Genomic DNA, 57,671 nt, shown 5'->3' with positions numbered 1-57,671 from the left:
CCCTATGAACACACCAGCCACAAAGTCATTTTCGGTAAACATTTGTTTCCGCATATTTGCGACGCTCGCGTCTCGATCATTTAGATTTTCTGTGAAAATGATATTCTCGAACTTATTATTGTCGGCTGGAAAAAATTTTTCAAAAAACAAACTTTGATATATGGTGACATGAGCCTGGATGTTTAAATCAAACTTCTCCATTACGTAATTGATCAAAGGTGTAATTGAGGGGTGACCGCCCCAAATTAAACGATACTGAGGTAAGACCGTTTGGGTTAAAGCAATCACCGCATCGCGGATCGCGATGATATCGGCGGTGTCGAAATATTTTAGATCCCTTTCTTCCAAAGGGACACTCGCAGATAAGAATATATTTTTCAATTGTTCTGCAGCCATGAGTCAAATTCCTGTTTTTTTATAGTTTTCACGTCCAAATATTCGTTCAGGTATCTCAAGTGTTTCAGCCACTTTTCCCTAATACGAACATCATCATAAATGAGATAAACTTCATCGACTGAATATTCCCTGATTTCCTTCTTTAATTCAGAGGATTGATTACAATCAATGGATTGCGGTATACCAACTGAAGGTATAAAGATGCGTCTTTTTTGATCAGCAATATCCTCCGTTATAAACCTCTCCGGCTGAAGATTGACTTGCTTACCAAATTTACGAGCAATATTTAAAAATTCGGTGATTAAATTGTCCTGACGTGCCGCCAAATTCCTTGCCCGAATAGACTCTACTTGCTGGACTATATTTTTTACGGTTAATGACGTTAATTTGGATAAATCTTTATTATCAAAAAGATTATTTTCGAAATTTTCAGGCTTCAATAAAGTGGGGTAACAAAGTTGCGCCATTTTTTCTAAAGTATGACTTGGCCAAACCAATTGAAGAACACCAATTTGTTTAACATTGGCCTCGGCAATTTCCTTTTCACACCATTGACTGGTCAAAAAATTTAATGTGTTGAGTATCACAATTACATCGCAATCAGTCATGCGGTGCCACAGCTCATCCTGGAAAGGCTCACCCTGTTTGATGGAATGCGTATCTAAAAATACGTCGAAATTGCTTTTCTCTAATGCCTCATATAGCTGAATGGCAACGGAAGTCGATTCGTCCCTTTTGTAACTGATAAATATTTTTCTCGAATTTCTTAATTTGCCAAAACTTTCTAAAATTAAGTTAACGATTTTTTCATCTAATGACTCGTCGTATAAAAGACCATTTTGGTTTTCCAGAATCTTAGGTATCTCTTTCGAAAACGATTTCTTAAAAATTGGTAAAATTATATTTCCATCTTTTAAAAGGTGGTCAAGAATATCCACGTCTTTATGATCTTCTTCATTCCCGAAATACAACACAAATGCAGGCTGGTTTCCCTTATATTCCTGACCTATCTCCGAACTCGTTATTACTTTGTAAAACTCTGGCTGAAGTTCCAAATCAGCAATCTTTTCGAAAAATAATTTTATTATTTTTTCAGTACTCGGGTTGGTAGTTCCTAACACGATTATTTGGTATACGTACGTCATCAATTAAGATTATATAAATAGATAAACCTATGAAAAATGGATGCTTGTCCAATTTATTGGATCACCATGAATGCCTAATGTATAATTTTGAGATAGCCACGCAATAAATTGGTCAGCGACAAGCGCTGGGATAGCATTACTTTTTACATTTCTACCTCGGTTACATATTTCCAAGAATTGATCGGGAATCTTAAATGCCTTATCTCCAAAATAATAGAAAGTTTTGGAGATAAGCACAAACTCACCACCAGTGTCAGCCTTTAAATGATCCTCGTTAACGACACCTCCATCTAAAGAATGAGCTGAATCTTCTTGTATCCAGTCGTTTGTTTTCGCATCGCGATGATAGAAATTATCCCCATAGAGTTCCACTAGGCTGCCGTTTAGAATTGGTTTCTTATACTGAAACCTTGGGTCATCCCAATATTGTTCGAGCGTAATTTTCTCCTCTACCTGCATACCGTAGATAAAGTAATTAAGATTTTTTAACTTGGCACTACCTGTTCCAAATATCCAGTCCCCCAACTGAAGTTTTTTATTTCTACGAATATCCGGCTTACAGACTGCTAACGTGCAGTAACTACCGAAAGGATTAGGTGCAAGACCGAAGTCATGTTCAATTTTGTATGAATAATATCCCATTTTTAACTATAACATTTTACCCTAGTAATATTGACAATAGGTGTACGCGGTGTTCCATCAGCATTTTCTGCGGGCATCTTTTTGCCTTCGATAGCATCGCATAATTTGTCTAAAGAGTTCCAACCTAAAGGTGTTCCCCCATATTTTTTAAAGTTTTCAGGTAGGTCTACAGCATTTGCTGAACCATGCGCATAAATGCCTACAATTCTCTTTCCTTGATCATGCGCATATTTAATTTCGTCGTTAACATACTTGCTGGTGTGCGTATCCGAACCTATCAGGCAAATCAATGTACTGGACCAGCTAACCCGCATTCTTAATAAACGTGCAATAACAGTGTCTGTGGGGCGCCGACCATCTCTATGATTAGTGCTATCGACGGAAAAATTTCTGACATCATAGCCCGCGTTCTTCAATCTGTTTTTTAAACCTTGAACCTGAGCGTCATTTTCACCTTTATGACTTATAAAAATGTTATACGAACCTGCCATTTAATGAGAATTAGGTAAATCAATTTCTTTTAACTGCCATTTTTCGGGAAAACAGTAATTTATTCGTTTTAACCCGGTCGGTTTGAATTTTTGTTTAATGCGTGTTCTATCAGAAATTCCACGGACTTCAGGATGTGCCAGACGCGCATATTTATCTACTTCACAGAAAAGATTTTGACAATCAATTAACTGCAAAGGCCGACCCCAAAGATCTTTGAAATCGATTTCTAAACGTTGAAATTCTTGTTCTTGGCGATCAGCCATCCATTTGATAATATCTTCATCAGATAGATCATCCTGAACCGAAAAACACTTTCTGATGCCATCTTTTGCTCCTGGACCAGCTTTTACAAATTCCATTTCGGAAAAGTCAGTCAAATTACTATAGTTGATATCAATCGCATATTGATAGGCCAGAAATGAACCGATCGATGGTAATTTTAAAAGTTCTTGATAAAGCGCTTCCAGAGATCGGGAGTTTAGCAATCGTTGAAAAGTATTTTGCTCCATAATCAGCTCAAGTAGCTTAAGATGATTTTGGTGTTTATACTTGAATCCAAATGCGCTTTTTGCCGAAGCCATAATATACGCACCAGAATAGATTGCGAGCCCTTGCTCGCGGGCAGTAGTTAGAATTTGGTCGTAAATAGCATAGTCATAAGTATCAAATCGAACTTCTCCAAAGTTCTTTTCTACTAACTCCCAGGTTTCAATTTTATTAAAGAGTTTAAATAACAATATGCGAAATAAGAGTTCTTCTGGCTTTTGATCTCCTTGATGAATAATATTCTTTACTAAGTACTGGCTAACCCTATCTGTAATACGATAAGCATTTGTAAACTTATAATGTTGAATTATCGGATCTTTTGACCAAGGGGGGTATGAATCAGAAAACCTATTAAAAAATACTTTTTGTCGTTCAGCCGCAAAATACCAATAAGTGTCAAAAACGATTGACGGCTTAGGTTTATTTATTTTATTTATGATAATTGACATTTAAATCTCTTAATGGATACCTAAAAAAATTAATGCTCTGTTCTTTCGGCTGACTAAAACACGACCACCGTTATTTTTTCGTAGCTTATTAAATATTTCATAGGAATTCAAAATAGCTTTTTCCCATTGTTTGCCACTGCACTCTTTCACTTCAGTGTTTTTTACAAGAGTTTGAACTTGCTTGATTAAGCCAGAATCTACACTTGTCCCATACTGAAGTAGGTTATGATCTAAAGCATGATGATAAATATAAAGGGAAATCAATTCTTCTGTGATTTGGGATCTTGCTCCGTCCTCGTTTTCATCAATTTCAGGATCACTTTTTCTTTTTATCTTCAATAATTTACGTAATACAGGAGACCATCCGAGTACTGCCAGGTAACCATAGTGAAATATGTCATGAAAACGATAACCATCTTCTTCGTATGTATTATCAGTAAGTGGATCGCCGATCATTTGATCGTCACGCTTATCAATGATTTTTAATTTGTTTTTACCCTCTTCCTCATATGCGACAAACTCGATTTCAAATTCCTCCGGAAATTTTTCATTTGCCGGGAATGAATGATCAAAATCAACATATTTATCCGATTCATCAGTTAAAAACCGGTCGCAAATTTTGTCCAAATTCTTAGATGCAATGTCATCCAAAGTCAAATCATTCTGTGTCGCTATAGTTGACAGATACCACAATACATCACCAAGCTCCTCACCGAGCTTTTTCTTATAAGCAACATAAGAATCCCCCACTCTTAACTTTATCTTCAGTTGGCTTACAACAGAACCAATCTCGCCAATAATTCCTAGAAAAGGCACGATCTCCGTGTCATTGTTCCTAGATGCATTTTTCTGTATAGTCTTTTTTGCTTCTTCTTGATAAAAATTGAAATCCATTATTAGCAGGTTTAAATCATTGGGGCAACCTCCTAGAAATTACTTGGGATCTTAAACAGCAAGTATTGCTGAATGGAGTTAAAGTATTTGGATAGGCTTGGTTATATCAAATATAACCAATTTTGTTTTAAATAAACAATACTAATATTATCCCCATAAAATATATCATTCTGATAATGAAGGTCTTTGGTCAGGCCCAAAGACCTTTCAAGTTGAACTACCTTATTGCTTTAAACATCTGTTCGATGCATTTTTTTTTCTGTTCCATATTAGGATGGACATATAAGTTTAATGTTGTACTGATATTGGAATGACCTAAGAGCACACTGACGGTCTTATAATCACATTTACTTTCTATACAGCGTGTTGCGAAACTATGGCGTAAACCATGGAATTTGAGTATTGGCATATTCAACGTCCGCATGAATTTTTGGTAATAACTGCGATATGTACGCGGTTCGGTGGGCTTGGCATCATTGGTCAAAATATAAAATTGATGATTGATAATCTTTTTGATTGGTTTAAGCATTTTCAGCAGATCCCGGTTCATCGGGATCTCTCGTATGGAATTCTTCGTTTTTGGCGTATCAATCATCACTTCGGTTTTACGAATCCCCTCATCAATGGTATAAATTCGCTGGATGGTTCTCCTGACACTTATAACGCCATTATCAGTGTCGACGTCGTCCCAAGTCAATGCACAGATTTCACCGATGCGGACGCCTGCGCTCAAACAGATATAAATGCCGAGGTTGCGAAAGGTAAAATGTTCCTGTACATAATTCATTACTTTCCTTTGATCAGTGCGGCTGAGCACCTCTACATTATTCTTTTCTCTTTCCGTCGGAAACTGAATGTCAAATGGGCGATATTCTAGCCACTTATGTTTAGCGCCGAATTTCAAAGCCATTTTTAACACAATCAAAATATCCTTAACGGACTTATGACTCAATCCGTCATCCAGTTTTTGAAAAACGAATGCCTGCACATCAGCCTCTTCTACATGGTCCTTCCGGCCAAATGCCGGATTAAGATGGTTCTCTACCAACAGCATATAGGCTGAGTAAGTTGATCTTTTAACATACTGCTTTTTATCTGCTTTCCACAGATCAATGATTTCTGAAATTTTCTTTTGTTCGGTCATGATTTTTAAAGGTTTTATTAAATGAGATTATCGGGCAAAGAAAAGAAGCTCAAAAGATTAAATACTATATGTAATTAATGTTCCAAATTTGAGATTCCAAGAGTTTGAAGAACATTGGGAGGAATTGATTCTTAACGACGCTGTTTTAATGAGTAGTGGCGGAACACCATCCATGCAACGACCAGAGTACTGGGGAGGTAATATCCCGTTTATCTCGGCGAGTTCTATGCATGATACAGTCATATCAAACAGTCACCAATACATAACAATAGAGGGGCTGAAAAGTGGATCTAAACTTATTAAAAAAGGCAATTTATTATTGTTAGTCCGAGGTAGTATGCTGTGGAAGCAGATTCCAATTTGTTACAACAAAGTTGATGTAGCATTTAACCAGGATGTAAAAGGCATAGTTGCTAATGACAAAACAACATCACTGTTTTTGTTATATTGGTTTAAATCAAAAGAAGCCATATTAAAAGATATGGTAACATCTACTGGTATTGGTGCCGGAAAATTTGATTCCAACAGCCTTTTAAGTCTGTCTTTACTGCTACCAAATAAATCTGAGCAATCAAAAATCTCAAAAACCCTTTGGTTAATTGACGAAAGGATTCAAACCCAAAACAAAATAATTGAGGAGTTAAACGTGTTAAAAGCGGCGGTAACTAAAAGGATATTTTCAGGGAAATTGAAATTTACAGATAACAGAGGAAACGATTTTCCCAAATGGGAATGGAAGAAGCTAGAAGATATTGGAGAGTTTTCAGGTGGAGGCACTCCTGCCTCTTCTAATTCAAGTTTTTGGAGTGGCAATATTCCTTGGATATCATCTTCAGATCTATCTGAAAATGATATTCATTCAATAAATATTACGAGATTTATCACCGAAAGTGCTATCATCAACTCAGCAACTAAACTTTTTGCGGCTCCTGTAATTTTAATCGTTTCAAGAGTAGGTGTTGGGAAAGTTGCTTACTCAGAAAAAAACCTTTGTACCAGTCAAGATTTTTTGAATATGCATAAATTCAGTTGTAACGGCTTATTCCTTACATATCTACTTTCTATAGAGATGAAAAAAGCAGCGTCGAGTACACAAGGCACTTCAATTAAAGGAATTTCTTCGATGGAAATTAAATTGAAACATATTTTCCTCCCTTGCATTGCTGAGCAAAACAAGATTGCTGATTTTCTAGATACTTTAGATAAGAAAGTTGATGCAGAATCACGTGTATTGCAGAAATTGATTCTACAGAAGCAGTATCTTTTACAACACCTTTTTATATAAAGATATTAAGTAAAAGGTATTGCTTCTGTTTTTCGTAACCTTTCAATACTGTCTTTTCAACTTCAATTTTTTGATATAATCTCGAAAAGAAGTTGGCAATCTCACGTTGTTCATGGAGACAAGGACAGGAAAATTTTGTTGACTTTAATATATTATTATACAATCGTTGAATCGTTCCTCCTTCAGTATTATATTTTACAATCTTGAGGACGTAAAATAGAAAATCATTGATGACTATTGACTCATCATTGTCAATCCAAACTATATTAGAATCTTGAAAATAGGCATCTTCACCTGTATAAACAGTTATTCTACCTATTGTGCCTGCTGCGGAGATTAAGACGTCCCCCTTTTTTGGAAATGAAAACCTTTTCTTATAATCTTCAAATAATTCACGGGTGATATAAGCGTCAGCTGTTTTACCGAAAGAACCAATTTTGAAAAAGGGTATTTCACCAATAACTGCTGTCTCCTGATTAAATATTCTTCTACACATTTTTACATCGCCAATATCGCCCAACGTCATTGCTCTCCATTCCTCGTAACTTCTGCCTTCCGCATTCGTGAATCGCAGCTGTTTTGAAAATATTCGTTCAAGTAAACAACTATTTAAAGATTCAAGTTCCTCAATTATTTTGTTTTGGGTTTCAATTCGTTGGTCTATTAATGAAAGAAAAGATGCAATTTTCTGTTGCTCGACCAGTGATGGAAACCAAAATTGAATGTTGGATAGCTTTTCTTGATTTAAATTAGCCTGAGCAATTCCCTGAGAAAGCTTTTGTACATCAACTTTAAATTTATCAAACTGATGTTTTATAAAAAACACGGACGCTTTATTTTTATATGGGATCAATCCTATTATACTATCGGGAAAGCAGGCTTTGATTTTCAGAATAGTTGTTTCTGCAATATTTGCAGCAATTGTGATGCACAAGGTATTTTCATTCCATAATTTACTTTGCTTTAACCCGGCATCGGAATAGGTCTGCGTGTACTTATATAAATATAACCCTGCACTTTTTACGTCTCCCGTTTGTATGAATGGATATTTCCCGCCATAGAGGAATGCAGCATCCCTTGGTCTATGTTTTGATTTCCCTCTACTAATGTCAGCCACGTCTCCCAAATTTTTTTTCTCCCAATCGCCCTCAAACTCTTGGAATCTCAAATTTGGAACATTGGCCATTTTATTTGTTTTACTCGCCATCTTGATGGTTTGGTTTCTTAGCTGTGAACATTAAGGATGGTTAAAAAACAAGTCCAAGTTCTTTTAGATAAACCTCGATTTCTTGGTCAAGGCCAGCGCGTTGGGCTTCAAGTTCTTTAATTTCACGCATGACGGCCTGGATATCAATCTCTTCTTCTTCTTCGAAAGTATCGACATAGCGGGGAATATTGAGATTGTAATCGTTTTCTGCAATCTCCTGTAGGGAGGCACAGTGGCTGTATTTTTCGATTTCGGTGCGATTTCGGTAGGTTTCAACAATTTTCTCCATGTGGTCCTTCCGGAGTTTGTTCTGTGTTTTGACCTTTTCAAACTCCTTGCTGGCGTCGATGAACAGGATATTATCATCTTGTTTGCGGCATTTTTTAGCGATGATAATACAGGTCGGGATGCTGGTACCGTAAAAAATATTAGCAGGCAGCCCTATGATGGCATCAATATAATTTTTCTTTTCGATCAGGAAGCGGCGAATTTTTCCTTCTGAACTCCCCCGGAATAAAACACCGTGCGGAGCTACACAAGCCATAGTACCCTGTTCATTTAAATGATGAATCATGTGCAGAATAAATGCATAGTCAGCTTTAGACTGGGGTGCCAATACGCCTGCGGAGCTAAAGCGGTCGTCACCGTTGAATTTTGAAGCGGCAGTCCAGGTCGCGGAAAAAGGAGGGTTGGCTACTACCGCATCAAATTGACGGTCGCCAAACTCATTCGCTTCTAAAGTATCCCCGTTACGTATGTCAAAATTATTGTATTTGACACCATGCAACAACATATTCATGCGGCAAAGATTAAAGGTGGTTGGATTCTTTTCCTGCCCATAGAGCACGTCAGCATGCCCATTTTGCGCGGTACGAAGCAATAACGAACCGCTGCCACAGGTAGGATCATAAACATCTTTTAATCGAGGTTTTCCGGTGGTCACAATGTCGGCCAATATCTGACTAACTTCCTGTGGGGTATAGAATTCTCCTGCTTTTTTACCTGCCCCTGCCGCAAACTGAGAGATCATGTATTCATAGGCGTCACCTAGAATATCGATTTCGTGAGCATCCTGTAAACCAAAGTCAATGCCATTCAATGCCAGAAGCACATCGCTTACAAGGCGATTCTTGTCATCAGCCGTTCTCCCCAGTTTAGGAGAGGCAAGGTCGATATCGGAAAACAAACCTCCAAAATCTTCTTCACTATCTTGTCCGACGGTGCTGTCTTCGATCCTTTTCATTGAGCGCTCCAAAGCTGGCAGGATATTCTCCTTCTTCCCGATTAGCTCAATCATGCTAGAGTATAGATGTTCAGGTGGGACAAAGTATCCTAGGTCCTGCATACTGGTTTCTTTGATGGCTGCCTTTAACGTTTCGTCATTGCCTTCCCAAGCTTGTTTGAATGAGAGACCATCAGCTTTTAACTCCTTATTAACATAGAGTTCTATTTTTTCTGACAAGTATTTGTAAAATATAAATCCCAAAGAAAAATACATAAAGTCGCTTGCCGACATATTTCCTCTTAACGTATTAGCCACCATCCAAAGCTGGGTGCGTAGTCGTTGTTGTAGTTCTTCACTCATATTAATCCCAATTATAGATATCAATAATATTACGCAGTTTTTTGACCACCCGATCCAGGATCGTGCGGCGTTCGATCAAGCCCGCCTTTCTTTGGCGTACTGCTTCTTGAACGATCTCCATCTTTTCACGTTTGAGGTAGTCATATTCCGCCAAAAAGTTATTCAGCGCACCAACTTCGATTGCTTCTTCTTGCGCCAGATCTTGTACTGCTTTACCCCGTTCTTGTGTTACGTAAGCAGCAAGTCGGGTCTCCAGATCCATGGTGCCATCTGCCTTGGCTTTGTTGAAACCGTCCTTGTCGTTATCGATATTTTGCCGCATGAAACCATCGATTAGTTTGGCCTTGTTACGCATGCCCGCATCTTTGATCATGGTATCCAGTATCTGCCGTTTTTGCTGCTCATAATCGTGACTTGATGGATTCAGGTTGGCGATGAGTTCCAGGATATAGGCTACATTGATCACATCGCTGCGCAACAACTCCAGACAAAAGTCGATATCGTCCAGCGTCACTTCTTCACCGTATGGTTCTTGCGGTTCAGCTACTACAGACAGTGGATCGACAGGTGATTTAATCGGCCCGATAGCGATGTCGAGATATTTGCTACGGAAATCCATGAACTCTTGCTCTGACATTGCAAACGATTTATCATCAGCTTCAAAATCTTCATAAACTTGGATCTCTGCTCTTTTTTTAATGATCTCCCGGAAAGCAAGCACGAAGTCTTTTTTATCATATTCGCTTTGTAAGGCATCTACAGATTGCACTTCCGGGTACTTCTTTTTGAAATCAGTCATGAGTTCATTCAACTCCTGCTTGACCTTTTCGAATGGTTCACGAATAATGAATTCGTTGGGCTGGTTGTTACTGAAAAGCCGAATAGCAGCATCCACATTGTCTTTAAGGTTACGGAAGCAGATCACTTTACCGAAACGCTTCTTTTCATTCAATATCCGGTTTGTACGGCTGAATGCTTGAACTAGCCCATGGTATTCCAGATTCTTATCTACATACAATGTATTGAGTTTTTTGGCGTCAAATCCGGTAAGAAACATATTGACCACCAGCAATAGGTCCAGCGGCTCCATGTCTGGCTTTTTCTTTTTCATTCGGAGATTGACATCATCGTAATAAGCGCCAAAATTCTCCGTGCTAAAAGAAGTGGCGAACATTCCATTGTAGTCATCAATAATCAATTGTAACTCATCAGCAGCCACGGATTCGGTAGCAAAGCCCTGATTGATCCCTGTAAATTCATCATCCTGACTAACGTTCGCTTCGTAGGTAAACACTGCCCCGATCTTAATCTTAGGCTGCAACTCTTTAAATAACTTGTAATATTTCAATAACGCAGCGACCGATTGAGTGGCGAAGACTGCATTATATTCTCCATCGAAAGTGGACTTGTGGAAATTGGCCAGTATAAATTTAGCGATTTCCTGCATCCGTACCTGGTTCATGTAATCCTCCCCAGCCTCATTCCTGCCTTTGTAATACTCGACGAGAAAGCCTAAAACATTCTCATCAGCAATGGCATCCTTTATCAGATAACGATGTAGACATTCCCCGAATACTTCAGCGGTGGTGTGTTCATTCGCGTTTTCACTAAAAATAGGCGTACCCGTAAAACCGAAAAATTGAAGGTTGTTAAAAAAGCGCCGGATGTTTTTATGCGAATCCCCGAACTGGCTGCGGTGGCATTCATCAAAGATCATGACAACCTTTTGGTCGCGAACTTTTTGTAAATGCTTGTTATATCGATCGCGTGTTACTGCATTGTTCAGTTTTTGGATAGTCGTGATAATGATTTTCGAATTCCCGCTCAAGCGTTTGATCAGCTCATAGGTGTTGTCGGTGCTATCAACCGCTTTAGGCTCAAAAGATTCATATTCACTTTGGGTCTGCGTATCTAAGTCCCGTCGGTCCACGACAAAGATCACCTTATCGATACCGTCGATTTCCGAGGCCAATTGTGCAGCTTTAAAGGATGTTAAGGTCTTACCTGCACCCGTGGTATGCCAGATATAACCATTCTTAGTGGAGTTTTCGATCCGGTCAAGAATCCTTTCTACTGCATAGTATTGATAAGGACGAAGTGCCATCAAGCTTTTGTCGCCCTCATGCAGCACAATGTACTTGCTGATCATCTTACCTAGACTGCATTTCTCCAGGAAATGGCTGGCGAACTTTTCCAGATCATTAAATGGAGTATTTTCTGCATCCGTCCAGTTAAAGGTAAACTTGTAGCCTCCATTCGGATTATTAGCAAAATAGCGAGTATTAACCCCATTGGATATCACGAACAACTGGATATAATCAAACAAACCTTCAAAAGATGTTTTATGATAACGTTGTACTTGATTATATGCCTCCTTTAACTCTAGGCCTCTTTTTTTGAGTTCTATCTGAACCAATGGTAAACCGTTGATCAAAATGGTCACATCATATCGGCATTTCTTCCGTCCTTCGACCGTTATCTGATTAGAAACCTGAAACTCATTCTGGCACCATTTAATTTTATTCAAAAATTCAATCCAAACCCGTTCTCCATCTTCCGTTTCCAGAGGGTAAAGATCTCGTAGCTTTTTAGCCTTCTCAAAGCGTGTACCGCCTTCTAAATGAATTCGTATCTTTTCAAATTCTTTGTCCGAAAACTTTGTTCGGCCAATTAGCGCAAGTTGTTTTTTATTATGTTTTTCAAGTTGTGATTTAAAGTTCGCGTACAGGTTCTCCTCTTCCTTCAACACAACTTGCTCATAGCCAATCTCCAGTAAAGTTTTGATGAGACCATTTTCTAATATCTGTTCACTCTGGGCTGTCATAAGGTTAAATCATTACGTAAACATACCAATTTAAATTAACCAATTGACTTCAGAAAACAGCTGACAATTACTTTGTAACATCTTCATCCTTGTGCCAACAACTCGGTGACGAGAATTGTTCAACTATGATTTCCTGTATATAGCTGCGCTGTTGCCAATTTTTTATGGCTCAGCATTTGGCCTATCGTTTCGATCGGGACATCATTCATGATCGTGACCGTCATTGCAAAAGTATTCCGCGAACAACAGTAAGTCAAATTTTTAGTGCGGTTGGGTTCCCTGGCGGCTGACTTTATTGCGTAGAATAATTATATTGGAAAAAGAACCCGGTGGCGGCAGAAATACCACGTACGCTTTAATAACGATCTAACATATTCAGTCAGATTATTCCTTAAGTTTTAGGCCTTTAAACAAGTGGCTTAAAATTTCGGCCGGATCTGAATCAATTGCCAAGGCGATCAAATATAGCTCGTCTGCTCTTAATCTTGCTGAGGGATTCATGGCCAATTCGCTTAATCTTGATTTGCCGATTCCTGTCTTACGGGAAACCTCCGCTTTATTAACGGATTTTTTTGCAAGATAAAGACCGAACTCTGTCATGAATAACGTTTTTCTGGAATATTTTATGAGTTTAATGTACAGATGTTTGGGAAATCTAAATAATTTTATTTTTTATGTCCGGCTTTTCTTTACATTTGTCCTGTTTTTCTAAATATTTGAATGTGACTCCAGACGATTTATTGACCAAAAAGGACCTTGAGAATTTTAAAAACGAGCTATTCGAAATCTTAAAACCGCTCAAGGAAGCGCAAACTCTGCAACAGCAAAAGTGGCTTAGGAGTAAAGACGTGCGAAAGCTTTTAAATATATCTGCCGGTACTTTGCAGAATATGCGGGTCGCCGGAACCATAAGCCATAATAAGGTCGGTAAGATATTCTTTTATAAAGCCGAGGATATTGACAAAATGCTTTCCGGGGCTGAAAAAAAAAGCCCGAAAAGGAAGCCATAACGCCTGCGCAGTCGCAGACGTTCAGTGTGCTTTTTCTTCTGAAGGCACCTAAAAATAAGCTGAACACTTTATTGCACATCTACATCCGACTGAACATTAATGGACAGCGCGAGGAATGGTCAACCGGAAAGAGATGCTTGCGTGAAGAATGGAACGGTCAGACTAAACGGATCAGAGGAAATAAAGAGGAGGCCCGTATTACCAATGCCTGGCTGGATGTGCTCTACACAAGAGCTTATTCCTGCAGGCTTGAACTCTACACTTCGGGAAAGCCATTTCAGGCAGTACATATCCGCAAGCTGATGCAGGGCGAGGAAATTGATCCGCCAAAAATGCTGTCAGAAGCGTGGAGCTATCATACAAATCAAATAGCTGGGCTACTGGGGAAGGATTATACCCCGGGAACACTTGCCAAATACAAGACGGTTTACAGAGTTATTAAAAAGTACGTCGCCATGAAAAATAAAGCCGACGATATTCGTTTGGACGAGATAGATTATCGGTTTGTACGTGATTTCGAGTACTACCTTAAAACGGACTACGGCGTTAAGATTAATACCGCTATACAGATGGTCAAAAAGTTAAGGACGGTGATAAAGATAGCTTATGAGATTGGATGGGTAAAACGTGATCCATTCATCGCCTATAGGGTAAGGCATGAGGAAGTACATCGGGAATATCTGACCAGCAATGAACTTAATGAGCTAGCAAAAAAGCGGCTCAGGAAGAGGCGGCTTAATATTGTAAGGGATTTATTTCTTTTTAGTTGCTACACCGGTCTTTCCTATGCCGATACGGTTAAGCTTAAACGGGCTGATATATTGAAAGGTGAGGATGGTGGACTTTGGATTCAGACCTACAGGACGAAAAATAACAATCGCGTAAGAGTTCCCCTATTGAGCCCGGCGTTGCGTCTTGTTGAACACTATAAAGATTATCCGAGAATTCTGGATGAAGATTTTATCCTACCTAAAATAAGCAATCAAAAGGCTAATGCCTACCTCAAAGATATAACCAGCATGATGGGCTGGACAAAACGGCTGACTTTTCATTGCGCCCGGCACACTTTTGCAACTACTGTAACACTGACCAACGGGGTTCCGATTGAAACTGTAGGACAGATGCTTGGACATAAAAGTATTAATACTACTCAGTTATATGCCCGCATAACCGACACCAAGGTCAGCAGAGACATGAAGCCGCTAAAGAAAAAATATGTTGGCCAGGAGCTCTTTCTAACGGAAGAGGAAATCGATTGAAATTTATCATACCGATTGTTTCTCCTCTTCCGCAAAGCTATTGATAATTAAAGTAGCATTTACAATAACGCATTATTTATTGCTTCGGTAACAACGCTACCATCTATATCGTCGAGGTAAGTTTGAGTCTGTAATTGGGTTTCATGCCCTAAAGCCTCTTGGATAATCCTAATGCCAACGTTTGCTTCATTTAGATGACTTGCAAAACCGTGCCTGAGAGAATTCGAAGTGAACTGGATCTCCCATCCGACAACATTGGCGATAGCTTTGGCATCTTCATTAAAATCTTTTAAGGCTGATTTAATACGGGTATGGATCTTTCTTGCGGTATCATGTGCTTGGAAGATAAATGGAAAGACATACCCCGCATCAGATTGAACAGGATAGGTCAGAAATGTATTTACAATCTTCATCGCTTTAGGGTGCAGTTCAAAGTTATAATCCCTTTTATTCTTTGAACGTTTATAGACCAGACCATTATTTTGAAGGCTGTCAAATTTCAGTTTCAACATATCATTGAAATTGATACCCCTGGCATAATACATAAACTGTAATAATAGGTGTGATCTGTATTCCCGGCTATCTTCTGGGTAGTTTAGTTTTAATATGCGTTGGAAATAAACGGATTTGATAGATCGCTTCTTGGTGCGGATCCTTTTATAGACCTTGAATTTTATGTGTCTTTTTGGATGGTATTCCTTAGTTACGATCTCATCTGCAATAGCAAGATTCCAAACCCTGTAAAGCGTTCTTAGATAAATACTCTTAGTAGACTCTGAATTCTTTGAGATCTGTCGCTCATAAGCTTCATGATGTGCTTTGGTGAATTCCATGAATGTGCAATCTTTATTATTGAGCAATTTCTGAACACTAAGCTTACAACTCCAAAATACATTTGCATATCCCGGATTATCTGATTCTTCGTATTGGTCAATAATGGTCTAAATATACTCAAGGATTTTATTGGGCTTAGTGACTTTATTAAAGCTTTGACTGCTATTCGTAATTGCGGCTTTTATTTGTTTAGGATTTATATATCTCCCGGCCCTTTCTGCTAATTTTATTTCAAACTGAATATCATCTATAATTTTATCAATCCTGACAGCAAGTTCCTTATATTTTGGATGTGTTAATCGCGGATAGTTATTTTTATTATCCCATTGTTTGAGTGAACTGCTAAAACCAATTGAAATGTAGGTATTAACACGGGCTTGTGTCATTCTTATCCTGACGCCATATTCTCCCTCAACAAGGTTTTTCTTTCCTTTTGTAATGCTTCTATAAGTCCAGAGGACTGGTTTGATGAAAATTTCCATAAATCTATTATTTGCCCCTAAGTAACCCCAGGAGCAAATAATAGACAAGATTTGTATGTAATCGACAGTTTACAACCCTGTAAACCAATCTTAAAATTATTTTAAGGCTTCCTTTATTGCGTTGGCAATAATACTATCGTCAATGTCGTCCAGGTAGACTTTTGTCTGGGATTGTGTCTCATGACCTAGTGCATCCTGAATGATTTTGATATCAACGTTTTTTTCATTCAAATGACTTGCAAAACCATGTCTTAAAGCATTGGAGGTAAATTTCTTTTTCCAACCAACAGCTTCTGCCATAGCTTGTGAATCCTCATTGAAATCCTTTAAAGCCGAATCAATCCTTGTGTCAATCTTCCTTGCAGTGTCGTGTTCCGCCATAAGGAAAGGGAAAATAAAACCGGCATTTGATTGCTCAAAATGTATTTCAAATATTTTAATGACATCAACTGCTTTAGGATGCAATTCAAAATCGTATTTCCTTTTATTTTTTGAGCGTTTATATTGAATACCATCATTAACAAATTGCTCTTTCTTCAGCTTAAGCATATCATTAAAATTCATACCTCTCGAATAGTACATGAATTGCATTAATAAATGAGAACGGTGCATCCTGGTGCCTTTCGCCAGTTTAAGTTTCATGATCCGTTCCCAAAAATCAGATTTGATAGAGCGTTTCTTCGTCCGGATGCGCTTATAAGCCTTAAAGTTAATGATGTTTTTAGGGTGATGGTCCTGCGTTGCCAATCCATCTTTTATGGCAAGATTCCATATTCTATAATATGTCCGGAGATAATGACTTTGCGTTGATTCCGAAGTTCCTGCTATTTGTTTTGCATAAGCTTCGTGATCTGCCTTAGTAAAGGCGACGAACATCTTATCCTTATCTTTTAAAAGCTTTTTTACAGTCAGCCTGTTATTATAGAACACATTTGCATAGCCTGGGTTATCAACGGAATCATAATAGTCGATCAAATACTTGATATAAGCCAAAATTTTACTGGGCTTACCAATAACGACCGGTTGTTTAAGTTGATTATTTAACCGGGCTTTAATTTCGACGTGAGTAATTAACCGGCCAGCCTTTTCTGCCGATTTTATTTCGTAATTGATATCATCGATAAATTTCTTTATTCGAGTTATCAAGGCTACATAATGAGGATGGCTCATCTTGGGAACCCCTTGTACAGAATCCCAATTATCAACCGAGCTGCTATAGCCGGTTGATAGGTACTTGGAGTCCCGGTTTTGAGTTAACCGGATCCGTACTTCATGTTCGCCAATTACGTAATTTTTTTCAGTCTCTAATATTTCTCTATAGGTCCAAAGAATGGGCTTAATTGCTATTTCCATAGCGATTAAAAATTTATATTATCCTGGCATGCAAACCGTCATGCTATAGTTTACCTAATGTCTTGTGATAAACCATTGATAAAACAAAGATCGTTAAAATGGACAAAAAAACAATAGTCAATAAGTCATATAAATATCATAAAATTTTGATTATCAGTGATATTTATAACTATTTTAAACCATTTTAAGTTTGTCACTTTTCGGATGGCATGCAAGAGGTCATCGGTTCGACTCCGATATTCTCCACTGATTTAAAAAAACCTCTAAAATCAACGTTTTAGAGGTTTTTTTTATTGAAAAAGCTATCATCTTTGAGGTAAAAACAGCACGACCTTAAGACCTCTTTCAGAAAGATTATCATTGATTTTACCTCACTAAATTAAGTTCGATAGACCATGCCTTTTTAAAATTTTAATGAAGACATCAATCTTGTAAAATTTTCGCCCGGTGCGCTCCTCCCCAGGCGGCAATTTCATTAATAATGGGAATAATAGTGTTACCATAATCCGTAAGTTCATATTGTACAGTAACGGGTTTCGTGTCATAAACAATGCGTTTAACCAATCCATTCGCTTCCAATTCCTGTAGCTCTTTGGAGAGCATTTTGGAACCAATTCCGTCAATCTGGCGCTGCAAATTCATAAAATAATTGGATCCGAACGCAAGCGTCGCTATTATTTGGATCTTCCATTTCCCACTTAAGATATCCATTGTATCCCGGACAGAACGCATTTTCACTTTACACACAACTGGAAGTTCAGTTTTTTCTTTTTTTTGAGGCATAAAATTCAATATAGTTTCACAAAGGAAAGCGCTTTACATTTGGAAAGCTCTTTCAAATATAAAGCGCATTATTCAGTTTTGCAACACGAAAAAATGATTAATACAACATGAAAAAGGCAGTCTATATTATTTCCATGTCAATGATAAGTTGCTTGACAACTATTTCATTCGCGCAAACTTCAAAACAAAAAAACATGACATTAGAAAACAACAAACAAGTATTTATTAAATTTAACAGAGAGTTCTTTGGCAATGGCGACACTGCTATCGCAAAAGTACTTCTGACGGAAACCTTCGTAAACCATACGCCTCCGCCTAATGCCCCCGACGATGCCTCGCCGATGATAAAATTTACTTCTGAATTCCACAAAGGGTTTTCAAATATTCATTTCGAGGTACACGAGGTAGTGGCCGAAGGCAATAAAGTTGCCTTGAGAAAAACAATGACAGCCACGAATACCGGGCCCTTCTTTGGGAATGCCCCTTCTGGAAAAACAGTCACTTTAAATTCTATTGAGATAGCAATCATAAAAGACGGAAAAATCACCGACTATTGGGCCAAGAATGACTATATGCAAGCTCTGCTAGGGAATTGGGCAGCAATAGAACCTGAAAAAAAGACCAAAAATGATAAATATCCGAGCAATAAAAACAATACCGAAAGCAACGCTGCAATAGAAAAGAATAAACAAACGGTGATTAAATTCAATACTGAACTCTTTGAATTGGCTAATACAGACAATTTAAAGGAGTTTTTAGCAAATGGATTCGCAAATCATACAGCACCAGCCAATGGCCTTCTTGACGACAGGGCAAATGGGGTAATTCAATTTGCCTCATCCTTTCATAAAGGTTTCTCCAATATCAAAGTGCAAATAGACGAGGTAATAGCAGAAGGCGACAAAGTGGTGCTGTTTAAAACCGTCACCGCCACACATACAGGAGAGTTCATGGATAAAACTCCCACAGGCAAAGCTATAACGTTGCATGTAATTGAAATGGATATTCTAAAAGATGGTAAGATCACCGACCAATGGAGCAGGAATGATTTAATGCTTATAGTACAGGGTTTATAACTTAATAATAAAATCTATATATAGATAGATTTCGGGTACATATTGAAATAAAAGATACCGGATAATAAAAAGGGCTTCACAAATTGTGAAGCCCTTTTTCATGAAATAAATCCGGATTCCCTTCCCTCCTTTTTAGCCTCCAATAATAACCGTTGAGTTTTTGGCATAAATAGCCTAACTTTGTGGCCAGATGAAATATATTGCCATCATCATAAGCCTATACGTTTCCCTCCTGTCGGTTATGCCGTGTCAGGACAGGGATGATGCTGTATGGGCTCAAACACACCTGACCATCAGGCAGGCACATGATGGTAATAAAGGTTGCAGCCGCGAATCTTGTACACCGCTTTGCTCCTGCTCCTGCTGTTCAAGTGTTAGGGATATTGACCAGCAGGTATATATTCCATCATTTCAGCAAAATACTTTTGTTCCCTATCCCGATCTGATCATTCCGGCTTTATCTGAGCAGGATATCGCCATCTGGCAGCCGCCGCAATTAAGTTAATACGAATCTCCTTTTAATTTTTTTGCCCGTCATCACCAATGACGAGGCATGGATTGTCGCATTAATTTAATAAAATTTCATGTTTGATCATATTATCGCGTTCTCTATCCGGAACAAGGTAACTATTGGAATCATGACGCTGCTGCTGGTAATTGCCGGAATTTATTCCGCAGCCAATCTACCGGTCGACGCGCAACCCGATATTACCAACAACCAGGTACAGATCATTACGCAGGCACCCAATCTGGGTGCACAGGAAGTGGAGCAATTTATTACCGCTCCCATTGAATTATCTATGGCTAATATTGCCGGGATAGTCGAAAAACGGTCTATATCCCGTTCGGGTATATCCGTTATAACCCTAGTTTTTAAAGACAATATTGATATATATTGGGCGCGTCAGCAGGTAACGGCCCAATTGAAAGAAGCCGAAAGCAGTATCCCCGCAGACCTTGGCGAGCCAACACTAGCCCCCATAACTACCGGACTTGGGGAAATTTACCAGTATGTAATTCACCCTCAAAAAGGCTACGAGCAAAAGTATACCGCTACAGACCTGCGGACCATTCAAGACTGGCTCGTTCGTACACAATTAGCAGGCACCGTTGGGGTGGCCGAAGTAAGCGGCTGGGGCGGTTTTGTTAAACAATACGAAGTAGCACTGGACAACGATAAGCTTAACTCGCTGGGACTTACCATTCCAGATGTATATACTGCCTTACAGAAAAACAACGAAAACACAGGCGGCTCCTATATCGAACAGCTCAACAACGCTTACTTTATCCGTGGCCTGGGGCAGGTAAAATCCCTGGATGATATCAAAAAGATCGTTGTTAAAAACGTGAAGGGATCGCCTGTTTTGATACGAGATATTGCCACCGTACAATTTGGCAGTGCCACCCGTTATGGCGCAGTAACCCGAAATGGCGGCGGCGAAGTAGTGGCCGGTGTCACCCTGATGCTCAAAGGCGAAAACTTTAGCCAGGTGATCAAAAACGTAAAGGAACGCATGGTGCAGATCAAAAAGTCGCTGCCCGAAGGCGTAACTATTGAGCCTTTTATTGATCGCACCGAACTGGTTAACCGGGCCATCGGCACCGTAAAACGCAACCTGCTGGAAGGCGCACTGATCGTAATTTTTGTATTGGTGCTTCTGTTAGGCAATTTCAGGGCTGGTTTGGTAGTTGCTTCGGTTATTCCGCTGGCTATGCTGTTCGCCTTTTTGATGATGCGTTTATTCGGTGTTTCGGGAAACCTCATGAGTTTGGGCGCTATCGACTTCGGACTTATTGTGGACGGAGCAGTAATTATTGTAGAGAGCGTGGTGCATCACATTACCAGTGGCCAATATCAAAAGAAATCGATAGAAAAGCTCAGTACCGAACAAATGGATAACGAGGTACAAAATAGCGCCGGCAAGCTCATGAAATCGGCAGCTTTCGGGCAGATCATTATCCTCATTGTTTATCTTCCGCTGCTATCGCTCATTGGTATTGAAGGTAAAATGTTCCGGCCGATGGCCCAAACCGTGGCATTTGCCATTTTGGGCGCGTTTATCCTCTCGCTTACTTATGTGCCCATGGCCAGCGCCTTGTTTCTGAGTAAAAACACGGTACACAAAATCAATATTTCCGACCGCATCATCACTTTTTTACAGCGCATTTATCAGCATGCGCTGGTGGCTGTGTTAAAGGTAAAAATGCTGACCGTAGCGGTGGTTTTTATATTATTCGGCATCTCGATATGGGCATTCAGCCGCATGGGTGGTGAGTTTATACCGACACTGGAAGAAGGCGATCTCACCGTAGAAATCTCGATGATGCAGGGTACATCCCTTTCTGAAGTGGTTAAAACCTTTGGCAAAGCGGAGAAATTATTGAAAGATCGTTTCCCGGAGATTAAACAAGCGGTTACCCGTATCGGTAGTTCCGAAATCCCCACCGACCCCATGCCTATTGAACGGGGTGATATGATGCTGGCCATGAAGCCCAAAGCCGAATGGAAAACAGCAACCACCCGCCAGGAGATGACTGCTAAAATGGAAGCCGCACTGGAGGAAATCCCTGGCATTCACGCCTCTATTTCACAGCCTATGCAAATGCGTTTTAATGAACTGATGACCGGTATCAGGCAGGATGTAGCCATTAAGATATATGGTGAGGATCTGGATGTACTGGCCGATGAGGCTGCCAAAATAGCGAAGGAAATTTCGACAGTAAAAGGTGTAACTCAGCCTTTTGTCGAAAAGGTAATTGGTTTGCCCCAGATACAGGTATCCTACAACCGTGATAAGATGGCCCAATATGGTTTGAATATCAGCGATGTAAATGTGATACTAAAAACTGCCTTTGCCGGTAATGTGGCCGGTGTTGTATTTGAAGGCGAAAAACGTTTTGATATGGTGGTACGCATGGACCGCAACCTGCGCGAAAACATTACCAACGTGGAGAATCTGTTGATCCCCCTCCCATCTGGCAATAAAGTACCGCTGAACCAGGTAGCTGACATTGGCATCAAAGATGCGCCTGCACAAATTTCACGTGAGGATGGCAAGCGTCGCATTTATGTAGGTTTTAATGTAGAGGGCCGCGATGTAGAATCAACCGTAACCGAAATTCAGAACAAGCTGGCTGGCCGGATAAAACTACCTGGAGGTTATTACATGACCTATGGCGGACAGTTTCAAAACCTGCAGGCTGCAAAAAGCCGGCTGGCTATCGCCGTGCCCGCCGCTTTACTGTTTATACTCGTATTACTGTATGTCACCTTCCGTTCGGTTAAGGAAAGCTTGCTCATTTTTACGGCTGTCCCATTGGCTTCCATGGGTGGCGTAGCGGCCTTACTGCTTCGGGGCATGCCTTTCAGTATCTCGGCCGGGGTTGGTTTTATTGCCCTGTTCGGAGTAGCGGTTCTTAATGGCATTGTGCTCATTGGCTATTTCAATCAGCTGAAAGAAGAAGGCATGAGCAATATTTATGACCGTGTTTTGGAAGGCACCAAAACCAGGTTACGTCCCGTACTGATGACTGCTTCTGTAGCCTCACTGGGTTTCCTGCCTATGGCTTTATCGTCAAGCGCGGGTGCCGAAGTGCAAAAACCGTTGGCAACTGTAGTTATAGGCGGCCTGGTTACTGCCACGTTTTTAACGCTGTTTGTTTTGCCTTGCCTGTACCTGTTATTTAACCGTAAAGAGATAAGTAAAATAAAAATACCCAAGGCTGTATTAACCATTTTAGTTGCAGGTATACTGGCCTTAGTGGGTATACCCAAGGCAAACGCACAAAACAATCAACCCTTAACGCTGGATAGCGCTATAGCCAAAGCTTTAATTCAAAATCTGAAGATACGCTCTGCAGGGTTATCGGTTGATCAGGCCAGGGCTTTACAAAAATCATCGGCCGACCTACCCAAGACAGAATTTTTGCTTACACAGGACCCTACCAGTGGAGGCAATATTGATAACAGTATCGGTGTAAAACAAAGCATTGCCTGGCCAGGCTATTATAAAAATCAGCGAAAACTGTTGAATCAGCAAACCCAGCTGGCCGAAAGTTCTGACGCTGTAACAAGGGCCGATATTGTTAGGCTGGTACGTAGCGCCTGGTATGCCTATCTCCTGAACCGGGAAATGCTGCGGGTTTTGGACCACCAGGATAGCATTTACTCCGGCTTTGTAAAAAAGGCCGAGATAAGGCGAAAAACGGGCGAAACATCTGCGCTGGAAGTGATCAGCGCGCGTAATAAGTACCAGGAAATTCAAGCCCTTAGGATAGGTACTCAGGCAGACTTACGCAGTAATGAACTGGCTCTACAACAATTATTAAATATAGATGAGCCTGTATTGGTGAGCGAAAGCGCTTTACCCCTACTGATTGATCTCCAGTCAAACACAGCCAATGTAACTAGCAACCCCCAATTGGGCATGAACCTGCAGCAAATTGAAGTGGCCAGGGCAAAAGTAGCTCTTGAAAAATCGCGGTTGATGCCCGACTTTACTTTGGGATATAACCAGCAGCTGCTCATTCCCGGGTTTGATCCGGCCAACATTAACCGGAGTTATTCGCCCGGTACACGCATTGGTGGTTTCCAGGTAGGTATTTCTGTGCCTGTTTTTAGTAAGGCCTATACAGCACGTATCCGTTCAGAAAAAATAGCCACACAGGTGGCCGAGATTAATTATCAGCAAACCCATCAACAGCTCCGCACCCAATATGAGCAGGAGCTACAACAATATCAAAAATTTAAACAGGCGGTAGAATATTATACCTCGGGTGGGTTAAAGCAAGCCGATGAACAGTTAAGAATAGCACAGGTGTCCTTCAACTTAGGCGAAATAGGCTATATCGAATATATTCAAAATACATCGGCCGCTATACAAACCAAGCTTACTTACCTCGAAACAGTAAGCCGCTTAAATCAATCGGCCATACAAATTCAATACATCAAAGGAAAATAAAATGCAGATTAAAAAATATAAATATTATATACCGGTACTCATCATCATGAGCACCGGCATGTTAGCTGCCTGTTCGGGCAGTTCGGCAAAAAAAGAAAATGATAGTCCACAGACAGCTAATGTAAAAACAGCGAAATCAGATAACATTACGCTTACAGAAGCACAAATGAAAAACGTGGGGATTGAAATAGGACCCATCACCCAAAAGAACCTCGATGCGGTGATTAAGGCCAACGGGCAACTGGCCGTTCCGCCACAAAACCGGGCAGATGTAAGCATCCTTTCGGGTGGCGTGATCAGTCGTATCAGTGTACTCGAAGGGCAACAGGTTAACCGGGGACAGGTCTTAGCAACCATCAGCAACCAGGATTTGATCAAAATACAACAGGATTACCTGGCTGCAAAAAGCAATTTTACCTATATACAGGCGGAGTTTAACCGTCAGCGCCAGCTGCAGGATGCCGGTGCCGGAACAGGCAAATCATTTCAATCGGCACAGGCTACTTATAATGCAGAGCTTTCACGCATCAAAGCCTTTGAAAGTCAGCTCAGGCAATTAAGCATCAACCCTGGCCATATCAATAGCGGCAATATTGTTTCCGGTTTCCCCGTAGTTTCACCCATTACAGGAACTGTAGGAAAAATATCAGCCAATACAGGAGCCTTTGTACAACCGGGTACATCCATCATGGAGGTTGTGGACAACTCCAAGATCCATTGCGATCTTACCGTATTTGAAAAAGATTTGATGCAGGTAAAGCTAGGTCAAAAAGTAAATTTTCAACTCACTAACCAGGGCGACATGATGATCACCGGTAAAATCAATGGCATCAATAAATCTTTTGAAAACGAAAGCAAGGGTGTTATCGTCCATGCCGAGATTGATAACCGGCAGCATAAAAACCTGATCCCGGGGATGTATGTCACCGCTCTCATTAGTATAGGCAGCCACCCGGTACCGGCTGTTCCGGTTGAGGCGGTAGTTCGTTCCGGCGGCAGACAATATATCTATATCGTGACCGGTGAAGAAGCCCAATCAGGAAAAACAAGCTATAGCTTTAAAAAGGCAGAGGTTACAACCGGTGTAATGGAATTAGGCTATATAGAAATTAAACCCATGAATAGTTTACCGGCCAATGCCAAAGCCGCGTTAAAAGGAGCATTTTACCTGGAATCAAAAGCCGAGGGTGGTTCGGATGATGATTAATTATCTGGTTTAAACTACTCAACAAAAAAGTATGTCATTTCGAACGAGGTACGAGGAAAAATCTTTTATACTTAGTTAATCATGATGCGAGGTGCAGAAGATTTCTCCTCGTACCTCGTTCGAAATGATATTGGTTTAGAGTTAAACCGGTCTGATTTTTAATTAACGCTTATAAATAATGATTGTTAAAATCACTTTTATTTTTTGACCTCAAAAACCACAAACTAATTAAAAAACTTTAAGAAGTATACATATTAGTTAAACAGTGTCCGGATTAGGGATAAAGTTCATAAAGGCCTGGAATTTGGCGTAGTAATTCTGCATGTTGAGCTGGTAATAATAGGCCCCTCTTTTTGAACCTGCTTTATCTTTATCGGCCAGCTTAATGAGCAAGCCGGTTGCCAGCACTCTTTTGCTGAAATTACGTTTATCAATAGTGGTATTAAAAACACATTCGTACAGCGTTTGCAGCTGTGGGATGGTAAATTTGGTAGGCAAAAGTTCAAACAATATCGGGTGCATGGCCGCTTTATAACGGATGCGTTTTTTGGCCTGCTCCAACATTTCCTGCTGATCAAATATGAGTTTGGGCGTCCGTTTTAGCTGGAACCACTCGGCATGATAATCAGAACTGATCTGGGTTTGATACTTTTGAATGTCGATAAGTGCGAAATAAGCCACGGAAACGGTACGTTCCATCGGATCCCGGTTTGGTTCGCCAAAGGTATATAACTGTTCCAGGTACACCCCTTCCAGCCCTGTTAATTGTTTAAGGATACGGTTTGCTGCCTGGTCGATGCTTTCATTACCCTGCACAAAACCACCCATCAGGCTCCAGTTTCCCTTCTCGGGCTGAAATCCTCTTTTGATCAGTAATAGTTTTAAAACCTCTCCGTCAAATCCAAAAATAATGCAGTCAACAGCCAGCAATAACCTGGTCTGTTTAGAGTATTTTAGCATCTTATATATTCCGAATTACAATAAAAAACAAATATAGAATTACATTCGATATAAGCATAAATAAAAGAAATTCCAAAAAAAATCTAAAAAGGTAGATGCCGATCGATGAAGTAAAGTAGAAAAAAAAATTTAGCAATACTATATAATTGTTAAAAAAACAGTTATGAAAGAATATTTTAACCTTTTTTCTTCTTTTTGGATGGCTTCGCGATCTTGTTAAACTGCAGGCAAAGACTTATCCAATGGTCAAAATCTTTTGATGAGCGCAGGTTTTCTGCCTCTACAAAACAAAATCTTTCATCACCCGGCTCCCATGAACCATCTGACGGCAGTTATCGTTTTCCAGTGCAAGGGCAACCTGTTCGGTGCCTATACGGCATAGCATATCCTGGTTGCGTATGCAAATGCACATTTTATCATTAACCATAAAGCACAAACCCTGAAACATCTTTACTTCATCTACCAGCTCTTGTTCGCTAAGGGCCTCCCGTACCCGGTTAGCTAATAATTCGTCATATGCCATAATGGAGAGTCAAGATAGTAAGAGTCAGGAATCAAGATTAAAACCAAGGGTCAATTATCACATCACCGCTGGTATTTCAATCAGCTCTTGATTCTTGACTCTAATATCTTGATTCTTTTTAAAAACTACTCTAATTTTTCCAGGTCTTTTCGTATGCGGTTCTTTTCGGTTGTTGTTTTTGCCTGTTTCAGTGCAGTCTGCAAATGTTTTGCAGCCGTCTGCTGGTCAACTCCTGTGTACAAATGTCCCAGTAAAACATGGTATAAATGATTATCATCCAGCTGCAGCTTTTCGGCCTCGGTTATAGCCTCCTGTTTTCCCCTCGCCTTATAAAGCGCATAAGTGCGGTTAAGCGCAACAATGGGCGAGTAGGCAACCTGCAGCAAACCATTATATAGCTGTAAAATATTTTCCCATTTCTGATTAGTATCAGCATTAATGGTATGCCAGTAAGCGATGCCTGCTTCCAGATGATATTTGCCCAATTGAAGGCCCTGCGATGCCCTGTTCAGGTAATCGTTCCCTTTGGCTATCAATTCGGCATTCCATAAATTGGTATCCTGTTCATCATAGCGTATCATTTCACCATGTTCATCGGTTCGGGCTTCAAAACGCGAAGCGTGAAAACACATGAGCGCAATAAGCGCATTAGTATCGGATAAGTTGGTGTTTTTGTCCTCTGTTAATAAAACTGCCAAACGCAGAGCTTCCAGGCAAAGATCTTTACGTAGTGTGGTATCTTTACTGCTGGAGTAATAGCCTTCATTAAAGAGCAGGTACAATGTAGTTAAAACTGCCTGTATCCTGGTACCGATCTGGGACGGCGGCGGAAACTCGATCTTTACATTTTGCTCGCGTAGCTTTTCTTTGGCCCTGAACAGCCTTTTATTAATACTTTCTTTGTTGGATAAAAAAGCATCTGCTATTTCATTGATACCAAAGCCACAAAGGATCCGGAGGGCTAGGCCAATCTGGGCCTCGGGAGGTAATATAGGCTGGCAAATAGCAAACATCAGCTGCAACTGGCTATCCCTGATGTGCTCATCGGATAGGTCTATCACTATTTCTTCGGCTCCTTCATAAGCTGCCTGCAGGTTGCCGGTTATTTTTTCTGCAAATAACTTGTTGCGTCGTAAATAATCTTTTGCCTTGTTGCGGGCCACAGTATATAACCAGGCTACCGGGTTATCGGGTAAACCTTTTAACCCCCAAACTTCGGTTGCCGTTAAAAAAGTGTCGCTGGCAATATCTTCGGCAATTTCCGGGTGTTCAAAGCCAAAATGCTTATAAAGCACGGCCGTTATTTTGCGATACTCTGTACGGAACAAATGGGGTAATAACTCCTGTTTATTGATCTCAGCAGCCATATTGGTTTATCATAACCCGAATATAAACGTATTTCCTGTACCCCCGTTTAAACTTTTCAAAGCATGGCACAAACTTTACAATCTATCCTTAATACTTTTATAAAAGTGTAGCATTTTCATAAACCAGGTATCTAACAGTACATAAAGTTTCACCGGAGAGTTTGGGATTTCATAAAATATGTCATTCGAAGAAATATACGATACCTATTATAGTAAAATATTCCGTCTGTGCATGGGGTATATGAATGATCATGACTGGGCGCAGGATGTTACACAGGAAACTTTTATTACGGTATGGCAAAAGCTATCTCAGTTTCGCAACGAGTCGGCCATCGGCACCTGGATATACCGCATAGCCTCCAACCATTGTTTAAGACAACTGGAAAAACAAAGTAAAATGCCCAAAGCCGAAATGCCGGTTCAGATAGAAGACAAACAGCCGCCGGATACCGATACTCAGGTGCAGCTGCTCTACAAATGTATTGCCGAGCTACCCGAAATTGACCGTATTATTATTTCGTTGGAACTGGAGGACGTTAAACAAGCCGAAATAGCCAACATTGTGGGGCTGTCCGAAACCAACATTAGGGTAAAAGTCTACCGCATAAAAGAAAGGCTCTCACAAAAATTTAAAAAGTATGAGCACCAATATTGATTTTAAAGCGCTTTGGCAGCAACAGGATGTTTTGGCCAAACCCGATATCAAGGAGGTTATTAAAAAATCCCGTCAGCTGAAAAAAAAGACAAGGAATAAATTGTTACTAACAAATGGCTTACTGGTTGCCGTAACCATTTATTATATAGTTTTCCTTTTCGGGGGTTATTATTCAACAAAGATTACTACACGCATAGGTGGCTTGCTCACGATTATGGGCTTTGTGGCTTATCTATTGGTTTCTAATGGTTTATTAGTAGATTTATTTAAAGGTCATTCTGAGGTTGATAGTTTTTCCTATTTAAAAGAGCTGTTGACCATCAAAAAGAAACAGGAGCTTGTTGAAACCAAAGTTGTAAAGTTGTACCTGATAACCCTGTCTGTTGGTGTGGCTTTATTTATGATTGAATACACCATAAAAATGGGTGTAATTTGGGGAAGTGTTGCGTATATTTGTTTATTCGCATATATGGCTTTCGTGTATTTTTATCTAGTTCCACAGAGAGTCAGAAAACAACGCGCCGAGTGGACGGCTATTATCGAAAAACTACAAACTATTAACGATCAGCTAACTCAAACCAAACATCTGGAATGACTTGCTGCTTTTATTGATAAATTATTAATTAATTAGGCTTAAATTTGAAACAAATTCAGTATTTTAACATCTAAAGGGGTATGGAAGGCAATAAAATAATACAAGCAATTACACATTTATTTAAAAGCGTTGATAACCGCGACTGGGAGTCAGTGCACAGCGTAATGGCCGAAACTGTTTTGTACGACTATACTTCGATGGTGGGCGGTGAACCTTTTGTACAAACACCTCAGGAAATTACAGATCTCTGGTCGCATTTTATGCCTGGCTTTGACTCTACCCATCACCAGATCTCTGAGTTCAGAGTAAAACTGCACGGCAATCAGGCCGATGCGGATTATGTGGGCAAAGCTGATCATTTTTTGGACGATGATGTATGGACAGTTTCCGGAACCTACCACACCAAGCTGGAAAAGCAAAACGGCGTTTGGCTGGTAACTCATCTTCAGTTGAACTACGATAAGCAAAGCGGTAATACAGGCCTGCCTCAACGGGCCAAAGAGCGGTTAGCCAAGCTGCAATCTTAATGTAAAACATTTATGGTGATGATCGCATATTCATTGCGGTCATCTTCCCGGTTATTTGAATTTCATAACTTTGATTATGCATCCAACCGAAACAATCGAAGAATTTTACCAAGGTCACCCCGCTATGAAGATGACGCCCCTGGGCGATAATCAACGTGGCGCAGGGCACTTTAATGTATATCCACGCGGTGAGATCTGTCATAACCTTACCAGTTACCACCGTCGCGATTTTTACAAAATATCGTTGTGCATCGGTGGTGGTACTTTGTATTATGCCGATAAAGGAATCTCGTTTGATAAATGTGCCCTGGTATTTTCAAACCCAACCATACCTTACTCCTGGGAAGCTGCACCGGTAGAGCAAACCGGCTATTTTTGTCTTTTTACCGAGGATTTTATCAGCAGTAACAACCGCAGCGAAAGCTTTATCGATTCGCCATTATTTAAGGTAGGTGGCAGCCCGGTTTATTTTGTTAATGACGAACAGGTTAAAGTAATCAGTGATATATTTTGCAAGATGCTGAATGAAATTGACACCGATTACATATACAAGTACGATCTGCTGCGCAATTATGTAAACCTTATTGTTCACGAGGCTCTTAAACTAAAACCGGCCGATAACTTTTTTAAACACAGCAACGCGTCATCGCGCATAGCTAGTTTATTTATGGAGTTGCTGGAGCGCCAGTTCCCAATTGATTCGCCCAATTACGCATTGAAACTGCGTACCGCTGCCGATTATGCCAATCGTTTATCAGTACATGTAAATCACCTGAACCGGGCGGTGAAAGAGATCACCGGCAAAACCACCAGTATGCACATTGCCGAACGTGTGGCTAAAGAAGCCAAAGCCCTGCTCCGGTATACCGATTGGAACGTAGCCGATATTGCGTATAGCCTAGGCTTTGAGTACCCGGCTTACTTTAATAATTTCTTTAAAAAACAAACCGCCCTTAATCCAAAAGCCTACAGGATTTAGTTAACTGAAAGGCCTCACCATTCTTTCTCCAAAGAAGAGGTTCAGGAAAAAAGATGTCACCCTTTTACCGGAGGCCAATTGTTTGAATTCTATAGCTTTTGGTTTGATAAGTGTAAACGGTGCGGTTCTTGAGCCCTATATATTTGTACTATCAAAACAAAATACTATGGAATACAGGAATTTAGGAAATACCAACGAAAAACTATCGGCCATTGGCCTGGGTTGCATGGGCATGAGCTTTGCCTATGGCCCTGTTGATAATGAAGAATCAATAGCTACACTTAACCTGGCGCTCGACCTGGGCATCAATTTTTGGGATACCGCCGATATGTATGCCGCCGGTAAAAACGAAGAGCTGATATCAAAAGTGCTTAAAAGCAATCGCGATAAAGTATTCATCGCTACCAAATTTGGTTTCAGGTACCATAATCCCGATGCTCCTTATACCGGTAGCGGAAACTCCAATATTTATTTCGATGGATCGCCAGCCTATATCAAAACTGCGGTGGAAGCCAGTTTAAAACGCCTAGGCATCGACACCATCGACTTATATTACGCACACCGCATCGACCCAAATGTGCCTGTTGAGGAAATGGTTGGCGCTATGGCCGAATTGGTTAAAGAAGGCAAAGTACGTTACCTCGGTTTATCAGAAGCATCTGCAGCCAGCATCCGCAAGGCACATGCTGTTCACCCGATAGCAGCGCTGCAAAGTGAATACTCTTTACTGAGCCGCGATGTAGAAGGAGACATATTAGCTACCCTGCGCGAACTGAAGATTTCACTGGTGCCTTACAGTCCGCTGGCCCGGGGTTTGGTAACCAACACAGTAAGTAAAGACGAGTTGGCAGCTGATGACTTCCGCCGGATACTGCCCCGTTTTAGTGATGACAACTGGGATAATAACCAAAAGCTGGCTCATGCTTTTGCCGGTATCGCTCAACAAAAAAATGCCACTCCGGCACAGTTGGCTTTAGCCTGGGTGTTGGCCCAGGGCGATGATATTATCCCTATCCCCGGCACCAAAAAACGCAAATACCTGCAGGATAATGCTGGCGCAGCCGATGTAAAACTATCTGCTGCTGATTTGCAGGAAATAGAAGCTTTACTCTTAAAATATCCTGATACCGGCGGCCGTTATAACGAGGCATCTTTAAAAATGACCAATCTGTAAAGAAAAACATCTTATTAAATTTAACCCTATGCTCAACAAAAATCTTATTGTAAATAAGTTATACATCATCCCGGCGGGGCATGGGATGCTTAAGGAGTTTTTCTTTAATACCAATTTGGGGGCCGATAACCCCCAATTGGTTTATAGCCCCCTTTGTGTTTATTTATTGGATACCAGCGACGGACCTATCCTAATAGATACCGGTTTTGCCGAAGTTTTCCTGAACAATCCCGATTTTTACAAGGATACAGCCCTTGATGGAGCTTTATACATGTACATGGAGGAGGAACATCGCCTTCCTAATTTGCTTCAACGTGCCAGACTCCAGCCCGAAGACATTAAACTGGTAATAGCCACACATTTTCACAGTGACCACTCCGGAGGCAACCCCTACTTTCTGGAAACCCAGACGCCCGTTCTGGTACAAAAAAACGAGCTGACTATTTTAGATGATGAAAATTATTCTCCGCCGGCATGCCGCATTCAAGATATGAACTACCAGGTAATTGATGGCGATTACCAGCTGTGTAACAACATCCGGCTGATATCAACACCGGGGCACTCCCCCGGTCATCAATCTATACTGATTAACACGGCAAGCTCTGGTTATGTATTACTGTGTATTGATGCCGCGCTAACAGAGGGTATTTTCCGAAACAATGTACCATACGCTTCTGCCAATCCGGAATTGGCAGCCGCTTCATTAAAAAAGCTGCAGGCTATCGCTACGGAGTATAATGCCTTCCCCATTTTTGGGCATGATGAAAAGCAAGCCAAAGCAATTAAAGTATACCCTGAATTTTATTGATCGGACTGAGGATGTTTGTCATGAAGTGGTAAATGGCTGTCGTGAAATGATTATTGTTTGATGTGTTTACCGGGGTATGTTTACATCATCAAATAAAACACATCATGAACGCGTATATCATTGAAAATTTTGGATCTATCGACGGTATTACCTTAACCGAACGCCCGGTACCAACACCCGGTCCTAAGCAGGTCTTAATAAAAGTAAAAGCCGTATCCATTGCCCGCCGGGATATTTATATTCTTAACCAGGTTTATCCGCTACCTCCCAAGCAAGGCATTATACCTTTAAGCGATGGCGTTGGCGAAGTAGTATCAACCGGCACCTATGTTACCCGCTTTAAAATAGGCGACCGCGTTGCGGGTAATTACTTTGCCAACTGGCGCGATGGACAAATGGATATGGATGTTATAGATCAATTAGGTTGTACGCTGGATGGCATGCTTTCCGAATACGTATTAATGAACGAAGAATGGCTGGTGAGAATTCCCGCCAACCTGAGCTGGGAAGAGGCGGCTACACTGCCCTGCGCTGCTTTAACTGCATGGTCGGCATTAACAGGGCCACGCCCGGTTTTAGCCGGGGACACGGTCCTCACTATTGGCAGCGGCGGCGTGGCGGTATTTACCATACAGTTTGCAAAAATGCTGGGAGCCCGTGTTATTGCCCTCACGTCAAAAGATTCGAAATTTAAAGCTTTGCGTAACCTGGGAGCCGATGAGGTGATCAATTATACTACCCATACCGACTGGCACCAACAAGTAAAAGAATTAACAGGAGGAAATGGCGTGAGCCGCGTGATAGAAACCGGCGGAATTGACACCTTTGAGCAGTCTATAAAATCGGCAGCTTTCGGAGCCGAAGTTACACTGGTAAGCAGCGCCGGGGTTGTTAATAATTCAACCGCACTTTTAAAAAGCGTTCTGGCTCCGTTGTTTGTTAAAATGATTAGCATACGGCCAATCTTCGTAGGCAGCCGCCTAAGTTTTGAAGCCATGAACCGTGCTATTGAAACGTTTAATATCAAACCGGTTATTGATAAAATTTATACGTTTAAACAGGTAAAAGAAGCCTATCGTTACGTAGTAGCAGGCGAACAATTGGGCAAGGTAATAATCGTGCTAAATCAGTAAGTTTTTGTCATTAAGAAGTAACAAAATGCTAAAAAACTTATCCAAAACAAGTTAGTATAATATTTATCCATAATTTAGTTTATGCCTTTTGTACGAATAAGCTTATTGAAAACATTGGCAGCTGATGCCAAAGAAAAAATATCCAGGGCTGTACATGAATCTTTGATGACCGAATTTAATGTACCTCTTGATGATTACTTTCATGTTGTGGAAGAACTGGAGGCTTCGCAATTATACTACCCCCAAAATTACCTGGGTATAGTACACAGCGGCAATATGGTATATGTGCAGATAACAGCAGGCTCGGGCCGCACGTATCAGCAAAAAGAGAAACTATATGCCGCTATAGCCGGTAAAATAGCAGCCGAAACCCCGGTACTGATTAATGATGTGATCATTATTTTGACAGAAAATGGTGGTAAGGAAAACTGGTCGTTCGGCGAAGGTAAAATTCAAAACCTGAGCCATATTAAAACTGCAGAGTAAAAGAGCGGGCATATAACAATTTGTCTTTGCTTAAATGTCGTTTTTGTACAATTTGTTACGATTGAATACCTGTAGTTTCGTAAAGAACAGATGGCTTATTGGTTGTAGCATTTTTTAATTAACCAGCGTAAAAGATTTAAGGTCATGACGATTAATTCGCAAATTTTACCAGGAATAGCTACCTGCTATATTAGCGAAGGGAATTGCGGAAGTTATAACCACTTCTGTTTATGACTTTTACATACCGGCTGCGGGCATCATTTTATTAAAACGATAGCAGGAAACGGGTTTGAGACCTGCTGACTCTACTTTATTATTACGTCTATGAAAAATCATCATTATCAAACAAACGTTACCTGGACCGGCAATACGGGCGACGGAACCAAAGATTACCGGGCTTATGAACGATGTCACGAGATTAACATTGATGGCAAACAATGCATCTTAGGTTCATCTGATCCTAACTTCCGTGGCGACAGATCAAAACACAGCCCGGAAGACTTGCTGGTAGCAGCTGTCTCTTCTTGCCATATGTTGTGGTATCTGCATTTGTGCACCACAGTTGGGGTTGTAGTAACCGCCTATGAAGACAACGCCGAAGGTGTAATGCTCGAAAACAAGAACGGGAGTGGCTGCTTTACCGTAATCTTATTAAGGCCGTTGATTACCGTTGCGGATAGAACGATGATTGAAAAGGCCGATGAAATGCACAAGGAAGCTAATAAGATGTGTTTTATTGCCAACTCCTGCAATTTCCCTATTCTGCATGAACCACGTTACCAGGTTGTTACCGAAGAAGACCTGGCTGTATAAATATCATTATGAGCACACTAAAAGATAAAGTTGAAGCTTTTAACCAGCTTATTACCAACGACAAGACGGTACAGGCAATGGAATTATTTTATAGCGAGGAGGTAGAACTTCAGGAAAATGAAGCCACTCCAACCATTGGCAAACAAAACTGCATAACCCGCGAAAAATTTCTCCTGGGAAAATTTGGTTTGGCTTTGGTGATAACCAAACAGGCTATTGACGAAGTAAATCAGGTAGTTTTTAGCGAGTACGAGATGACTATTACCAGCCTGGCAGATCAAAAACTGATGTACAGGACCGAAATTTCGGTACAACAATGGGAAAATGGCCTGATAAAAAAAGAGAAGTTTTATTATAACGAAGCTAAACCATTATAAATAATAATATGACTACCATCAGCAATCAGCCTGAAGAATGCCGGGACATGACCGATATACGCCGGGAAATTGACGCTATAGACAGGCTGGTGATTGCATTGATAGGCCGGCGGTTTAAATATGTACAGGCAGCGGCCAAATTTAAAAGAAACCCTACCGATGTGGCCTCTCCCGAGCGTTTTAAAGCCATGCTTGCCGAAAGAAGATCATGGGCGCAAGCCGAAGGTCTTTGCCCCGATGCCATAGAAAAAATGTACGCCGACCTGGTAAACCATTTTATTGCCGAGGAATTGAAAACCTGGAAGGCTAATCATTAAAGATCCGGCTTTTTGTAGAGATAGTATATAAAAATGGCCTGTCACCCTGAGCTTGTCGAAGGGTCGCGCGCAGAGGCCTGCCCACCATGCTTCGACGGGGCTCAGCATGACATCCTTTTTATTTTTACAACGATGATTAGTTATCTTTAAATTAATGAATCATTATCATGTTTACATACTGCGCTGTAGTGATGGCACTTATTATACTGGAATAACTAACAACATCGAAAGAAGATTAATAGAACACCAATCAGGCGAAAATACAAAGTGCTATACCTATAAGCGTCTACCTGTAATACTTGTTTTTAATGAAGTGTTTAATGATGTCAATCAGGCCATCGCTTTTGAAAAACAAGTAAAAGGTTGGCGGCGGGAAAAGAAAGAGGCTATTATAAACGGTAATTGGGATCTATTACCTGAATTAGCGAAAACTTTTAAAAACAAATAGGCGGCCTGTCACCCTGAGCTTGTCGAAGGGTCGCGCGCAGAGGCCTACCCACCATGCTTCGACGAGGCTCAGCATGACATCCTTTTTTCTATTTTTATCAAGCAGATACTGCCTGTACAGCATCAGGCTTGCGTTTTAATATCAGCGCGGCTATTAACGCTATAACCAAACCTACAGGTAAAATTTCCATATAAGTAAGAAAAATTACCCCCAACGGATTTTTATACATATTAACATAGCCTGCCATTTGTTCTTTTTGCCGGGCAATCTCGGCCTGACTGGCTCCGCCGGCTTTTGCTTTGCTGATAGCGTGGGCTACATATTTATCCATAAAATCGGGCATAAAACAATAATACGCTACCAGCCATGTGAGTACATATATGGTTGAGCCTATCAGCACAATATAAAGCCCCATTTTAAAAGCCTTCCCAAAGGAAATAGTGCCACTATTATATTTATCCCTGAAATTTTTTACCGCGACAAAAATAAAGGAAAAGGCCACGATCATGGACGCGTAGCCCATCCACATGCTGCCTTCAAAGTTTGGATTGTTGTAGTGCCCAACAACAGCAACCATCATCCACCCTGCTGTGATGATTCCCGCGATTGCTCCAAAAACAAGTACATTTTTTTTCATGATGTTTATTTTAATGGTTTAACGAGACCAAATTTGGCCTATCACGAGCTCATTCCGGTCATACTTTCGGGTGATTTTGAAAAATGTGGTATTATTTCACACCAAAGTATGAGAGCGTTAGGGTATAATGCACAATCTTTTAGCCATTTCAATAGCCTGCGTGCGACGTTTTACATCCATTTTATCAAACAGGTTTGATGAATGCGTTTTAATAGTGTTTAGCGATACGAACAAACGCGCAGATATTTCCTGGTTACTTAGCCCTTCGGCCATCAACTCTAATACCTCCAATTCACGACGGCTAATATTAAGACGCTCCAATTCCTCCTGATTAGGTAAAAAATCAGACACATGGCTAATATAAACCGGTTTTTCAACTACCACTGTTTCAACCCTGGGCTTCGTCAGTTTTAGGGCAAGCCAGATACCGAGCAAAGTGAAAACTACTGCTATCGCACCAGCATAAACTTCATAAGCGTTATTGATAATAATAAAATGAAACTCGAGCCATTTTAATAAAAACAACAACACAGCCAACGCTACACCATATAGTATAATACTTTTGTTTTTGATAAATAACTTGAAGGTCATGACAATGCCGGTTTGCTGATTTTCATCTTAAAAATAAGGTATTTTAAACAGAAATTAAACATCCCATTATTGGTATAAAACAAAAAAAGACGCATATGATGCGTCTCTTTTTGTAACTTAATCGTATAAGGGATTCAATCGCCCCAGAACATTTCTTCTTTGGATTCGTCGGCAGTAAATACTTCTACTTTGGTGATCTTGCCGTTCTCAACTGTATATACATCAATGTTATCTACATCTAAAATGCCACCGGCAGGCTGAGCAGCGTTCCAGTGCAGCAAACAGGCCACTTTGTTGCCACTAACACAGATAGATTTGATATCGGTAAGCTTTAAGGTATTGGCCGATAGTTCAAACATCTTGCCTACCATCTGAAACACTTCGTTACTGGAATGTTTGATGCCTGAAATGCGGCTATTACCGGGTTGGCTCCATTCCACATCGGGATGTAACAGGGTGTTTAATTGTTCAATATCTGCCACTTGTACAGCGTTTAAAAATTCGGTTACTACTTGTTGTGCTTGGTTTTTCATGTTATTTGTTGTTGATTGATAAATAGAGTGGGTTAATTGTGCCTGGCTGTATCCTGTGGTGGCTAGCAGGCATAGCACACCGGTGAGTTTGATAGATAAATGCTTTGTTTTGAATAGCGGCATCATGTTTTCCTTTCTTTTTGATAAACCAAAGGTCGCCCAGAAACCCCACTCATCACTTACCATTACACGACATCCATTTACCACATTACGCCAATTTTTGGCAAAGCCATTTGCTACAGCTACATTAGTACTGTAATCAAAAAATGATGGAAGATCAACTTAAAAAATTAACTATAAGTCTACTAGCCTATGCTGTACAGCGTGACCTGTCACCAGAGATGTTGTGCCGTTTATCAAACATTACCATGTCTGAGCTGCAAACTGGCAAACAACCGCTTACTTCCAAGCAAGTAAGTGATTTGTGGCTCAACGCTATTCATTTAAGTAAGGATGCCCTGTTTGGTCTGCACTTTGGGGAGTCGTTGCAGCTGTCGGCTTTAGGCATTGTTGGCGAGATCATTAAAAGCAGCGAAACCGTTGGCAACGCCTTAACCATTGCCGCCTCATTAACCCATTTAATCACCACGGCTTTCACTTTAGAAGTAAGGCAAAATGATGATTCCTTTTCGGTAGAGTTTATTCCCACAACACCTGACTGGCAAAGTTCTGTCACATCGGTGCAAACGCTTGACCTGCTTATGGTTTTTGTAGTACACGAACTGGATGGGCTGATGATGAAAAAGATAAGTCCGCGGGCTGTAAGTTACATCAGGCCGATTGATAATCTGGCAGAATACGAACGCGTGATGCGCTGTAAACCCGTCATGAATGCCGCTACCAACACCATCACCTTTGATAAGAAATACTGGAACGAGCAAATTATTACTGCCAATTATGAATTACAACAGATCCTGCTGCAAAAGGTAAGTCCTTTGAAAGATGTGCTGACCGAAAAACAAACGCTCAAAAACCGTATCCATAATTATTTGCTGGCCAACTCTTACCTGGGTATTGTATCGTTAGAGGATATCGCCGCCAACTTTAACATCAGTGCGCGAACTTTGCAGCGTAAGCTTAAGGAAGAAGGTATCAACTTTCAACAAGTAGCCGATGAAGTACGCAAATCACTGGCCATTAATTATCTAAAAGCAGGCTCCTACCCGGTTAAGGAAATATCCTACATGCTGGGCTATAACGAGCTAAGCGCTTTTACCCGCACCTTTAAACGATGGACCGGCATTACCCCCGCCATTTACCAAAAGAATTATAATTAACGGTTTATTCCTTTTTGTAATCCTTATGTACAATTAAAAAGCTGGCGCGTTCTTCTTTGTGGAATGGGATATTCCAGTTGCCCTGATAGGTTATTTTGGTAGGAAGTAATTCCCCTCCAAAGTTATTGAGCTCGATGTTCATCTGCACGTTAAAATCAACAAACATGTTGCTGAACTTCATGTCGATGTAACGGCCCAGGATCTGAAAGGTACGCTCATCAAATATGGTGGTCATCTCCTTGATCATAGTGTCACCATCTGACGTACTGGGTTTGCACCGCACCCTAAAACGGTAAACCGGGATGGTATCCAGATACTTACCTCGTGCGAATTCATAGTAGTAATACCCACGCATATCGCCCGCAAATATTTCGGTTTTACTGCTGATAAAAGGGATACCTTTTACCCTGCGTCCCGGGGTAAAAATAAGCGTCTTCAACTTATCTTTATACGATTCATTTTTCCCTCCTGATCCCGGCAAAGCATCACCCTTGGTAAAATCAGAATTATAGGCGTTCATGAAAATATAGTCGAACATCTCTACGGTGTATAGCTGGTATTTACCGTTCTTTTTAAACATGTTACCACTATCTGTTTTGGCAACATACTCCATGTGGTGTTTGCCGGCGGCGTTGCTGTGGATGATCTTGCGATAGATCTTACCGTCAACCTTATTCTTTTTGTCGTAGGTAAAAATGCGGTTCTCGGCGGTAAAACCATAGCGTTTCATGTTTTGAAAAGCCTTGTAAAAGCTGGTATCGGCCAGCACGGCATCAATAAAATCCTGCGCGTTTAACTTGTGCGATTTGATATCAACCAACGAGTCGATTACAATGGTACGTATCGTATCCGGGTTAAAACGCTTGATCTGCTGCGCGAAAGAAGAACTTGAGGCAATGATTAATACCAGTGCTATTATTGTTTTTTTCATCAAGGTATTGATGTTATTTGGCCATAATTGTTACACCATGTCATTGCGAGCGGAGCGTGGCAATCGCGAACTATGCAAGTTAACCCTGTACAGTTCGCGATTGCTTCGTCGTTCCTCCTCGCAATGACATGACTTTTATTGATGTTATTTTCGCTTAGTTTCCCAACTGTTTAATAGCCAGGTAAGCCATCAGACCAGTGCTGATCTTAAACGCGTCTTCTTCCACATCAAAAGTTGGTGTATGTACCGATGAGGTGATACCACGACTTTCGTTACGGGTGCCCAGGCGGTAAAAACAGCTATCAGCTACCTGCGAGTAATAAGCAAAGTCTTCGGCTGCCATCCAGATGTCCAGGTCGAGCACGTTTTCTTTACCCAGGTAATCCTCGGCATGGCCACGGGTTGCGGCCGTCAGCACTTCTTCGTTAATCAGGAAGGGATAACCACGCATAATGTTAAAATCGCAGCTGCCGCCCATGCTTTCGGCAATACCTTCGGCCATTTTTTTCATACGTTTGTGGGCTTCGTCGCGCCATTGCTCATCCATGGTGCGGAAGGTGCCTTCCAGGTAAACCTCATTGGGGATCACATTGGTGGCCCCATTGGCAATCACCTTACCAAATGACAATACCGACGGACTTTTTGGATCGGCAAAGCGGCTTACCACCTGCTGCAATGCGGTTAATATATGAGCGGTAATAATTACCGGGTCGATGTTTTGTTGTGGTTGCGCCCCATGGCCACCTTTACCTTTTACAGTAACATAGATCTCATCGGTCGAGGCCATGTACTTACCCGCGCGGAAACCTACCTTACCGGCATCAATCAATGGCATTACATGCTGCCCCAATACGGCCTGTGGTTTAGGATTTTCCAATACCCCTTCTTTAATCATGATGCTGGCACCGCCGGGCAGCTTCTCCTCGGCAGGTTGAAATATCAGTTTCACAGTACCGGCAAACTGACTTTTCAGTTCGTTCAAAATACGGGCTGTACCCAATAACGATGAAGTATGCGCATCATGACCGCAGGCATGCATTACACCTACATTTTGTGATTTGTAGGGCACATCATTAGCTTCGGTAATTGGCAGCGCGTCCATATCGGCACGCAGGGCCACTACTTTATCAGATGGCAGCTCTCCTTTGATTAAAGCAACCAGGCCCGTATCAGCCATTTTTTCGTAGGTTAAACCCAGCTCGTCTAATTTGCCGGCTATAAAAGCCGATGTTTTTTGTTCGTGAAATGACAGCTCGGGATTGGTATGCAAATGGCGGCGATTGGCCACTACATCATTAAATATTTTGTGGGATAGTTCCTGTATTTGTTCTTTAATCATTGGTATCCGTTTTGGGTAGATTTATTTTTTCTGAGATGATGAACAGGCTCGAGAAGGAAGCCCGCAGGTCCTGCATGAGTTTTTGCGCTTCCAAGCGGGTTCTGAAATCGCCGGCACGCACCTTAAAGTTGGGTTCGTTATAAATGATATAGGTACGCAGCTCAGGATACTGGCTTTGCAACCTTGCCTGGGCACTGTAGGCATCCTTACGGTTGGAGCCGCTGAAGATCTGCACCCGGTAACCATATGATGCTATCGGCGATGATACCCCGGCAGCGCTGCTCATTTCATAACGTTTAGCAATCAGCGTATCCACCAGGGGGTCTCTGACTACCTCAACCTTACCACGCGCTTGCTGCGCAAAGGTATGGGTTGATGCTATGACCAGCACAAAAAAAAGGCAGTATCTGATAATCGCTGGTGTAGCCTGATGATCAAATACTGCTTTTTTCATTTTCTTTTATCAAATAAAACAGCGTCATGCCGAACTTGTTTCGGCATCTCACATCCAGGTATCGCATGCTGGTCGACCTGTCCTGAGAGATCCTGAAACAAGTTCAGGATGACACCTCTTCTTTTTTGTTTTTTAAGTCTCCCCTTTAGGGGAGATTTAGAGGGGCTTCTTAATTCTGCCCTACGCCGTGGCAGTTTTTATATTTTTTGCCGCTTCCGCATGGACAAGGATCGTTACGACCTATCTTGTTTTCAACCCTAACCGGACTTGCTTTCTGCTGCTCGCGGAAATCATCCATCGGGATGCCATTGCTTTCGCTTACCATCTCGGCTTTGGTAGTCTTCATTTTACGCAGATCCAATTTTGGCTCTGGTTTGGCTTCACGTACTTCATCAGCTTGCTGCTGAACCGGGATACCACCTCTGAACAGGAAGCTTACGATCTCTTTATTTACATTGGCCAGCATCCCTCTGAACAGTTCAAAAGCTTCAAACTTGTAAACCAACAGCGGATCCTTTTGCTCATAAACCGCATTCTGTACCGATTGTTTTAACTCATCCATCTCGCGCAAATGCTCTTTCCAGGCATCATCAATCAGGTACAGGGTCACGTTCTTTTCAAACGATTTAAATACCTCTACCCCGTGGTTTTCCACCGCTTTTTTCAATGGTACAGAAACCTGTATACCATGGATACCATCGCTAAACGGAACCACAATATTCTCTACATACTGACCGCGGGTATCAAATACATCTTTCAATACCGGGTAAGCCTGTTGTGCAACGGCTTCTTGTTTGCGTTTGTAAAAGTCCATTACCGTTTGGAAAGTCCTGTCGGTAAGGGCTGTTATATTTTTCGATGCAAACTCGTCGATGCTCAATTCAATATCAACCGAGAATAAACGGATCACTTCCAGCGTAAAGCCTTCGTAATTGTTCGCTTCTTTGTATTCGGTCACAATATCTTCTACCACATCAAATATGGTATTGCTCAAATCAACATCCAGGCGTTCGCCAAACAGGGCGTTTTTACGTTTGGTATAGATCACCGTACGCTGTGAGTTCATCACGTCGTCATATTCCAGCAAACGTTTACGGATACCAAAGTTATTTTCTTCTACCTTTTTCTGTGCACGCTCGATTGATTTGGAGATCATGGAGTGCTGAATCACTTCGCCCTCTTCAATACCCATACGTACCATCAGGTTGGAGATACGCTCTGAACCGAATAAACGCATCAGATTATCCTCTAATGATACAAAGAACTGTGACGAACCCGGATCACCCTGACGACCGGAACGACCGCGTAACTGCCTGTCAACCCGGCGCGACTCATGGCGTTCGGTACCTACAATGGCCAAACCACCCGCGTCTTTAACACCCGCACCCAACTTAATATCCGTACCACGACCCGCCATGTTGGTAGCAATGGTCACGGTGCCTGTTTTACCGGCTTCAGCCACAATATCGGCCTCTTTCTGGTGCATTTTGGCATTCAGTACGTTATGTTTGATGCCGCGCAATTTCAGCATACGGCTCAGTAATTCCGAAATTTCAACCGATGTTGTACCTACCAGTACCGGTCTGCCGGCCTCTGTTAGTTTTACGATCTCATCGGCAACGGCATTGTATTTTTCACGAACGGTACGATAAACCAGATCTTGCCTGTCTGCACGGCTAGCCGGGGTATTGGTTGGTATCTCTACCACGTCCAGTTTGTATATTTCCCAGAACTCACCTGCTTCGGTAACGGCAGTACCTGTCATACCGCAAAGCTTGTGGTACATACGGAAGTAGTTTTGCAGCGTGATGGTAGCGAAGGTTTGTGTAGCGTCCTCTACCTTAACATTTTCTTTTGCCTCGATAGCCTGGTGTAATCCATCTGAGTAACGGCGACCGTCTAACACACGACCGGTTTGCTCATCCACAATTTTCACCTTGCCTTCGTCCAGGATATACTCTGTATCTTTTTCAAACAGGGTATAAGCTTTCAGCAATTGGTTTACCGAGTGGATACGTTCAGACTTGATAGAGAAATCGCGCATCAATTCATCCTTACGGGCAATTTTTTCTTCGGCGCTCAGGCTTGATTTTTCAATCTCCGCAATTTCGGTACCTACGTCAGGCATCACAAAAAAGTGAGGATCTTCACCCGATGAGGTGATCAGTTCGATACCTTTTTCGGCCAGTTCCACCTGGTTATTTTTTTCGTCGATCACGAAGTAAAGCTCCGCGTCAACCTTTGGCATATCTTTACCCTGATCCTGCATGTAGTGGTTTTCCACCTTCTGCAAAATTGTCCGGTTACCGCCTTCGCTCAAAAACTTAATTAAAGCCTTGCTCTTTGGCAAACCACGGTAAGCGCGTAATAAAGCCAAACCACCGCCGTCAACTTCGGTATTACCGTCATTAATAGCTTTTTTAGCTTCGTTCAGTACACCGTTGATGTAGGCTTTCTGCGCGTTAACCAAACGCTCAATGCGTGGTTTCAGTTCATAAAACTCATGCTCATCACCGCGAGGTATCGGACCAGATATAATTAAAGGTGTACGGGCATCGTCAATTAAAACGGAGTCAACCTCATCCACCATGGCATAATGTAACTTGCGTTGCACCAATTCTTCCGGGCTACGTGTCATATTGTCACGCAGGTAGTCGAAACCAAACTCGTTGTTGGTACCAAAAGTAATATCGGCCAGGTAAGCATTGCGGCGCTCTTCAGAATTTGGCTCGTGTTTATCAATACAATCAACAGATAAGCCGTGGAACTCATACAAAGGCCCCATCCACTCACTATCACGACGGGCCAGGTAATCATTCACCGTTACGATGTGTACACCCTGACCGGCCAGTGCGTTAAGATATGCAGGCAGCGTGGCTACCAGCGTTTTACCTTCACCAGTGGCCATTTCTGATATTTTACCCTGGTGCAGTACAATACCACCAATCAGCTGTACATCATAGTGTACCATATCCCAGGTAACCTCGTTACCGGCAGCAAGCCAGGTATTGTGGTGTATAGCCTGATCACCTTTGATGATCACGTTGTTTTTGTGTGCAGCCAATTCCCGGTCAAACTGGGTGGCAGTCACTTCAATAGTTTTATTACCGGCAAAGCGGCGGGCAGTTTCTTTAACAACCGCGAACGCTTCGGGCAGTATATTTAACAATATATCTTCCAGCTCTTTGTTGCGGTCTTTTTCCAGTTTATCCAACTGGGTATAAAGTTCAACCTTTTCGCTTACGTCCATATCCAGCTCATTCTCAGTGCGATCTTTAATAGCTTGTATTTCGCTATCAATACCAGAAAGGCCCTGGGCTATGGTTTCTTTAAAATCTATGGTTTTAGCTCTAAGCTCATCATTGCTGATGTTTGAGAGTTTTGCAAATTCAGCCTTAATTTTTTCAACTATAGGCTGTATTGCTTTTACATCCCGTTCTGATTTGCTTCCAAAAAGCTTACTGATAAAATCTAACATATTATTTTGATATGAACCAACAAACTCAACAATTGCGCCAAGGCAACTTACTGAGTCATATTGACAGGTAAAGTTACAAAAATGTTCATTAGTTCATGGGGTCATTAGTTCATTTGTGGAGGAAATCTGCTTAAAATGGCCCTTTTATAAATTTTGGCTGAAGCCTTTGGAACATGGCAATTTAACCGTTGGCTAAAGCCAAACGGCTATGAATGAAAAAAAATGGATCGTAATAAAGAATCTAATTCATTGCCGCCCCATTTATGGGACGGGTGAATAACAAAAAATGAGGCTTTAGCCAAAATTTACTTTGAATTTTCAAAAACAGCTCTCCCCTGTTCAACCATTGCTAAGACCAATGAACTACTGCCCCCATGAACTAATGAACCAACAACGCCAACACGTCTTCCTTATCTTTGGCCAACTGTACCTTAAGTTCATCCAACGAAGCGAATTTAATGTCGCCGCGTACATAATGCAGGAATTCCATCCTGATAGCCTGGTTATAGATATCCTGATCGAAATCAAAAATATTCACCTCAATGTTACGGGTGAGACCGTTTACCGTTGGCCGGCTGCCTATATAGGCCATGCCTTTGTACTGATTCCCCGCTACAGTTACCGTTACGGCAAAAATCCCATCGGCAGGGATAAGCTTATATTTTTCTTCAACCACGATATTGGCCGTTGGATAACCCAATTGCCTGCCAATCTGGTCGCCGCGGATTACGGTACCAGTGATAAAGAAAGGATAACCCAAAAAGGAATTAGCCAGTTCTATTTCGCCATTTAATAACGCGTTACGGATTCGGGTGGAGCTTATGGCTACCTCGTTGATGTCCTGCTCGGGGATTTCAATTACATCAAATCCGTAAACCGGACCAAGCCTTTGCAGATCTTCCAGGCCGCCCTGGCGATCTTTCCCAAAACGGTGATCATAACCGATCACAATTTTTTTGGTACCTATTTTATTCACCAGTACATCACGGATATAACTCTCGGCCGTCTGGTTCGAAAAATCTCTTGAAAATGGGGTGATGATCAGATGGTCGACACCCAACTCTTCCATCAACTCTGCTTTTTCGGCAATAGTGGTGATCAGTTTCAGGCTTTCATCCTCCGGCTGCAGTATCATACGCGGATGCGGAAAGAAGGTTAAAATCACCGTTTCGCCGTCAATGCTATCTGCTATTTCCTTTATCCCTGATATAATTTTACGGTGACCGATGTGTACCCCATCAAAGGTACCAATGGTAACCACCGCGTTTTTTACCGCTGTAAATTCGTCAATATGATTGTAAACCTTCATGATATGCGTAAAAACACAAAGTTAATTTTTTGACCGTTACTACTATAAAAGTCAGTTATTTTGACTTTGGGATGTAATTGTTTGATTTGTTTTATATCCTACAATACCCGCTTGTCATTTCGAACGAGGCACGAGGAGAAATCTTTTACGTGAGACTTGTCCATCGCAAAAGATTTCTCCCTCCGGTCGAAATGACAGGGCGATTATATCTCCGGCGCTCCGTCCCCAGTCTTTAGCTCCCTGATCATAGTTACCAGTTCCATTACCTCCCAGGCATCTGCTACCTGAAAATTGCCGCTGCGTGTACGCCTGAGCTTAGAAAGATAAGCCCCATTATTAAGCGCTGCCCCAAAATCATTTACCAACGAGCGGATATAGGTACCTTTGCTGCACACCACCCTGAAATCGACTTCGGGCAATTCGATGCGCGTTAGTTCAAACTCGGTGATGGTTACATTACGGAGGCGCAGTTCTACATCTTCGCCCCTGCGGGCTTTTTCGTACAGACGCTCGCCGTCAATTTTTATGGCCGAATGTGCCGGCGGATACTGTTGTATATCGCCGGTAAACTGCCTGCAGTTATTACGCAGCTGCTCTTCGGTAAGTTGGCTGATGTCAAATTTATTATCAGGTTCCGTTTCCATATCGTAGGACGGTGTGGTGGCGCCCAGTGTCATGGTTCCGGTATATTCCTTTTCTTCGGCCTGGAAAGTATCGATCTGTTTGGTCATTTTGCCGGTGCAAATGATCAGCAAGCCGGTAGCCAGCGGATCAAGCGTGCCTGCATGCCCCACTTTAAGCTTAAGCGGTTTAAATGAATTGCGAATTTTGCCCACCACATCAAAGCTTGTCCATTTGTAGGGTTTATTAACCAACAGCAGCTGTCCTTCGGCAAATTCCTGTATTTGAGTATATGTTTTTTTCAATGAATGCAATTAAAGCGGCAAAGGTAGGGAAATAGTATGGAATCGAAACCCGGGGCTAACCTGGGGTATTGCAAATCAGTGGTATTTTTTGTATCTTTAAGCTAACCACTCACCCGATTCTTCTTGTTTGAAAATCATAATCAGCTCTGTTTATGAACAAAACAAAAAGCGCAAAAAAGCTGACATAAATTCATTCATATAATTGAATATCAATCGTATGAATCTTTTTAAACTCTAAAAATCGTGTTGGAAATTTGTTAAAAAGTGTTAAAACAGATGGTTTTGAATGAATTTTCGAACATTTTTCACCTGATTTCACCCACATTTCGGACAGAAAAGTGTTAAAATAAAGGTTTAAAAAGTTTTCTTGAAACGGTAGCAGTTTGAATTTTATAAATTCCGGTTTTGAAACTCTACAGAATCTCCAAAGTATGCCCGCTTAAAATTAAACCGATAATAACCGCGCCAACAACAATACGGTACCAGCCAAATAATCTGAAACCTTTACGTTCCAGGAAAGTAATGAACGATTTAATGGCCAGCATAGCTACAATAAAGGCAATGATATTACCAATGATCAAAAATTTAAGCTGATCGCCGGTAAAAAGCGGCGTATGGGTTTTATGAAAATCCCAAACCTCTTTTAAAGTTGCGCCCAACATAGTGGGTACAGCTAAAAAGAAGGAAAACTCAGCCGCTGCAGTACGGGTTAGTTTCTGGCTCATACCACCAACTATAGTTGCAGCAGAACGGGACACACCCGGAATAACAGCCAGACACTGAAAAATACCGATTTTTAAAGCCGTAGGATAACTGATCTGCGCTTCTTCTTTAACCGTTGATTTATTGAACCACTTATCAACAAATAACAGAATCACACCGCCTATCAGCAAAGAAAAAGCTACAATAAGGGGGCTCTCTAAAAATTGATCAATGTGTTTTTTGAACAATACACCTACAATAACCGCAGGTATAACACCTACAACCAATTTGAAATAAAACCCTATAGAACGGAAAAATCTTTTGAAGTACAGAACAACTACCGACAGGATGGCTCCCAGCTGGATCACCACTTCAAATAGCTTTACAAAATCATCTTTACCAATACCCATGAAAGAGGAGGCAATAACCATATGTCCGGTTGATGATACCGGTAAAAACTCAGTCAGGCCTTCAATAATAGCCAGGACAATAACGTGGATGATATTCATTAGGGGTAGTTTGAGTTGGATTAGCTATTAGTTGGTTGCCGGCTTTTTTAATATAGCGAAAAAGCCCAGGGCAAATCCGGCTAATACAACAATAGGCGCTATTACAATTTTAGTGGTGCTGTAAATATCGGTGGTGCCTGCCATTAATACAAAACCAAAAGCTACTACAGCAACGCTGATGATGAGCAGCCTGTAATTGCTTTTATCAAATATAAACTGTACAGGTTCGGTGCTGGTTGTTTTTGATGCTGATTTAGCTGTCTGCGTTGTTTTTACAGTTGAAGCTGGTTTAGCTGATTGTGCCATATCTTTTTTAATGACTGAATTAGTGATTTATTGAATTAGTAGATTAGTCTTTTCGCAACCCGAAGATTTTGAATTTTGACTTTTCCATTTTGAATTACCTATATAGGTCGTATATTTTTAAACGTAAAAATTTATTAACTGCCAAAAAGGTACTGAAACCCGATATAAATATGCCCAGCCCAATTACTCCTAAAAACACGATACCAAATTCGGTGTAGTTTTGCAGGAAAACCAGATCGGGAATATTTCTGTAAGCCACATATAGTGTACCTACCAGTAAAATAATAGCTATCAATCCACCCAAAAGACCATGCCATATGCCATATAGCAAAAACGGTTTGCGGATAAAGCTTTTGGTAGCCCCAACCAGCTGCATAGATTTGATCAGGAAGCGCTGCGAATAAATAGCCAAACGAATGGTATTATTGATCAGCGCTACCGACAACACCACAAATATGCCCGCAAAAATCAGAATAATTAAACTGATAGACGTTACGTTCTGATTCATCTGATCAACCAGCGATTGTTGGTATTTAACTTCTTTAATCAGCGGATTTTTAAGTAGCTCAGCCTTGAATTTTTCAATGTCTTTGTTATTGGTATAATCGGCTTTCAGATAAACGTCTATAGATTGCGATAGTGGATTATAGCCCAAAAACTTCACAAAATCTTCGCCCAGGTCTTTTTGAAGGTTGCGCGCAGCCAGTTCTTTGCTTACATATTGAGTTTGTTTCACCATGACGTTGCTTTCCAGTTGCTTTTGCAGCTGTAGCACATCGGTTTCATGCGCGGCATCGTCAACAAAAATATTCAATACTATATTTTCTTTTACATAGCGTGAAATATTATTGGCATATACCAAAAACAGGCCTAACAACCCTACCATTAACAATACCATAGCTATACCAAATACGGTAGATATGTATATCGTTTTTGTTTTTTTTGCTGACGCGCTTGCTTCAAATTCTTCCATGTCTTAGATATAAGACGTGAGATTTGAGATATGAGATAAAAGACAGCTAATTTTTGAAGCTCATCTCCTATCTAACGTCCCACATCTCACCCCTGTGTTTGTGCGAAATTAACAAACCTGCTTTAAAGGTAAAATTTTATTAGTTATAAATATGGTTTATTAACCGGTTACACCCATAGTTTTAACATTTATTAACGTCTGTCGCTTACAAATTAAACAAAAACCGACCTCCCGTTGTTCTATTTGGTATGACAAAGCCAGCAAACTCACCCAACAAGCCTTCGCCTGCTGATACACCAACCAAAAGGCCAAATGATAATGGCGGCAAAAGCAAAGTGCGCCAAGAAGATAAGCAATACCACGCTGATAAGCCGCATGGTGGCGACATCGCCAAAAAACATGAAAAAGAAGAGCAACCTGTTGAACCAATAAAGACGGCGCCGAAAAAATAATGGGTTATACGTGATACGTTTTATGTGAAACGTAATCCAATTCGAGTAAAATGAAATGCGCCACTTACCTGGCTATCCCTGCCGAGTTAAACTGCAGGTCATACAATTTGCGATAGTGACCGTTCTCTATCTTGAGGAGTTCCTGATGGGTGCCGCTTTCCATAATTTCACCATGATCAAGCACAATAATGCGATCGGCGTTTTGTATAGTAGATAGGCGGTGAGCTATCACAATAGCAGTACGCCCCTGCATAAGTTTGTTGATGGCATTCTGGATCAGCATTTCAGTTTCGGTATCCACCGATGAGGTAGCTTCGTCCAAAACTAAAATAGCGGGATTGTACACCAATGCCCGGATAAAAGATATTAACTGCGATTGCCCTGCCGAAAGTGTCGATCCTCTTTCCATTACATTATAGTCGTATCCGCCGGGCAAACGCTCAATAAATTCATGTGCGCCAACATCTTTCGCAGCAGCGATGATCTGCTCGCGGGTGATGGATTGATTATTCAGACTGATGTTATTGGCAATAGTATCGGTAAATAAAAACACATCCTGTATCACGGTAGCAATCTGCGAGCGTAAAAACTCTACCTGATAATCGCGAAGGTCATGCCCGTCAACTTTTACACTGCCAGCACCAATTTCATAAAAACGGTTCAGAATATTAATGGTTGATGATTTACCAGCGCCGGTTGCACCTACCAAAGCCAGCGTTTCGCCTGGTTTAATATGAAAATTGATATCTTTTAAAACCCAGTTCTCTTCGTTATAGGCAAACCATACCTTGCTGAACTCAATGTCGCCTTGCAGCCGTCCGGTGTTAATCTGGCCGGTATCCACCGCTACCTCATCGGTGTCCAATACTTTAAATATCCTGTCGGCACCTACCATACCCATTTGCAGGGTGTTGAATTTATCGGCCAGTTGACGTATCGGCCTGAACAACATATTGAGCAATACAATAAAACTGGTGATAACACCAGGCGTGATACCACCCGCTCTTGCCGAAATAGCAGCAAGCTGACTATCAGATAACATCCTTTTACAACCGTACCATACCAGCAGCCCCATACAAATGGCAAACAGAATTTCAACTACCGGAAAAAATATAGAGTAATACCAGTTGGAGCGAATATTGGCATCGCGATATTTCAGGTTAACCTCTTTAAATTTCCTCATCTCCTGATCTTCGCGGGCAAACAGTTGAATAATACTGATACCTGAAATATGTTCGGCCAGGAAAGTATTCAAACGGGCAACCTGTGTACGTACTTCCTGAAAAGACGATTTAATTGCCTCCTTAAAAACATAAGTTGAAGCAAACAGGAATGGCATCGGAATCAGCGTAATGAGCGCCAGTTTCCAATCTTCGTATAACATAAAGCCGATTACCGCAAATACCAGCAGCATATCGCCCATGATTGAGATTAAACCTTCCGAAAAAATATCGGCGATGGTTTCCAGATCCGATACGGTACGGGTGATAAGCATGCCAATAGGCGTACGGTCAAAATATTTAAGGCGTAAACTGGTAATGTGATTAAAAATATCAATCCGCAGGTCGCGGATAACGGATTGGCCCAAGGCGTTGGTTAAGTAGGTTTGATAATACTGGGCTATGGTGAGTACGATGAGCTGTATTATCATCAGCACAACCATAAAAATCAACCCATCATAATTATCATTCAGGATATCGTTATCCAGCGTGTGCTGTATCAGGATAGGTTGCAGCAATGCGCCAGCCGCCAGGAAAATGGTTAAAAATGCCGAAATTACAAATGTGCTGTTATACGGCTTTACATAGTGCATCACCCGTTTTAACAGTTTCCAATCAAGCGCTTTTCCGGTTACTTCCGACATAGTATCGAGTAGTTAGTATCAAGTATCAAGACCTTAGCTTAGCAAATATCGAATAAAAACAGATCAATTTTGTTTGTAGATTGCAACATCGTGGTTATAAAGACAAAAAATCGCGCAGCTTAATACTAACTACCTGATACTAAAAACGGATATTTCACCTCTGTTAAATACAAGCCACAGGCAGGTACACTTGTACCGGCATTTGAGCGGTTTTTGCTTTCAATAATAACACGCACCGCTTCGGGTTCTATTTCGTGCTTGCCTACCATCATAAGTGTACCCACAATAGCCCGCACCATATTGCGCAAAAACCTGTCTGCCGAAATATGGAAAACGATACCCTTTTCTGTTTCTACCCATTCGGCCCGGGTTATTTTACAATTATTGGTTTTAACCTGTGTATTTGATTTACTGAAACAGCTAAAATCCGTATACTCCATAATAATTGTCGCAGCCTGGTTCATCAAAAGTATATCCGGCTCATCGCGTACCATCCACGAATAACCATGCAAAAACGGATCTTTATGGAAATGAATATGGTATTGATAAGAACGCTGCGTCGCATCAAAACGTGCATGTGCATCTTCATGAACCGGGATAATATTTTTTATAGCGATATCGGCAGGGAGAAGAGAGTTAAGGCCACGTATTTTTTGTCCATAATCCAGAGTCGATAGTCCATGGCTATTGATCTCCCCATCGTCTACGGTCAATGGACTATGGCCTGTAACATCAAAATGCGCAAAAAACTCACGGGCATGTACACCCGTATCTGTACGGCCGCAACCTGTAGTTTCAATAGGTTGACGCCAAATGGTGGCCATGGCCTTATTTAATAATTCCTGTACACTTACAGCATTTTGCTGTATTTGCCAGCCATGATACTTGGTACCATCGTAAGCCAGTTCAATAAAATAACGTTGTTTAGCGGTCACCTGGCAAAGGTAATAATATGTGGGGACAGGCAAGGACATTCATTATTTGGTCAAAGCAAAAAATACATCAACAGTAAAAAATAAAACAACCATCGCCGGGGTATTATGCAGATATATTTTTCATATTTTTATGGTATAACATAACTTCTATTTATTTAATCTTCAAACATTTATTCCAATGAAAAAATTTAAAGCTCTTTTATGTCTGCCATTATTGAGTATGGTATTACTGTTTAGTTCATTTTCATCAAAGACGCACCAAAGTACTGCTCTCCCTTTGATAAGAAACTATGCATGGTATACCCCTTCGGGGCAATTCGTTGCCTGGAGCACCTTGATAAATACAGAAGTAGTTACCGGGGGCGATCTTGACCCTACTAATGGAACGTTGATTTCGGAAGGCTATACCGATGGAGGCCCGGGAGAGTCGCCGGTTGGGGCGGTCGTTTATAAAATATACTCGCACCCATAATGTAAACGCCCCAACAATGGGGCGTTTTTATTTTGATCTAACATAATTCAATAACCCAGTCGTTAAAAAATATGACACAATAAAAATGCCATATGGCAATAGTTAAAACAATTATATTTGCCCTTATAATTTTTTAATATCATGCTGCAACGTATTCAAAGCATTTACCTGTTGTTTGCCAGCCTTGTGCTGTTCGCGCTTTTCTTTTTTCCTTTAGCTCATAATGTTTATGTTTCCGGCAAACCAGTCACTATTATGGTTACCGGCATATTTCAGGATATAAACGGCGCCCAGCAAAGCACAGAATCTTTTACGGCACTTACTGCTATAACCGCCATTGCGGCCTTGCTACCATTGGTCATTATCTTCTTATATAAAAACCGTAAACAACAAATAGCCATTTGCTACAGCGCTATACTGGTATTAATTGGATATAGCTTTTGGATGGCCCAAACGGTTAAGAAAGCAGTGGGCAGTGTACAACTTGATACCCATACTATGGGGATAGGGTTATTCCTTACCTCACTTAGTATCGTATTATTGATATTGGCAGCTAAAAGTATACAGCGCGACGAAAAACTGGTCAAATCTGCGGATAGATTAAGATAGTTTTTGGGGAACAAGGATTTTGGGAGCAGGGAGCAAAGATTTTTCTTTCTTTTGTCTTTACTACAAAATCTTTATTCCTTGCTCCTCTTGCCCTTATTCTAAAAGTCCTTATTCCTTCTAAGAATAGTCAAAACTTCCTTTTTTGAACGGCAATTTAAAAAAGGCGGTTACCACATTGGCTATATGCTTTAGACGATATCTCAGGTTCTTTTTAACTTTCGCCATGCCTTGTGCTTCCAGGTTCATTGGCGGAGTTTTGATGGTACCCGTTTGAGATGATGTAGGCTGCGGTGTCGGACGTTTCTCCACTACTACAATCGAGTCATAATAATGCACAGAATTTACCGAACGGGTAAATGAGCTAACCGGCAGCGATTTTTCGACAGAATGATAAGCGTTTAACTGATCAATAAAGTTTTTAGAGTATTCAATAAAGCTGCCACGCCTTTTATGCCCACCGCCATATTTTAGCCAATATGAGGTATGCACATCTTCGCACAGGTATACACCATCGGGTTTTACATGATCAAAAAGTTCTTCGTATGATACAATTTGCTGTAGCATGGTATGCCCGCCATCGTCAATTAAAATATCAATGGGTGGAATTTCCTGCTTTACCTGCCTTAAAAACTTACGGTCTGTTTGTGAACCTATCAGTACTTTAATATTTTCTTCCTCAACCGCTTTACAGGCCGGGTTAATATCCATCCCGTAAATTTTTGCTTTATCACCAAAATAGCTTTTCCACATTTGCAAACTGCCACCGTGCAGGGTGCCAATTTCCAATATCACAATTTCCTTACCACGGTATTTACTAAAATGCCGCTCATAAACATCAAAATAATGAGCCCATTTATATATTACCCGCTTATCATTTTTATTAAAATATAACTCCAGATCGTTCATTTCAGCTTAATTAACGGCTTTAAACCTACATAAAAAAAATCGACTGCCAAATTGAAATTCAATTCACATATCAGCATATAACAACACCCCGCCTTAACCCTCAAATTATCAAAAAGTTATGACATTTTTAAAAATAAAATTTACTCTTGTATTTGAAATATATAATTTCTATCTTTGCGCCCGATTTGGCGATGTTGCCAAATTCGTTATTTTAATTCATGAACCCATTTATTCAACTGGGAATCCGTCATGATATTGTTAATGCCATCTCTGAGTTAGGGTTTGAAAACCCAACGCCAATCCAGGAACAGTCAATTCCGGTATTGTTAACAGGCAGCAACGATTTTGTCGGATTAGCCCAAACCGGGACCGGTAAGACTGCTGCCTTTGGCCTACCATTATTAGAGCTGTTGGATTTCGAAGAAAATCATCCACAGGCACTTGTTTTATGCCCAACACGTGAACTTTGTTTACAGATCACGAACGACATTAAAAATTACGCCAAGCAAATGAACAACGTACACGTTGTTGCTGTGTATGGTGGTGCAAGTATTTCTGATCAGTTACGCCAGATTAAACGTGGCGTACAGATTGTAGTGGCCACACCAGGCCGCATGCTTGATATCATCAACCGCAAGGCGATAGATTTTTCGCAGGTAAAATACGTAGTATTGGATGAAGCTGATGAAATGCTCAATATGGGCTTTCAGGAAGACATTGATAATATCTTATCTACCACGCCCGACGAGAAAAAAACCTGGCTGTTCTCAGCCACTATGCCTGCCGAAGTTAGGCGGATCGCCAAAAAATACATGGAGAATCCGTTTGAGCTTACTATGGGCACCAAAAACACCGGTAATGCCAATATCGAGCACGAGTACTATATAGTACGTGCCCGTGACAAGTATGCCGCGTTTAAACGTATTGTTGATTTTAACCCCGATATTTTTGGTATTGTTTTTTGCCGTACCAAAATCGAGACCCAGGATATTGCAGAAGCGCTGATCAAAGACGGTTACAATGCCGATTCTTTACACGGCGACTTGTCGCAACAACAACGTGACAAGGTGATGAAACGTTACCGTGAGCGTAACCTGCAGCTATTAATAGCTACAGACGTTGCCGCCCGTGGTATCGACGTTAATGATGTTACCCACGTAATCAACTATTCGTTACCAGACGAAATTGAGAACTACACCCACCGTAGCGGTCGTACAGCCCGTGCAGGTAAAACCGGCGTATCTATCTCTATCGTTAACGGCAAAGAATTAGGTAAAATACGTCAGATTGAGCGTGTTATAGGTAAAAAGTTTTCAAAAGCCGAAATCCCTACAGGTTTTGACGTTTGCGAAAAACAACTGTTCTCTATTGTACATAAAGTACATAACGTTACTGTTAACGACGAACAGATTGAACAATACCTGCCACGCATCATCGAAGAATTTAAAGATGTAAGCAAAGAGGAGTTTATCAAGCGTTTTGCATCCATTGAGTTTAACCGCTTCCTGGATTATTACAAAAACGCTCCGGATTTGAATGCAAGCGTTGAAGAAGGTCGTCGTTTTGAAGATCGTGGTGAACGCCCTTCAGGTGGCAAATCAGCTTACACCCGTTTATTTATAAACTTAGGTTCTGTTGATGAATTTAACCGCGGCGATTTGCTGGGTTACATTTGCAACACTACCAAAATAAGCGGCCGTACCGTTGGTAAAATTGATGTAAAAGGTGTTTA

At 41.1% G+C, this 57,671-nt stretch carries 57 protein-coding genes (2 of these 57 cut by a window edge); 24 read left to right on the top strand and 33 right to left on the bottom strand.

Translation table 11 applies throughout. From position 1 onward, the window contains the following. The 7 genes from thcA to G7092_RS16760 all read right to left on the bottom strand — a co-directional run. Window positions 1-396: the 5' portion of a Thoeris type III anti-phage system protein ThcA gene (gene thcA / locus G7092_RS16790; RefSeq protein ID WP_166091183.1), read on the bottom strand. It extends 201 nt beyond the left edge of the window; 396 of the gene's 597 nt are visible here — the first part of the coding sequence; it begins with the start codon at window positions 394-396; the stop codon falls past the left edge of the window. Next, a complete protein-coding gene (gene thcB4 / locus G7092_RS16785; RefSeq protein WP_202985343.1) occupies window positions 378-1,517 on the bottom strand; it encodes a Thoeris type III anti-phage system protein ThcB4 in 1,140 nt (379 codons plus the stop codon). Before thcB4 ends, thcA begins: the two co-directional genes overlap by 19 nt. Before the next feature lie 51 nt (window positions 1,518-1,568). Continuing rightward, the gene (locus tag G7092_RS16780; RefSeq protein WP_166091181.1) at window positions 1,569-2,183 is read right to left on the bottom strand and encodes an Nmad2 family putative nucleotide modification protein; all 615 of its coding nucleotides are present in this window, start codon (window positions 2,181-2,183) and stop codon (window positions 1,569-1,571) included. 2 nt (window positions 2,184-2,185) lie between these two features. Next, window positions 2,186-2,674 carry a TIR domain-containing protein gene (locus G7092_RS16775; protein WP_166091180.1) on the bottom strand — a complete coding sequence of 163 codons (489 nt, stop codon included), beginning with the start codon at window positions 2,672-2,674 and terminating at the stop codon, window positions 2,186-2,188. Further along, window positions 2,675-3,670 carry a nucleotide kinase domain-containing protein gene (locus tag G7092_RS16770; RefSeq protein WP_166091179.1) on the bottom strand — a complete coding sequence of 332 codons (996 nt, stop codon included), beginning with the start codon at window positions 3,668-3,670 and terminating at the stop codon, window positions 2,675-2,677. Between the two features lie 9 nt (window positions 3,671-3,679). Beyond that, window positions 3,680-4,564 carry a nucleoside triphosphate pyrophosphohydrolase family protein gene (locus G7092_RS16765; RefSeq protein ID WP_166091177.1) on the bottom strand — a complete coding sequence of 295 codons (885 nt, stop codon included), beginning with the start codon at window positions 4,562-4,564 and terminating at the stop codon, window positions 3,680-3,682. Window positions 4,565-4,781: 217 nt separating this feature from the next. Beyond that, window positions 4,782-5,708: a tyrosine-type recombinase/integrase gene (locus tag G7092_RS16760; RefSeq protein ID WP_166091176.1), complete on the bottom strand. Its 927-nt coding sequence runs from the start codon at window positions 5,706-5,708 to the stop codon at window positions 4,782-4,784. An 88-nt stretch (window positions 5,709-5,796) separates the two neighbouring features. Here G7092_RS16760 and G7092_RS16755 point away from each other — a divergent pair, with 88 nt between their 5' ends. Continuing rightward, complete coding sequence (locus G7092_RS16755; protein ID WP_166091175.1) at window positions 5,797-6,993, top strand: restriction endonuclease subunit S; 1,197 nt, start codon at window positions 5,797-5,799, stop codon at window positions 6,991-6,993. On the opposite strand, the gene G7092_RS16750 is transcribed toward G7092_RS16755, so the two are convergent. The 4 genes from G7092_RS16750 to G7092_RS16735 all read right to left on the bottom strand — a co-directional run bounded on the left by G7092_RS16750 (window position 6,986) and on the right by G7092_RS16735 (window position 13,209). Continuing rightward, entirely contained in the window at window positions 6,986-8,200 is a 1,215-nt protein-coding gene (locus G7092_RS16750; RefSeq protein WP_166091174.1) for a restriction endonuclease subunit S, read from the bottom strand. The two genes, G7092_RS16755 and G7092_RS16750, sit on opposite strands and share 8 nt — an antisense overlap. A 40-nt stretch (window positions 8,201-8,240) precedes the next feature. Then, on the bottom strand, window positions 8,241-9,785 hold the full coding sequence (locus G7092_RS16745; RefSeq protein ID WP_166091173.1) for a type I restriction-modification system subunit M: 1,545 nt from the start codon (window positions 9,783-9,785) through the stop codon (window positions 8,241-8,243). A gap of 1 nt (window position 9,786) precedes the next feature. Then, entirely contained in the window at window positions 9,787-12,609 is a 2,823-nt protein-coding gene (locus G7092_RS16740; RefSeq protein ID WP_166091172.1) for a type I restriction endonuclease subunit R, read from the bottom strand. Between the two features lie 384 nt (window positions 12,610-12,993). Beyond that, window positions 12,994-13,209, bottom strand: a complete 216-nt coding sequence (locus G7092_RS16735) for a helix-turn-helix domain-containing protein (RefSeq protein WP_166091171.1) — start codon at window positions 13,207-13,209, stop codon at window positions 12,994-12,996. A 74-nt stretch (window positions 13,210-13,283) separates the two neighbouring features. Here G7092_RS16735 and G7092_RS16730 point away from each other — a divergent pair, with 74 nt between their 5' ends. Then, the gene (locus G7092_RS16730; RefSeq protein WP_235953885.1) at window positions 13,284-13,619 is read left to right on the top strand and encodes a helix-turn-helix domain-containing protein; all 336 of its coding nucleotides are present in this window, start codon (window positions 13,284-13,286) and stop codon (window positions 13,617-13,619) included. 71 nt (window positions 13,620-13,690) lie between these two features. Continuing rightward, on the top strand, window positions 13,691-14,878 hold the full coding sequence (locus tag G7092_RS16725; protein ID WP_166091170.1) for a site-specific integrase: 1,188 nt from the start codon (window positions 13,691-13,693) through the stop codon (window positions 14,876-14,878). A 59-nt stretch (window positions 14,879-14,937) separates the two neighbouring features. Here the strand turns inward: G7092_RS16725 and G7092_RS30800 are convergent, their stop codons facing one another. The 4 genes from G7092_RS30800 to G7092_RS16705 all read right to left on the bottom strand — a co-directional run bounded on the left by G7092_RS30800 (window position 14,938) and on the right by G7092_RS16705 (window position 18,330). Further along, window positions 14,938-15,813, bottom strand: a complete 876-nt coding sequence (locus G7092_RS30800; RefSeq protein ID WP_317170008.1) for a tyrosine-type recombinase/integrase — start codon at window positions 15,811-15,813, stop codon at window positions 14,938-14,940. A 6-nt stretch (window positions 15,814-15,819) separates the two neighbouring features. Next, window positions 15,820-16,194 carry an Arm DNA-binding domain-containing protein gene (locus G7092_RS16715; protein WP_166091168.1) on the bottom strand — a complete coding sequence of 125 codons (375 nt, stop codon included), beginning with the start codon at window positions 16,192-16,194 and terminating at the stop codon, window positions 15,820-15,822. Window positions 16,195-16,290: 96 nt separating this feature from the next. Next, window positions 16,291-17,547: a tyrosine-type recombinase/integrase gene (locus tag G7092_RS16710; RefSeq protein WP_166091166.1), complete on the bottom strand. Its 1,257-nt coding sequence runs from the start codon at window positions 17,545-17,547 to the stop codon at window positions 16,291-16,293. Window positions 17,548-17,970: 423 nt separating this feature from the next. Then, a complete protein-coding gene (locus G7092_RS16705) occupies window positions 17,971-18,330 on the bottom strand; it encodes a winged helix-turn-helix transcriptional regulator (protein WP_166091165.1) in 360 nt (119 codons plus the stop codon). A gap of 107 nt (window positions 18,331-18,437) precedes the next feature. Between G7092_RS16705 and G7092_RS16700 the strand changes: the two genes are divergently transcribed. The 4 genes from G7092_RS16700 (at window position 18,438) to G7092_RS16685 (ending at window position 25,574) form a co-directional block, all read left to right on the top strand. Continuing rightward, a complete protein-coding gene (locus G7092_RS16700; RefSeq protein ID WP_166091164.1) occupies window positions 18,438-19,406 on the top strand; it encodes an ester cyclase in 969 nt (322 codons plus the stop codon). A 190-nt stretch (window positions 19,407-19,596) separates the two neighbouring features. Continuing rightward, entirely contained in the window at window positions 19,597-19,911 is a 315-nt protein-coding gene (locus G7092_RS16695) for a DUF6660 family protein (RefSeq protein WP_166091163.1), read from the top strand. Window positions 19,912-19,990: 79 nt separating this feature from the next. After that, window positions 19,991-24,367: a CusA/CzcA family heavy metal efflux RND transporter gene (locus tag G7092_RS16690; protein ID WP_166091162.1), complete on the top strand. Its 4,377-nt coding sequence runs from the start codon at window positions 19,991-19,993 to the stop codon at window positions 24,365-24,367. Window position 24,368: 1 nt separating this feature from the next. Beyond that, complete coding sequence (locus G7092_RS16685) at window positions 24,369-25,574, top strand: efflux RND transporter periplasmic adaptor subunit (RefSeq protein WP_166091161.1); 1,206 nt, start codon at window positions 24,369-24,371, stop codon at window positions 25,572-25,574. 258 nt (window positions 25,575-25,832) lie between these two features. Here G7092_RS16685 and G7092_RS16680 read toward each other — a convergent pair whose 3' ends face one another. From G7092_RS16680 to G7092_RS16670, 3 genes are all read right to left on the bottom strand, one after another. Continuing rightward, window positions 25,833-26,534, bottom strand: a complete 702-nt coding sequence (locus G7092_RS16680; protein WP_076375980.1) for an NUDIX hydrolase — start codon at window positions 26,532-26,534, stop codon at window positions 25,833-25,835. Between the two features lie 280 nt (window positions 26,535-26,814). Next, window positions 26,815-27,057, bottom strand: coding sequence for a TfoX/Sxy family protein (locus G7092_RS16675; RefSeq protein WP_166091160.1), 243 nt, complete (start codon window positions 27,055-27,057; stop codon window positions 26,815-26,817). A 125-nt stretch (window positions 27,058-27,182) separates the two neighbouring features. Further along, a complete protein-coding gene (locus tag G7092_RS16670) occupies window positions 27,183-28,424 on the bottom strand; it encodes an RNA polymerase sigma factor (protein WP_202985342.1) in 1,242 nt (413 codons plus the stop codon). A gap of 178 nt (window positions 28,425-28,602) precedes the next feature. Between G7092_RS16670 and G7092_RS16665 the strand changes: the two genes are divergently transcribed. The 12 genes from G7092_RS16665 to G7092_RS16610 all read left to right on the top strand — a co-directional run bounded on the left by G7092_RS16665 (window position 28,603) and on the right by G7092_RS16610 (window position 36,736). Then, window positions 28,603-29,079, top strand: a complete 477-nt coding sequence (locus tag G7092_RS16665; protein WP_166091158.1) for an RNA polymerase sigma factor — start codon at window positions 28,603-28,605, stop codon at window positions 29,077-29,079. Beyond that, window positions 29,063-29,674 carry a hypothetical protein gene (locus G7092_RS16660; RefSeq protein WP_166091157.1) on the top strand — a complete coding sequence of 204 codons (612 nt, stop codon included), beginning with the start codon at window positions 29,063-29,065 and terminating at the stop codon, window positions 29,672-29,674. Before G7092_RS16665 ends, G7092_RS16660 begins: the two co-directional genes overlap by 17 nt. A gap of 80 nt (window positions 29,675-29,754) precedes the next feature. Further along, window positions 29,755-30,201 (top strand): nuclear transport factor 2 family protein, encoded by a 447-nt coding sequence (locus G7092_RS16655; RefSeq protein ID WP_166091156.1) that lies wholly within the window; start codon window positions 29,755-29,757, stop codon window positions 30,199-30,201. A 76-nt stretch (window positions 30,202-30,277) separates the two neighbouring features. Continuing rightward, a complete protein-coding gene (locus G7092_RS16650) occupies window positions 30,278-31,180 on the top strand; it encodes a helix-turn-helix domain-containing protein (RefSeq protein WP_166091155.1) in 903 nt (300 codons plus the stop codon). Window positions 31,181-31,346: 166 nt separating this feature from the next. Next, a complete protein-coding gene (locus G7092_RS16645; protein WP_166091154.1) occupies window positions 31,347-32,354 on the top strand; it encodes an aldo/keto reductase in 1,008 nt (335 codons plus the stop codon). Between the two features lie 28 nt (window positions 32,355-32,382). Next, window positions 32,383-33,162, top strand: a complete 780-nt coding sequence (locus G7092_RS16640) for an N-acyl homoserine lactonase family protein (protein WP_166091153.1) — start codon at window positions 32,383-32,385, stop codon at window positions 33,160-33,162. A gap of 104 nt (window positions 33,163-33,266) precedes the next feature. After that, complete coding sequence (locus G7092_RS16635; protein ID WP_166091152.1) at window positions 33,267-34,295, top strand: zinc-dependent alcohol dehydrogenase family protein; 1,029 nt, start codon at window positions 33,267-33,269, stop codon at window positions 34,293-34,295. Window positions 34,296-34,376: 81 nt separating this feature from the next. Continuing rightward, window positions 34,377-34,781, top strand: coding sequence for a tautomerase family protein (locus G7092_RS16630; RefSeq protein WP_166091151.1), 405 nt, complete (start codon window positions 34,377-34,379; stop codon window positions 34,779-34,781). Between the two features lie 324 nt (window positions 34,782-35,105). Beyond that, entirely contained in the window at window positions 35,106-35,594 is a 489-nt protein-coding gene (locus G7092_RS16625) for an OsmC family protein (RefSeq protein ID WP_166091150.1), read from the top strand. An 8-nt stretch (window positions 35,595-35,602) separates the two neighbouring features. After that, window positions 35,603-35,971, top strand: coding sequence for a hypothetical protein (locus G7092_RS16620; RefSeq protein ID WP_166091149.1), 369 nt, complete (start codon window positions 35,603-35,605; stop codon window positions 35,969-35,971). An 8-nt stretch (window positions 35,972-35,979) separates the two neighbouring features. Beyond that, a complete protein-coding gene (locus tag G7092_RS16615; RefSeq protein WP_166091148.1) occupies window positions 35,980-36,288 on the top strand; it encodes an isochorismate lyase in 309 nt (102 codons plus the stop codon). 154 nt (window positions 36,289-36,442) lie between these two features. Continuing rightward, window positions 36,443-36,736: a GIY-YIG nuclease family protein gene (locus G7092_RS16610; RefSeq protein ID WP_166091146.1), complete on the top strand. Its 294-nt coding sequence runs from the start codon at window positions 36,443-36,445 to the stop codon at window positions 36,734-36,736. A 97-nt stretch (window positions 36,737-36,833) separates the two neighbouring features. On the opposite strand, the gene G7092_RS16605 is transcribed toward G7092_RS16610, so the two are convergent. From G7092_RS16605 to G7092_RS16595, 3 genes are all read right to left on the bottom strand, one after another. Then, entirely contained in the window at window positions 36,834-37,373 is a 540-nt protein-coding gene (locus G7092_RS16605; protein ID WP_166091145.1) for a DUF4199 domain-containing protein, read from the bottom strand. Between the two features lie 117 nt (window positions 37,374-37,490). Beyond that, the gene (locus G7092_RS16600; RefSeq protein ID WP_166091144.1) at window positions 37,491-37,964 is read right to left on the bottom strand and encodes a response regulator transcription factor; all 474 of its coding nucleotides are present in this window, start codon (window positions 37,962-37,964) and stop codon (window positions 37,491-37,493) included. A 134-nt stretch (window positions 37,965-38,098) separates the two neighbouring features. Further along, window positions 38,099-38,623 carry a nuclear transport factor 2 family protein gene (locus G7092_RS16595; RefSeq protein ID WP_235953884.1) on the bottom strand — a complete coding sequence of 175 codons (525 nt, stop codon included), beginning with the start codon at window positions 38,621-38,623 and terminating at the stop codon, window positions 38,099-38,101. A 140-nt stretch (window positions 38,624-38,763) separates the two neighbouring features. Between G7092_RS16595 and G7092_RS16590 the strand changes: the two genes are divergently transcribed. Beyond that, on the top strand, window positions 38,764-39,774 hold the full coding sequence (locus G7092_RS16590) for an AraC family transcriptional regulator (protein ID WP_235953883.1): 1,011 nt from the start codon (window positions 38,764-38,766) through the stop codon (window positions 39,772-39,774). Window positions 39,775-39,778: 4 nt separating this feature from the next. Here G7092_RS16590 and G7092_RS16585 read toward each other — a convergent pair whose 3' ends face one another. The 9 genes from G7092_RS16585 to G7092_RS16545 form a co-directional block, all read right to left on the bottom strand. After that, complete coding sequence (locus G7092_RS16585; protein WP_166091143.1) at window positions 39,779-40,705, bottom strand: hypothetical protein; 927 nt, start codon at window positions 40,703-40,705, stop codon at window positions 39,779-39,781. A 154-nt stretch (window positions 40,706-40,859) separates the two neighbouring features. After that, window positions 40,860-42,044, bottom strand: coding sequence for a M20 metallopeptidase family protein (locus G7092_RS16580; protein WP_166091141.1), 1,185 nt, complete (start codon window positions 42,042-42,044; stop codon window positions 40,860-40,862). Continuing rightward, a complete protein-coding gene (locus G7092_RS16575) occupies window positions 42,037-42,498 on the bottom strand; it encodes an SPOR domain-containing protein (RefSeq protein WP_166091139.1) in 462 nt (153 codons plus the stop codon). The genes G7092_RS16580 and G7092_RS16575 overlap by 8 nt, the downstream gene beginning before the upstream one ends. 169 nt (window positions 42,499-42,667) lie before the next feature. Continuing rightward, entirely contained in the window at window positions 42,668-45,976 is a 3,309-nt protein-coding gene (secA, locus tag G7092_RS16570; RefSeq protein WP_166091138.1) for a preprotein translocase subunit SecA, read from the bottom strand. A gap of 379 nt (window positions 45,977-46,355) precedes the next feature. Then, window positions 46,356-47,285 (bottom strand): bifunctional riboflavin kinase/FAD synthetase, encoded by a 930-nt coding sequence (locus tag G7092_RS16565; protein ID WP_166091136.1) that lies wholly within the window; start codon window positions 47,283-47,285, stop codon window positions 46,356-46,358. A gap of 203 nt (window positions 47,286-47,488) precedes the next feature. Beyond that, the gene (truB, locus tag G7092_RS16560; RefSeq protein ID WP_202985341.1) at window positions 47,489-48,211 is read right to left on the bottom strand and encodes a tRNA pseudouridine(55) synthase TruB; all 723 of its coding nucleotides are present in this window, start codon (window positions 48,209-48,211) and stop codon (window positions 47,489-47,491) included. Window positions 48,212-48,624: 413 nt separating this feature from the next. After that, the gene (locus G7092_RS16555; protein WP_166091134.1) at window positions 48,625-49,422 is read right to left on the bottom strand and encodes an undecaprenyl-diphosphate phosphatase; all 798 of its coding nucleotides are present in this window, start codon (window positions 49,420-49,422) and stop codon (window positions 48,625-48,627) included. 27 nt (window positions 49,423-49,449) lie between these two features. Continuing rightward, on the bottom strand, window positions 49,450-49,728 hold the full coding sequence (locus G7092_RS16550; protein WP_166091133.1) for a DUF3098 domain-containing protein: 279 nt from the start codon (window positions 49,726-49,728) through the stop codon (window positions 49,450-49,452). 94 nt (window positions 49,729-49,822) lie between these two features. After that, window positions 49,823-50,701 carry a cell division protein FtsX gene (locus G7092_RS16545; protein WP_166091132.1) on the bottom strand — a complete coding sequence of 293 codons (879 nt, stop codon included), beginning with the start codon at window positions 50,699-50,701 and terminating at the stop codon, window positions 49,823-49,825. 248 nt (window positions 50,702-50,949) lie between these two features. Here G7092_RS16545 and G7092_RS16540 point away from each other — a divergent pair, with 248 nt between their 5' ends. Beyond that, complete coding sequence (locus tag G7092_RS16540) at window positions 50,950-51,153, top strand: hypothetical protein (RefSeq protein ID WP_166091130.1); 204 nt, start codon at window positions 50,950-50,952, stop codon at window positions 51,151-51,153. A 64-nt stretch (window positions 51,154-51,217) separates the two neighbouring features. Here the strand turns inward: G7092_RS16540 and G7092_RS16535 are convergent, their stop codons facing one another. Then, the gene (locus G7092_RS16535) at window positions 51,218-53,017 is read right to left on the bottom strand and encodes an ABC transporter ATP-binding protein (protein ID WP_166091129.1); all 1,800 of its coding nucleotides are present in this window, start codon (window positions 53,015-53,017) and stop codon (window positions 51,218-51,220) included. A gap of 125 nt (window positions 53,018-53,142) precedes the next feature. Beyond that, entirely contained in the window at window positions 53,143-53,952 is an 810-nt protein-coding gene (gene truA, locus G7092_RS16530) for a tRNA pseudouridine(38-40) synthase TruA (RefSeq protein ID WP_317170003.1), read from the bottom strand. A 178-nt stretch (window positions 53,953-54,130) separates the two neighbouring features. Here truA and G7092_RS16525 point away from each other — a divergent pair, with 178 nt between their 5' ends. Continuing rightward, entirely contained in the window at window positions 54,131-54,424 is a 294-nt protein-coding gene (locus G7092_RS16525; protein ID WP_166091126.1) for a hypothetical protein, read from the top strand. A 141-nt stretch (window positions 54,425-54,565) separates the two neighbouring features. Beyond that, on the top strand, window positions 54,566-55,033 hold the full coding sequence (locus G7092_RS16520) for a DUF4293 domain-containing protein (RefSeq protein ID WP_166091125.1): 468 nt from the start codon (window positions 54,566-54,568) through the stop codon (window positions 55,031-55,033). Between the two features lie 117 nt (window positions 55,034-55,150). On the opposite strand, the gene G7092_RS16515 is transcribed toward G7092_RS16520, so the two are convergent. Then, window positions 55,151-55,939 (bottom strand): class I SAM-dependent methyltransferase, encoded by a 789-nt coding sequence (locus G7092_RS16515; RefSeq protein WP_166091124.1) that lies wholly within the window; start codon window positions 55,937-55,939, stop codon window positions 55,151-55,153. A 218-nt stretch (window positions 55,940-56,157) separates the two neighbouring features. On the opposite strand from G7092_RS16515, the gene G7092_RS16510 reads away from it, so the two are divergent. Next, on the top strand, window positions 56,158-57,671 hold the 5' portion of the coding sequence (locus G7092_RS16510) for a DEAD/DEAH box helicase (RefSeq protein ID WP_166091123.1). The gene runs 331 nt beyond the window's last position; the window shows 1,514 of its 1,845 coding nt (coding positions 1-1,514); its start codon is at window positions 56,158-56,160; its stop codon lies beyond the right edge, outside the window.

The organism is Mucilaginibacter inviolabilis, from assembly GCF_011089895.1.
In the GTDB taxonomy this organism is placed as follows: Bacteria; Bacteroidota; Bacteroidia; order Sphingobacteriales; family Sphingobacteriaceae; genus Mucilaginibacter; species Mucilaginibacter inviolabilis.
The sequence above is the reverse complement of the archived record's forward strand: the minus strand, read 5'-3'. Positions and strand labels throughout refer to the sequence as shown.

Coding starts and splice junctions, on each gene's coding strand:
- G7092_RS16780 (WP_166091181.1), bottom strand. CDS start 2,183: ATGGGATATTATTCATACAAAATTGAACATGACTTCGGTCTTGCACCT.
- G7092_RS16775 (WP_166091180.1), bottom strand. CDS start 2,674: ATGGCAGGTTCGTATAACATTTTTATAAGTCATAAAGGTGAAAATGAC.
- G7092_RS16770 (WP_166091179.1), bottom strand. CDS start 3,670: ATGTCAATTATCATAAATAAAATAAATAAACCTAAGCCGTCAATCGTT.
- G7092_RS16765 (WP_166091177.1), bottom strand. CDS start 4,564: ATGGATTTCAATTTTTATCAAGAAGAAGCAAAAAAGACTATACAGAAA.
- G7092_RS16760 (WP_166091176.1), bottom strand. CDS start 5,708: ATGACCGAACAAAAGAAAATTTCAGAAATCATTGATCTGTGGAAAGCA.
- G7092_RS16750 (WP_166091174.1), bottom strand. CDS start 8,200: ATGGCGAGTAAAACAAATAAAATGGCCAATGTTCCAAATTTGAGATTC.
- G7092_RS16745 (WP_166091173.1), bottom strand. CDS start 9,785: ATGAGTGAAGAACTACAACAACGACTACGCACCCAGCTTTGGATGGTG.
- G7092_RS16740 (WP_166091172.1), bottom strand. CDS start 12,609: ATGACAGCCCAGAGTGAACAGATATTAGAAAATGGTCTCATCAAAACT.
- G7092_RS16735 (WP_166091171.1), bottom strand. CDS start 13,209: ATGACAGAGTTCGGTCTTTATCTTGCAAAAAAATCCGTTAATAAAGCG.
- G7092_RS16730 (WP_235953885.1), top strand. CDS start 13,284: ATGTCCGGCTTTTCTTTACATTTGTCCTGTTTTTCTAAATATTTGAAT.
- G7092_RS16715 (WP_166091168.1), bottom strand. CDS start 16,194: ATGGAAATTTTCATCAAACCAGTCCTCTGGACTTATAGAAGCATTACA.
- G7092_RS16710 (WP_166091166.1), bottom strand. CDS start 17,547: ATGGAAATAGCAATTAAGCCCATTCTTTGGACCTATAGAGAAATATTA.
- G7092_RS16705 (WP_166091165.1), bottom strand. CDS start 18,330: ATGCCTCAAAAAAAAGAAAAAACTGAACTTCCAGTTGTGTGTAAAGTG.
- G7092_RS16700 (WP_166091164.1), top strand. CDS start 18,438: ATGAAAAAGGCAGTCTATATTATTTCCATGTCAATGATAAGTTGCTTG.
- G7092_RS16695 (WP_166091163.1), top strand. CDS start 19,597: ATGAAATATATTGCCATCATCATAAGCCTATACGTTTCCCTCCTGTCG.
- G7092_RS16690 (WP_166091162.1), top strand. CDS start 19,991: ATGTTTGATCATATTATCGCGTTCTCTATCCGGAACAAGGTAACTATT.
- G7092_RS16685 (WP_166091161.1), top strand. CDS start 24,369: ATGCAGATTAAAAAATATAAATATTATATACCGGTACTCATCATCATG.
- G7092_RS16680 (WP_076375980.1), bottom strand. CDS start 26,534: ATGCTAAAATACTCTAAACAGACCAGGTTATTGCTGGCTGTTGACTGC.
- G7092_RS16675 (WP_166091160.1), bottom strand. CDS start 27,057: ATGGCATATGACGAATTATTAGCTAACCGGGTACGGGAGGCCCTTAGC.
- G7092_RS16670 (WP_202985342.1), bottom strand. CDS start 28,424: ATGGCTGCTGAGATCAATAAACAGGAGTTATTACCCCATTTGTTCCGT.
- G7092_RS16665 (WP_166091158.1), top strand. CDS start 28,603: ATGTCATTCGAAGAAATATACGATACCTATTATAGTAAAATATTCCGT.
- G7092_RS16660 (WP_166091157.1), top strand. CDS start 29,063: ATGAGCACCAATATTGATTTTAAAGCGCTTTGGCAGCAACAGGATGTT.
- G7092_RS16655 (WP_166091156.1), top strand. CDS start 29,755: ATGGAAGGCAATAAAATAATACAAGCAATTACACATTTATTTAAAAGC.
- G7092_RS16650 (WP_166091155.1), top strand. CDS start 30,278: ATGCATCCAACCGAAACAATCGAAGAATTTTACCAAGGTCACCCCGCT.
- G7092_RS16645 (WP_166091154.1), top strand. CDS start 31,347: ATGGAATACAGGAATTTAGGAAATACCAACGAAAAACTATCGGCCATT.
- G7092_RS16640 (WP_166091153.1), top strand. CDS start 32,383: ATGCTCAACAAAAATCTTATTGTAAATAAGTTATACATCATCCCGGCG.
- G7092_RS16635 (WP_166091152.1), top strand. CDS start 33,267: ATGAACGCGTATATCATTGAAAATTTTGGATCTATCGACGGTATTACC.
- G7092_RS16630 (WP_166091151.1), top strand. CDS start 34,377: ATGCCTTTTGTACGAATAAGCTTATTGAAAACATTGGCAGCTGATGCC.
- G7092_RS16625 (WP_166091150.1), top strand. CDS start 35,106: ATGAAAAATCATCATTATCAAACAAACGTTACCTGGACCGGCAATACG.
- G7092_RS16620 (WP_166091149.1), top strand. CDS start 35,603: ATGAGCACACTAAAAGATAAAGTTGAAGCTTTTAACCAGCTTATTACC.
- G7092_RS16615 (WP_166091148.1), top strand. CDS start 35,980: ATGACTACCATCAGCAATCAGCCTGAAGAATGCCGGGACATGACCGAT.
- G7092_RS16610 (WP_166091146.1), top strand. CDS start 36,443: ATGAATCATTATCATGTTTACATACTGCGCTGTAGTGATGGCACTTAT.
- G7092_RS16605 (WP_166091145.1), bottom strand. CDS start 37,373: ATGAAAAAAAATGTACTTGTTTTTGGAGCAATCGCGGGAATCATCACA.
- G7092_RS16600 (WP_166091144.1), bottom strand. CDS start 37,964: ATGACCTTCAAGTTATTTATCAAAAACAAAAGTATTATACTATATGGT.
- G7092_RS16595 (WP_235953884.1), bottom strand. CDS start 38,623: ATGATGCCGCTATTCAAAACAAAGCATTTATCTATCAAACTCACCGGT.
- G7092_RS16590 (WP_235953883.1), top strand. CDS start 38,764: ATGATGGAAGATCAACTTAAAAAATTAACTATAAGTCTACTAGCCTAT.
- G7092_RS16585 (WP_166091143.1), bottom strand. CDS start 40,705: ATGAAAAAAACAATAATAGCACTGGTATTAATCATTGCCTCAAGTTCT.
- G7092_RS16580 (WP_166091141.1), bottom strand. CDS start 42,044: ATGATTAAAGAACAAATACAGGAACTATCCCACAAAATATTTAATGAT.
- G7092_RS16575 (WP_166091139.1), bottom strand. CDS start 42,498: ATGAAAAAAGCAGTATTTGATCATCAGGCTACACCAGCGATTATCAGA.
- secA (WP_166091138.1), bottom strand. CDS start 45,976: ATGTTAGATTTTATCAGTAAGCTTTTTGGAAGCAAATCAGAACGGGAT.
- G7092_RS16565 (WP_166091136.1), bottom strand. CDS start 47,285: ATGAAGGTTTACAATCATATTGACGAATTTACAGCGGTAAAAAACGCG.
- G7092_RS16555 (WP_166091134.1), bottom strand. CDS start 49,422: ATGAATATCATCCACGTTATTGTCCTGGCTATTATTGAAGGCCTGACT.
- G7092_RS16550 (WP_166091133.1), bottom strand. CDS start 49,728: ATGGCACAATCAGCTAAACCAGCTTCAACTGTAAAAACAACGCAGACA.
- G7092_RS16545 (WP_166091132.1), bottom strand. CDS start 50,701: ATGGAAGAATTTGAAGCAAGCGCGTCAGCAAAAAAAACAAAAACGATA.
- G7092_RS16540 (WP_166091130.1), top strand. CDS start 50,950: ATGACAAAGCCAGCAAACTCACCCAACAAGCCTTCGCCTGCTGATACA.
- G7092_RS16535 (WP_166091129.1), bottom strand. CDS start 53,017: ATGTCGGAAGTAACCGGAAAAGCGCTTGATTGGAAACTGTTAAAACGG.
- G7092_RS16525 (WP_166091126.1), top strand. CDS start 54,131: ATGAAAAAATTTAAAGCTCTTTTATGTCTGCCATTATTGAGTATGGTA.
- G7092_RS16520 (WP_166091125.1), top strand. CDS start 54,566: ATGCTGCAACGTATTCAAAGCATTTACCTGTTGTTTGCCAGCCTTGTG.
- G7092_RS16515 (WP_166091124.1), bottom strand. CDS start 55,939: ATGAACGATCTGGAGTTATATTTTAATAAAAATGATAAGCGGGTAATA.